The 55,802-nt window shown below is 68.2% G+C and carries 56 protein-coding genes (1 of these 56 only partly in view); 27 read left to right on the top strand and 29 right to left on the bottom strand.

The window, feature by feature from the left end; translation table 11 throughout:
* Positions 1 to 91 precede the first annotated feature (91 nt).
* Together H7K45_RS30480 and H7K45_RS30475 are read left to right on the top strand one after the other, a co-directional pair.
* A complete protein-coding gene (locus H7K45_RS30480; RefSeq protein ID WP_263999937.1) occupies positions 92 to 1,276 on the top strand; it encodes an NAD(P)/FAD-dependent oxidoreductase in 1,185 nt (394 codons plus the stop codon).
* Between the two features lie 270 nt (positions 1,277 to 1,546).
* Entirely contained in the window at positions 1,547 to 2,086 is a 540-nt protein-coding gene (locus H7K45_RS30475; RefSeq protein ID WP_263999936.1) for a hypothetical protein, read from the top strand.
* A 7-nt stretch (positions 2,087 to 2,093) separates the two neighbouring features.
* On the opposite strand, the gene H7K45_RS30470 is transcribed toward H7K45_RS30475, so the two are convergent.
* Positions 2,094 to 2,927, bottom strand: coding sequence for a GNAT family N-acetyltransferase (locus tag H7K45_RS30470; RefSeq protein ID WP_263999935.1), 834 nt, complete (start codon positions 2,925 to 2,927; stop codon positions 2,094 to 2,096).
* A 58-nt stretch (positions 2,928 to 2,985) separates the two neighbouring features.
* Positions 2,986 to 3,717 (bottom strand): LysR substrate-binding domain-containing protein, encoded by a 732-nt coding sequence (locus H7K45_RS30465; protein WP_263999934.1) that lies wholly within the window; start codon positions 3,715 to 3,717, stop codon positions 2,986 to 2,988.
* Positions 3,718 to 3,746: 29 nt separating this feature from the next.
* Between H7K45_RS30465 and H7K45_RS30460 the strand changes: the two genes are divergently transcribed.
* On the top strand, positions 3,747 to 4,133 hold the full coding sequence (locus H7K45_RS30460) for a DUF5997 family protein (RefSeq protein WP_263999933.1): 387 nt from the start codon (positions 3,747 to 3,749) through the stop codon (positions 4,131 to 4,133).
* 77 nt (positions 4,134 to 4,210) lie between these two features.
* On the opposite strand, the gene H7K45_RS30455 is transcribed toward H7K45_RS30460, so the two are convergent.
* The 5 genes from H7K45_RS30455 to H7K45_RS30435 form a co-directional block, all read right to left on the bottom strand.
* The gene (locus H7K45_RS30455) at positions 4,211 to 4,606 is read right to left on the bottom strand and encodes a VOC family protein (RefSeq protein ID WP_263999932.1); all 396 of its coding nucleotides are present in this window, start codon (positions 4,604 to 4,606) and stop codon (positions 4,211 to 4,213) included.
* Positions 4,607 to 4,773: 167 nt separating this feature from the next.
* The gene (nrdE, locus tag H7K45_RS30450) at positions 4,774 to 6,942 is read right to left on the bottom strand and encodes a class 1b ribonucleoside-diphosphate reductase subunit alpha (RefSeq protein WP_263999931.1); all 2,169 of its coding nucleotides are present in this window, start codon (positions 6,940 to 6,942) and stop codon (positions 4,774 to 4,776) included.
* On the bottom strand, positions 6,912 to 7,385 hold the full coding sequence (nrdI, locus tag H7K45_RS30445) for a class Ib ribonucleoside-diphosphate reductase assembly flavoprotein NrdI (RefSeq protein ID WP_372512707.1): 474 nt from the start codon (positions 7,383 to 7,385) through the stop codon (positions 6,912 to 6,914). Before nrdI ends, nrdE begins: the two co-directional genes overlap by 31 nt.
* A 5-nt stretch (positions 7,386 to 7,390) precedes the next feature.
* On the bottom strand, positions 7,391 to 7,636 hold the full coding sequence (locus H7K45_RS30440; protein WP_263999929.1) for a redoxin NrdH: 246 nt from the start codon (positions 7,634 to 7,636) through the stop codon (positions 7,391 to 7,393).
* Between the two features lie 455 nt (positions 7,637 to 8,091).
* On the bottom strand, positions 8,092 to 8,634 hold the full coding sequence (locus H7K45_RS30435) for an NAD(P)H-dependent oxidoreductase (RefSeq protein WP_263999928.1): 543 nt from the start codon (positions 8,632 to 8,634) through the stop codon (positions 8,092 to 8,094).
* A gap of 92 nt (positions 8,635 to 8,726) precedes the next feature.
* On the opposite strand from H7K45_RS30435, the gene H7K45_RS30430 reads away from it, so the two are divergent.
* Genes H7K45_RS30430 through H7K45_RS30420 form a run of 3 tightly spaced genes read left to right on the top strand, consistent with a single transcriptional unit; the run spans position 8,727 to position 11,574 of the window.
* Complete coding sequence (locus H7K45_RS30430; protein ID WP_263999927.1) at positions 8,727 to 9,335, top strand: TetR/AcrR family transcriptional regulator; 609 nt, start codon at positions 8,727 to 8,729, stop codon at positions 9,333 to 9,335.
* A gap of 6 nt (positions 9,336 to 9,341) precedes the next feature.
* Entirely contained in the window at positions 9,342 to 10,415 is a 1,074-nt protein-coding gene (locus tag H7K45_RS30425) for a DNA polymerase IV (RefSeq protein WP_263999926.1), read from the top strand.
* Positions 10,416 to 10,425: 10 nt separating this feature from the next.
* Complete coding sequence (locus H7K45_RS30420) at positions 10,426 to 11,574, top strand: AAA family ATPase (protein WP_263999925.1); 1,149 nt, start codon at positions 10,426 to 10,428, stop codon at positions 11,572 to 11,574.
* A 3-nt stretch (positions 11,575 to 11,577) separates the two neighbouring features.
* Here the strand turns inward: H7K45_RS30420 and H7K45_RS30415 are convergent, their stop codons facing one another.
* Positions 11,578 to 12,444 (bottom strand): SDR family oxidoreductase, encoded by an 867-nt coding sequence (locus tag H7K45_RS30415; RefSeq protein WP_263999924.1) that lies wholly within the window; start codon positions 12,442 to 12,444, stop codon positions 11,578 to 11,580.
* A 24-nt stretch (positions 12,445 to 12,468) separates the two neighbouring features.
* Complete coding sequence (locus tag H7K45_RS30410; RefSeq protein ID WP_263999923.1) at positions 12,469 to 13,113, bottom strand: TetR/AcrR family transcriptional regulator; 645 nt, start codon at positions 13,111 to 13,113, stop codon at positions 12,469 to 12,471.
* A gap of 123 nt (positions 13,114 to 13,236) precedes the next feature.
* Here H7K45_RS30410 and H7K45_RS30405 point away from each other — a divergent pair, with 123 nt between their 5' ends.
* A complete protein-coding gene (locus tag H7K45_RS30405) occupies positions 13,237 to 14,718 on the top strand; it encodes a cytochrome P450 (protein ID WP_263999922.1) in 1,482 nt (493 codons plus the stop codon).
* Here H7K45_RS30405 and H7K45_RS30400 read toward each other — a convergent pair.
* The 3 genes from H7K45_RS30400 to H7K45_RS30390 all read right to left on the bottom strand — a co-directional run bounded on the left by H7K45_RS30400 (position 14,715) and on the right by H7K45_RS30390 (position 16,475).
* Positions 14,715 to 15,284 carry a DUF308 domain-containing protein gene (locus tag H7K45_RS30400; RefSeq protein WP_263999921.1) on the bottom strand — a complete coding sequence of 190 codons (570 nt, stop codon included), beginning with the start codon at positions 15,282 to 15,284 and terminating at the stop codon, positions 14,715 to 14,717. The two genes, H7K45_RS30405 and H7K45_RS30400, sit on opposite strands and share 4 nt — an antisense overlap.
* 70 nt (positions 15,285 to 15,354) lie before the next feature.
* Positions 15,355 to 15,933: a TetR/AcrR family transcriptional regulator gene (locus tag H7K45_RS30395; protein ID WP_263999920.1), complete on the bottom strand. Its 579-nt coding sequence runs from the start codon at positions 15,931 to 15,933 to the stop codon at positions 15,355 to 15,357.
* Positions 15,934 to 15,950: 17 nt separating this feature from the next.
* Positions 15,951 to 16,475, bottom strand: coding sequence for a 2-isopropylmalate synthase (locus H7K45_RS30390; protein WP_263999919.1), 525 nt, complete (start codon positions 16,473 to 16,475; stop codon positions 15,951 to 15,953).
* Positions 16,476 to 16,669: 194 nt separating this feature from the next.
* Between H7K45_RS30390 and H7K45_RS30385 the strand changes: the two genes are divergently transcribed.
* Complete coding sequence (locus tag H7K45_RS30385; RefSeq protein ID WP_263999918.1) at positions 16,670 to 17,422, top strand: sulfite exporter TauE/SafE family protein; 753 nt, start codon at positions 16,670 to 16,672, stop codon at positions 17,420 to 17,422.
* Here H7K45_RS30385 and H7K45_RS30380 read toward each other — a convergent pair.
* The 3 genes from H7K45_RS30380 to poxB all read right to left on the bottom strand — a co-directional run bounded on the left by H7K45_RS30380 (position 17,419) and on the right by poxB (position 21,096).
* A complete protein-coding gene (locus tag H7K45_RS30380; RefSeq protein WP_263999917.1) occupies positions 17,419 to 18,483 on the bottom strand; it encodes a phosphotransferase family protein in 1,065 nt (354 codons plus the stop codon). The genes H7K45_RS30385 and H7K45_RS30380 overlap by 4 nt on opposite strands.
* A gap of 68 nt (positions 18,484 to 18,551) precedes the next feature.
* A complete protein-coding gene (locus H7K45_RS30375) occupies positions 18,552 to 19,229 on the bottom strand; it encodes a cutinase family protein (protein ID WP_263999916.1) in 678 nt (225 codons plus the stop codon).
* A 130-nt stretch (positions 19,230 to 19,359) separates the two neighbouring features.
* Positions 19,360 to 21,096: a ubiquinone-dependent pyruvate dehydrogenase gene (gene poxB / locus H7K45_RS30370; RefSeq protein ID WP_263999915.1), complete on the bottom strand. Its 1,737-nt coding sequence runs from the start codon at positions 21,094 to 21,096 to the stop codon at positions 19,360 to 19,362.
* Between the two features lie 134 nt (positions 21,097 to 21,230).
* On the opposite strand from poxB, the gene H7K45_RS30365 reads away from it, so the two are divergent.
* A complete protein-coding gene (locus H7K45_RS30365; protein WP_263999914.1) occupies positions 21,231 to 22,778 on the top strand; it encodes a molybdopterin-dependent oxidoreductase in 1,548 nt (515 codons plus the stop codon).
* A 10-nt stretch (positions 22,779 to 22,788) separates the two neighbouring features.
* Here H7K45_RS30365 and H7K45_RS30360 read toward each other — a convergent pair whose 3' ends face one another.
* Positions 22,789 to 23,799 carry a VWA domain-containing protein gene (locus H7K45_RS30360; RefSeq protein WP_263999912.1) on the bottom strand — a complete coding sequence of 337 codons (1,011 nt, stop codon included), beginning with the start codon at positions 23,797 to 23,799 and terminating at the stop codon, positions 22,789 to 22,791.
* Positions 23,796 to 24,809, bottom strand: coding sequence for a VWA domain-containing protein (locus H7K45_RS30355; protein ID WP_264000077.1), 1,014 nt, complete (start codon positions 24,807 to 24,809; stop codon positions 23,796 to 23,798). The genes H7K45_RS30360 and H7K45_RS30355 overlap by 4 nt, the downstream gene beginning before the upstream one ends.
* A gap of 118 nt (positions 24,810 to 24,927) precedes the next feature.
* On the opposite strand from H7K45_RS30355, the gene H7K45_RS30350 reads away from it, so the two are divergent.
* From H7K45_RS30350 to H7K45_RS30325, 6 genes are all read left to right on the top strand, one after another.
* Positions 24,928 to 26,475, top strand: a complete 1,548-nt coding sequence (locus tag H7K45_RS30350; RefSeq protein ID WP_263999910.1) for an ATP-dependent DNA ligase — start codon at positions 24,928 to 24,930, stop codon at positions 26,473 to 26,475.
* Between the two features lie 53 nt (positions 26,476 to 26,528).
* A complete protein-coding gene (locus tag H7K45_RS30345; protein ID WP_263999909.1) occupies positions 26,529 to 28,838 on the top strand; it encodes a carbon starvation CstA family protein in 2,310 nt (769 codons plus the stop codon).
* On the top strand, positions 28,838 to 28,969 hold the full coding sequence (locus H7K45_RS30340) for a CstA-like transporter-associated (seleno)protein (protein WP_372512698.1): 132 nt from the start codon (positions 28,838 to 28,840) through the stop codon (positions 28,967 to 28,969). Before H7K45_RS30345 ends, H7K45_RS30340 begins: the two co-directional genes overlap by 1 nt.
* Positions 28,970 to 29,205: 236 nt before the next feature.
* Positions 29,206 to 30,297 carry a type III polyketide synthase gene (locus H7K45_RS30335; RefSeq protein WP_276070755.1) on the top strand — a complete coding sequence of 364 codons (1,092 nt, stop codon included), beginning with the start codon at positions 29,206 to 29,208 and terminating at the stop codon, positions 30,295 to 30,297.
* Positions 30,298 to 30,308: 11 nt separating this feature from the next.
* Entirely contained in the window at positions 30,309 to 30,812 is a 504-nt protein-coding gene (locus H7K45_RS30330; RefSeq protein WP_263999907.1) for an isoprenylcysteine carboxyl methyltransferase family protein, read from the top strand.
* An 83-nt stretch (positions 30,813 to 30,895) separates the two neighbouring features.
* A complete protein-coding gene (locus H7K45_RS30325) occupies positions 30,896 to 31,132 on the top strand; it encodes a sigma-70 RNA polymerase sigma factor region 4 domain-containing protein (RefSeq protein ID WP_263999906.1) in 237 nt (78 codons plus the stop codon).
* On the opposite strand, the gene H7K45_RS30320 is transcribed toward H7K45_RS30325, so the two are convergent.
* The 6 genes from H7K45_RS30320 to fabG are packed head-to-tail and all read right to left on the bottom strand — an operon-like array spanning position 31,107 to position 36,789.
* On the bottom strand, positions 31,107 to 32,150 hold the full coding sequence (locus H7K45_RS30320) for a TIGR03857 family LLM class F420-dependent oxidoreductase (protein WP_263999905.1): 1,044 nt from the start codon (positions 32,148 to 32,150) through the stop codon (positions 31,107 to 31,109). The two genes, H7K45_RS30325 and H7K45_RS30320, sit on opposite strands and share 26 nt — an antisense overlap.
* A 13-nt stretch (positions 32,151 to 32,163) precedes the next feature.
* Positions 32,164 to 32,925: a crotonase/enoyl-CoA hydratase family protein gene (locus H7K45_RS30315; RefSeq protein ID WP_263999904.1), complete on the bottom strand. Its 762-nt coding sequence runs from the start codon at positions 32,923 to 32,925 to the stop codon at positions 32,164 to 32,166.
* A 40-nt stretch (positions 32,926 to 32,965) separates the two neighbouring features.
* Entirely contained in the window at positions 32,966 to 33,670 is a 705-nt protein-coding gene (locus H7K45_RS30310; RefSeq protein ID WP_263999902.1) for a GntR family transcriptional regulator, read from the bottom strand.
* Positions 33,654 to 34,850, bottom strand: coding sequence for an acyl-CoA dehydrogenase family protein (locus H7K45_RS30305; RefSeq protein ID WP_263999901.1), 1,197 nt, complete (start codon positions 34,848 to 34,850; stop codon positions 33,654 to 33,656). The genes H7K45_RS30310 and H7K45_RS30305 overlap by 17 nt, the downstream gene beginning before the upstream one ends.
* Positions 34,847 to 36,049, bottom strand: a complete 1,203-nt coding sequence (locus H7K45_RS30300) for an acetyl-CoA C-acetyltransferase (protein WP_263999900.1) — start codon at positions 36,047 to 36,049, stop codon at positions 34,847 to 34,849. The genes H7K45_RS30305 and H7K45_RS30300 overlap by 4 nt, the downstream gene beginning before the upstream one ends.
* The gene (gene fabG, locus H7K45_RS30295; RefSeq protein ID WP_263999899.1) at positions 36,049 to 36,789 is read right to left on the bottom strand and encodes a 3-oxoacyl-ACP reductase FabG; all 741 of its coding nucleotides are present in this window, start codon (positions 36,787 to 36,789) and stop codon (positions 36,049 to 36,051) included. Before fabG ends, H7K45_RS30300 begins: the two co-directional genes overlap by 1 nt.
* A gap of 98 nt (positions 36,790 to 36,887) precedes the next feature.
* Between fabG and H7K45_RS30290 the strand changes: the two genes are divergently transcribed.
* Complete coding sequence (locus H7K45_RS30290; protein ID WP_263999898.1) at positions 36,888 to 38,069, top strand: acyl-CoA dehydrogenase family protein; 1,182 nt, start codon at positions 36,888 to 36,890, stop codon at positions 38,067 to 38,069.
* 9 nt (positions 38,070 to 38,078) lie between these two features.
* Here the strand turns inward: H7K45_RS30290 and H7K45_RS30285 are convergent, their stop codons facing one another.
* Positions 38,079 to 38,531 carry a MaoC family dehydratase gene (locus H7K45_RS30285; RefSeq protein WP_263999896.1) on the bottom strand — a complete coding sequence of 151 codons (453 nt, stop codon included), beginning with the start codon at positions 38,529 to 38,531 and terminating at the stop codon, positions 38,079 to 38,081.
* Between the two features lie 403 nt (positions 38,532 to 38,934).
* Here H7K45_RS30285 and H7K45_RS30280 point away from each other — a divergent pair, with 403 nt between their 5' ends.
* The 3 genes from H7K45_RS30280 (at position 38,935) to H7K45_RS30270 (ending at position 43,668) form a co-directional block, all read left to right on the top strand.
* Entirely contained in the window at positions 38,935 to 39,648 is a 714-nt protein-coding gene (locus H7K45_RS30280; protein ID WP_263999895.1) for a hypothetical protein, read from the top strand.
* A complete protein-coding gene (locus H7K45_RS30275) occupies positions 39,645 to 41,807 on the top strand; it encodes an Rv1355c family protein (RefSeq protein WP_263999894.1) in 2,163 nt (720 codons plus the stop codon). The genes H7K45_RS30280 and H7K45_RS30275 overlap by 4 nt, the downstream gene beginning before the upstream one ends.
* A gap of 67 nt (positions 41,808 to 41,874) precedes the next feature.
* The gene (locus tag H7K45_RS30270) at positions 41,875 to 43,668 is read left to right on the top strand and encodes a bifunctional diguanylate cyclase/phosphodiesterase (protein WP_264000075.1); all 1,794 of its coding nucleotides are present in this window, start codon (positions 41,875 to 41,877) and stop codon (positions 43,666 to 43,668) included.
* Here H7K45_RS30270 and H7K45_RS30265 read toward each other — a convergent pair.
* Entirely contained in the window at positions 43,615 to 44,598 is a 984-nt protein-coding gene (locus H7K45_RS30265) for an FAD-binding protein (RefSeq protein WP_263999892.1), read from the bottom strand. The two genes, H7K45_RS30270 and H7K45_RS30265, sit on opposite strands and share 54 nt — an antisense overlap.
* Positions 44,599 to 45,063: 465 nt before the next feature.
* Here H7K45_RS30265 and H7K45_RS30260 point away from each other — a divergent pair, with 465 nt between their 5' ends.
* Genes H7K45_RS30260 through H7K45_RS30245 form a run of 4 tightly spaced genes read left to right on the top strand, consistent with a single transcriptional unit; the run spans position 45,064 to position 49,000 of the window.
* Entirely contained in the window at positions 45,064 to 45,717 is a 654-nt protein-coding gene (locus H7K45_RS30260) for a ScbR family autoregulator-binding transcription factor (RefSeq protein ID WP_263999891.1), read from the top strand.
* Positions 45,718 to 45,771: 54 nt separating this feature from the next.
* Positions 45,772 to 47,004: an acyl-CoA dehydrogenase family protein gene (locus H7K45_RS30255; RefSeq protein ID WP_263999890.1), complete on the top strand. Its 1,233-nt coding sequence runs from the start codon at positions 45,772 to 45,774 to the stop codon at positions 47,002 to 47,004.
* Positions 47,004 to 48,128: an acyl-CoA dehydrogenase family protein gene (locus H7K45_RS30250; protein ID WP_263999889.1), complete on the top strand. Its 1,125-nt coding sequence runs from the start codon at positions 47,004 to 47,006 to the stop codon at positions 48,126 to 48,128. Before H7K45_RS30255 ends, H7K45_RS30250 begins: the two co-directional genes overlap by 1 nt.
* Complete coding sequence (locus H7K45_RS30245) at positions 48,125 to 49,000, top strand: DMT family transporter (RefSeq protein WP_263999888.1); 876 nt, start codon at positions 48,125 to 48,127, stop codon at positions 48,998 to 49,000. The genes H7K45_RS30250 and H7K45_RS30245 overlap by 4 nt, the downstream gene beginning before the upstream one ends.
* Before the next feature lie 4 nt (positions 49,001 to 49,004).
* Here H7K45_RS30245 and H7K45_RS30240 read toward each other — a convergent pair whose 3' ends face one another.
* A complete protein-coding gene (locus tag H7K45_RS30240; RefSeq protein ID WP_263999887.1) occupies positions 49,005 to 49,637 on the bottom strand; it encodes a TetR/AcrR family transcriptional regulator in 633 nt (210 codons plus the stop codon).
* 97 nt (positions 49,638 to 49,734) lie between these two features.
* On the opposite strand from H7K45_RS30240, the gene H7K45_RS30235 reads away from it, so the two are divergent.
* Together H7K45_RS30235 and H7K45_RS30230 are read left to right on the top strand one after the other, a co-directional pair.
* Positions 49,735 to 50,061, top strand: a complete 327-nt coding sequence (locus H7K45_RS30235) for a WhiB family transcriptional regulator (protein ID WP_263999886.1) — start codon at positions 49,735 to 49,737, stop codon at positions 50,059 to 50,061.
* 32 nt (positions 50,062 to 50,093) lie between these two features.
* Positions 50,094 to 51,599 (top strand): AMP-binding protein, encoded by a 1,506-nt coding sequence (locus H7K45_RS30230; protein WP_263999885.1) that lies wholly within the window; start codon positions 50,094 to 50,096, stop codon positions 51,597 to 51,599.
* Positions 51,600 to 51,605: 6 nt separating this feature from the next.
* Here the strand turns inward: H7K45_RS30230 and H7K45_RS30225 are convergent, their stop codons facing one another.
* Positions 51,606 to 52,415, bottom strand: a complete 810-nt coding sequence (locus H7K45_RS30225; protein WP_263999884.1) for an adenylate/guanylate cyclase domain-containing protein — start codon at positions 52,413 to 52,415, stop codon at positions 51,606 to 51,608.
* 94 nt (positions 52,416 to 52,509) lie between these two features.
* Between H7K45_RS30225 and H7K45_RS30220 the strand changes: the two genes are divergently transcribed.
* Positions 52,510 to 53,415, top strand: coding sequence for a hypothetical protein (locus H7K45_RS30220; protein WP_263999883.1), 906 nt, complete (start codon positions 52,510 to 52,512; stop codon positions 53,413 to 53,415).
* A gap of 10 nt (positions 53,416 to 53,425) precedes the next feature.
* On the opposite strand, the gene H7K45_RS30215 is transcribed toward H7K45_RS30220, so the two are convergent.
* Positions 53,426 to 53,623: a three-helix bundle dimerization domain-containing protein gene (locus H7K45_RS30215; protein WP_263999882.1), complete on the bottom strand. Its 198-nt coding sequence runs from the start codon at positions 53,621 to 53,623 to the stop codon at positions 53,426 to 53,428.
* A 94-nt stretch (positions 53,624 to 53,717) separates the two neighbouring features.
* Between H7K45_RS30215 and H7K45_RS30210 the strand changes: the two genes are divergently transcribed.
* On the top strand, positions 53,718 to 55,337 hold the full coding sequence (locus H7K45_RS30210) for an alkaline phosphatase D family protein (RefSeq protein ID WP_263999881.1): 1,620 nt from the start codon (positions 53,718 to 53,720) through the stop codon (positions 55,335 to 55,337).
* A gap of 12 nt (positions 55,338 to 55,349) precedes the next feature.
* Here the strand turns inward: H7K45_RS30210 and H7K45_RS30205 are convergent, their stop codons facing one another.
* Positions 55,350 to 55,802, bottom strand: partial view of an MgtC/SapB family protein gene (locus H7K45_RS30205; RefSeq protein WP_263999880.1) — the 3' portion only. 264 nt of this gene lie beyond the right edge of the window; the window shows 453 of its 717 coding nt (coding positions 265-717); its start codon lies off the right edge, out of view; it ends in the stop codon at positions 55,350 to 55,352.

The raw sequence follows: 55,802 nt of genomic DNA, 5'->3' as shown, positions 1-55,802 counted from the left end.
CCGCGTCGCGGGCGCGCGCGGGGCACGTGTCGACCGGTCAGCGCGGGTAGCATCTGGAGCCGATATCCCCCAGCAGAGCGAGACGAGACTGATGACGCAGCGGTACGACCTGGTGATTGCCGGCGGCGGGCCCTCCGGCGCCGCCGCAGCCTGGCAGGCAGCCCAGACCGGCGCCAAGGTGGTCGTCTTGGACAAGGCCGAATTCCCGCGCGACAAGCCGTGCGGCGACGGTTTGACCGCGCGGGCGGTCAGCTACCTGCAGAAGATGGGCCTGGCTCGGGAAGTCGACGAGTTCCACCGGGTCAACCGGGTGACGGTGTTCAGCCCGTCGCAGTGGGAGCTGTCGTTCCCCACCCGCCCCGGCATGCCGAACCACGGTTACGTCGCCCCCCGCCCGCAGCTGGACACCCTGCTGCTCAAGCACGCTGAGGCCGCGGGCGCCGAGGTCCGCCAGTCTTGTGAGGTGACGGGCCCCGAGCTCGACGACACCGGTCGCGTCGTCGGCGTCGTCCTCAAGAGTGGCGAGAAGGTCCTCGGTGACGCCGTCATCGCGGCCGACGGCGCCTACTCCCCCATCAAGCGGGCACTGAAGATCGACTCGGAGTACAACGGCTACTCGGCAATCGCGATTCGCGCCGAGATGCCGGCCAACAAGCCGGACTCCGACTCGCTCGACATCTACCTCAACCTCAAGTTCAACGGCGATCAGCTGCCCGGCTACGCGTGGGTGTTCCCGTTCGGCGGCGGCCGCATCAACATCGGCCTGGGTTACGTCAACAGCTACAAGGACTGGCAGAAGATCAACGCCACCCAGTTCATGGGCGAGTTCATGAAGATGCTGCCCCGCGACTGGGACCTGCCGCCGATCGAGGAGCTCAAGAAGGACAAGCTGGTCCGGGCGTGGCGGCTGCCGATGGGCTTCACCGCGTGGCCGCCGTGGCGCCCGGGCGTGTTGTTCACCGGTGACTCACTCGGCGCGGGCAAGCCGGCTTCGGGTGCGGGCATCTCCAAGGCACTCGAATCCGGTCTGGCGGCTGGCGAGTGCGCGATCGCGGCGCTCACCAACGGCGGCCCCGACGACTTCACCAACTACGCGCAGCGGATGGAGGCGGCGTGGGGCCGGGAGTACCGACGTGGTCGGTACTTCCACAAGCTCGCCGGCATCCCCGCCGTGGCGAACAACGGCATCAAGCTGATCGACAACGCGTTCTTCCGGGACCGGATGCTCAAGGCGTTGTACAAGAAGGAACAGGGACCGCAGCATCGGGTGAAGTAGCCGCTCACCGCACATCTATTGTGCAACAACGTTTTTCACCTCGCGACGCGACGTTCCGCGCGTCGCCGCGTCGTCATGGGTCGCGCGGGGCATCGGTGCCGCCAGTGGGCCGGGCAGTCTCGCATCCGTGTCATTGAGACAACGGTAAGAAAACGCCGACGTTGCGAACCTTGACCGGTTCGTGTTGTTCCTGTGACCTGAGTAGCCCATCGTTACCGAAGTGAAATGAGTGCATTGAGGCATTCGTAACCGGCGACCCGGGAGTACTCCATGACGTCATTGACCCTCCACCGATCGTGGACCTCCCCCACCCTGCGCAACGCCATGGTGGTGCGCGAGGGGTTCGCCTGGGCGCACGTCGTCGACGCGGCAGCCTTGATCGTCCGTCCGGTCGTGGTCACGCTGGGCATCGCCGCCGCAGCCGTCATGTGGCCGGCCCACGCCCACGCCGACGTCACCGCCGACTCGACGACGAACGTGCTCAACGGCGTCGGCATCGGCAACAACGGCCCGGTCAGCACGACGATTGCCGGAGCGGGACAGTCGATTTGCCCGATGCTGGTGCAGCCGGGCAGTCAGCTGGCGACCATCGCGGCGCAAGCGTCCGGCCAGAGCGGCTTGGCACCGACCATTGCGGGCTGGGTGGCCACCATGGTCATCCAATCGCAGTGCCCCGGCTGGATGACCTCCCTGTCCAACGGTCAGGTGCCGGCCGGGTTGGGCGCACTGACCAACGTGGCCGCCCCGGCACTGGGGGTTCCCGGCGCCGCGGCCGCCACGCCCGGCGGGCTGCAGATTCCCGGCCTCTGACCGCGGATCAGGCGGTGAACGCGTACTGCACGTTCTCCCCGACGGGTAGGAAGCCGAGCCGCCGGTAGATCGCGTTGGACACCGGATTGGCGTCGTCGGCGAAGAGCACCACGTCACGGGCGCCCCGTCGCCAGGCCTGCCGCACGGCCTCCGCGGTGACCGCCGCGCCGTATCCCCGGCTTCGGTGCTGCGGTGGGGTGTACACCGGACCGATCCGCGACATGCCCAGCAGCACGCCGTGAACCCTAGCCATCGCCACCGGCTCCGCGTTCACGGTCCACAGGACGACGCGACCGCCCGCGTCGGCGACGGCGGCAAGCGCGCGGCGATGCGCCGCCGGATCCGACTCGGCGCCGAACGCCTCGGTGAAGAACGCGTCGAACCAGCTCGTGATCAGGTCGGCATCCGCCTCGTCGGCGAGCCGAGGTGTGCCGGTGACGCCGACCGGAGCGCACAGGTCGCCCAATCGGTACAACGTCTCGGAGAACGACAGCTCCGCAGTGGCACCCGTGGCCTCGACCCAGCACCGACTGAATGCCGTTGCAGTGTCGAACGTTCCACGCACGCCAGGTAGATCCGGCCGCGCGGATGCCAGGACCGACGTCGACTCCTTGGTCAACGTCGGCGGCAGCCCGCTGACCAACAACGTCGAGTCGCGCATCTGCAGCGCAGCGCCAACGGTGCCCCCGCAGTCCGAGGCGCCCAACAGCAGATGATCGGCCGGCCACGGGGAGGTGCGCAGGGTGGTCAGCTCGGTGGTGAAGCGCACCGGGTCACGGCGATACACCCAGCGCGCCACCGGGCCGAAGCCCGCCGGCGACGCGTACAGGTGAACGTTCATGCCTACGAGGGTGACCCACGGGCCGCGCGGATTCCACTGATTTATCGGCCGCGAGACGTCAGCGGAGGCCGCGCTTGGTCGGTCCCGGTGTACGGGCGACCTTTCCCGCGGCGGCGCGAGCGGCCTGCTTGGCCAATGTCTTCTCCCGTGCGGTGCGCTTTGGTGCGGCCCCCGCCTGCCCGCGCGACGAGCCAGGAGTGCGGCCGCGGACGACGCCGATGAACTCGGCGACCAGCGCCGGCTGCTCCCCCGCCGGCACGGCGAGGGCGACCGGGCAGGTGGGGGCGTCGACGACCGGTCGGTAGGTGAGGTCCTTGCGATGGTGCAGCCTGGCCAGTGACTGCGGGACGACGAGCACGCCGACCCCGGCCGCGACCAGTTCGGTTGCGTCCCCCACTGTTTCGGGACGATGCTCGGCATTCGTCCCGGGGTGCGCGTCCCACGCGACGACGTCGTCGAGCGGTACGAGCACCAATTCGCCGTCGACATCCGCGGCGGTGACGGCGTCGGCGGCGGACAGCAGATGATCGGTGGGCACCACGACCACCGTCGTCTCTTCGTAGAGCGGGATGAGCGCCAGTGCGGACGGGTCGGCAGGCGGGCGGAGCAGCGCGACGTGCACCAGGCCGGTGCGTACCGCCTCGGCGGCGTCGGCCGCGGTGACGGGGCGCAGCTCAAGGGGGACGTCGGGGTGGCGTCGAGTCCACGTCCGGGCCCACTTTCCCGGCGTCACACCCGGGACGTACCCCACCACGAGCGCAGCCGCGGAGGTCGGCGAGGATGAGGCCACCGACCCAGGCTACCGATAGCATTCCCGTCATGAGCAGGCCGAACGCGCAGTCCATGAAACCCGCCACCGCGGCGAAGAAGCTCGACGTCTACCTGCCCGCGACGCCCGTGGAGTTTCAGGAGAACGCCATCACCCGGGCCGAGCTCGCCGCCCTGCAGGACGATCCGCCACAGTGGCTCAAGGACCTCCGCAAGGACGGCCCCCATCCGAAGAACCTCGTCGCGGCGAAGCTGGGCGTGTCGATTGCCGGTCTCGGGCGTGGCGGGGTCACCGAGGCGCTGACGACCGAGCAGATCGCCGCGCTGCTGGAGGAGAAGCCCGACTGGCTGGTCGCCGAGCGCGAGAGCTACCAGGCCGTGCTGCGCGAGGAACGCCGCGTCAAGGCAATGCGGGAGGATCAGGCTCGCGAAGGCTGATCCGCGCCGAATGGCCAGTTAGGGCGCGCTCATCGGCAATTGCCGTGCGACAGCTGGCCACTCGGCGTCGCATGACCCTAGGGCGCGGCCGCGGAGTCGATCCAGAAGATCTGCCAGGAGTGGCCGTCCAGGTCGTTGTAGCTGCGTCCATACATGGTGCCGTGATCTTCGGCGTCGCCCTCGGTGCCGCCCGCGGCGATGGCGCGATCGACCAGAGCGTCCACCGCGGCGCGGGAGTCGACGCCAAGACAGACGACGCACTCCTTGGTCGACGCGTCGGCGGTCCGCACCGGGTGCAACGAGTCGAAGGCCTCCCGCGCCAGGAGCATGACGAAGTGGTTGTCGCCCAGCACTACGGTGACCGCGTTGTCACTGCTGAATCGCTCGTTGAACGAATACCCGAGGCTGCCGAAGAACTCTCGCGAGCGGTCGACGTCGGCGACGGGAAGGTTGACGAACATCGTCGTGTGCACGGGCGGCCTCCAAGGCGTCGTCGGCGTCCCGCTGGACACCGTCGAAGGGACAGACCACGCCGCGCCTGAAAACTCATTGCCCGGGGCGGGGCCTGACCCTGAACATGCACCGAGGGTTGCGATTCTCGTCGAGTCGCAACCCTCAGGGCAGTCTCACGCGTCGGGCGTCACAACATGCAGCTGACGCAGCCCTCCACCTCGGTGCCCTCCAACGCCATCTGGCGCAGGCGGATGTAGTACAGCGTCTTGATGCCCTTGCGCCAGGCGTAGATCTGCGCCTTGTTGACGTCGCGCGTGGTGGCGGTGTCCTTGAAGAACAACGTCAGCGACAGACCCTGGTCGACGTGCTGGGTGGCCGCGGCGTAGGTGTCGATGATCTTCTCGTAGCCGATTTCGTAGGCATCCTGGTAGTACTCCAGGTTGTCGTTGGTCAGGTACGGCGCCGGGTAGTAGACGCGACCGATCTTGCCTTCCTTGCGGATTTCGATCTTGCTCGCCACCGGGTGGATCGAGCTGGTGGAGTGGTTGATGTAGCTGATCGACCCCGTCGGCGGCACGGCCTGCAGGTTCTGGTTGTAGATGCCGTGCTGCTGCACCGACTCCTTCAACCGCTTCCAGTCCTCCTGCGTCGGAATGCGAATGCCCGCGTCCGCGAACAGTTCCCGCACCCGCTGGGTGGCCGGCTCCCACACCTGCTCGGTGTACTTGTCGAAGAACTCCCCCGACTTGTACTTGGAGCGTTCGAAGCCGCCGAACGCCGTACCGCGCTCGATCGCGATGCGGTTGCTCGCCCGCAGTGCGTGATACAGCACGGTGTAGAAGTACATGTTGGTGAAGTCGACGCCCTCTTCGGAGCCGTAGAGGATGCGCTCGCGGGCCAAGTACCCGTGCAGGTTCATCTGACCGAGGCCGATCGCATGGGAATCGTTGTTGCCCTGCTCGATCGACGGCACCGACCAGATGTGCGTCTGGTCGCTGACCGCCGTCAACCCGCGGATCGACGTCTCGATGGTCTGCGCGAAGTCCGGCGAGTCCATCGCCTTGGCGATGTTCAGCGAACCGAGGTTGCAGGAGATGTCCTTGCCCACCTTGGCGTAGCTGAGGTCGTCGTTGAACAGCGACGGCGTGGAGACCTGAAGGATCTCCGAGCACAGGTTGCTGTGCGTGATTTTGCCCTCGATCGGGTTGGCCCGGTTCACGGTGTCCTCGTACATGATGTACGGGTAGCCGGACTCGAACTGCAGCTCGGCCAGGGTCTGGAAGAACTCGCGCGCCTTGATCTTCGTCTTGCGGATCCGGGCGTCGTCGACCATCTCGTAGTACTTCTCGGTCACCGAGATGTCGGCGAACGGCATCCCGTACACACGCTCGACGTCGTACGGCGAGAACAGGTACATGTCCTCGTTCTTCTTGGCCAGCTCGAAGGTGATGTCCGGGATCACCACGCCGAGGGACAGCGTCTTGATGCGAATCTTCTCGTCGGCGTTCTCGCGCTTGGTGTCGAGGAAGCGGTAGATGTCGGGGTGGTGCGCGTGCAGGTACACCGCACCGGCGCCCTGGCGGGCACCGAGCTGGTTGGCGTAGGAGAACGAGTCCTCGAGCAGCTTCATGATCGGGATGACACCCGAGCTCTGGTTCTCGATGTTCTTGATCGGCGCACCGTGCTCACGAATGTTGCTCAGCAGCAACGCCACTCCGCCACCGCGCTTGGACAGCTGCAGCGCGGAGTTGATGGAGCGCCCGATGGACTCCATGTTGTCCTCAATGCGGAGCAAGAAGCACGACACCGGCTCGCCGCGCTGCTTCTTGCCCGAGTTCAGGAACGTCGGGGTGGCCGGCTGGAAGCGGCCGTCGATGATCTCCTCGACCAGCTTCTCGGCGAGCATGGTGTCACCGGCGGCCAGGGTCAGTGCCACCATGACGACGCGGTCCTCGAAGCGCTCCAGGTAGCGCTTTCCGTCGAAGGTCTTCAGGGTGTATGACGTGTAGTACTTGAACGCGCCCAGGAACGTCGGGAAGCGGAACTTCTTGGCGTAGGCGCGGTCCAGCAGCGACTTGACGAAGTTGCGGGAGTACTGGTCGAGCACCTCGCGCTCGTAGTAGTCCTTCTCGATCAGGTAGTCGAGCTTCTCGTCCTGGCTGTGAAAGAAGACGGTGTTCTGGTTGACGTGCTGCAGGAAGTACTGATTGGCGGCTTCGCGATCCTTGTCGAACTGGATCTTGCCGTCCTTGTCGTACAGGTTGAGCATCGCGTTGAGCGCGTGGTAGTCGGTTTCCCCCGGGAGCGCGTGAACGCCGGTGGTGGTCAAAGGTTCTGCAGTGACGGTTGGTGACACGTCTGGTCCTTCCAGAAGTCGGCAAGCCCCGCGCGGACGGCGAAGACGTCGTCGGTGGTGCCCATGAGTTCGAAGCGATAGAGGTAGGGGACGCCGCACTTGCGTGAGACGACGTCTCCGGCATAGCCGAATTCGGCACCGAAGTTGGTGTTGCCCGCGGCGATGACGCCGCGGATCAACGACCGGTTGTGTTCGTCGTTGAGGAAGCCGATGACTTGTTTGGGAACGTAGCCCCCGGCATTGGGGTCGGGTCCGTTGGCGTGACCGCCACCGTAGGTCGGCAGTACCAGCACGTAGGGCTCGCTCACCCGGATGCGGTCGCGCAGGGGAATGCGGATGGCGGGCAGCTCCAGCTTCTCGACGAAGCGGTGCGTGTTCTCCGAGACGCTGGAGAAGTAGACCAGGTTGCCCACCGCTCCTCCTCTCCTACCCGCCGGGTCGATCTCGATCAGGCGGTGGCGGTGGCGGTGGCGCCGGACAGCAGCTTGATGCGGTCCGGACGGAAGCCCGACCAGTGGTCGGCGCCGGCGACGACCACGGGGGCCTGCAGGTAGCCGAGCGCCATGACGTAGTCACGCGCTTCCGGGACCTCGGTGATGTCGACGACCTCGTACGCGATGCCCTGCTTGTCGAGCGCCTTGTAGGTGGCGTTGCACTGGACGCAGGCGGGCTTGGTATAGACGGTGACGGTCATCTTCGGCGCGACTCCTCTTTCGAAGGCTATCTAACTGGCTACTGCTATCCCCATTTAGTTCAGCAGCCCGGCGACCCGTCGAATTCCTGCCGTCGAAGCCCGGGGACCGCCGGCTGAATCCTCCCGATTCGCCTGGTTCCCGAACTCCGACTGACCTGACGCGGTACACGTACCGTGGGGGCCTGTCGGTCTGCAGAACACTACACCTAGTGGCCGACATTCCGAAGAGATACAAGATGTTCTGAACGACATTGATGGAATTCCCTGGTCGTAAGCCCACATCTCGTCGAACCTCCCGGCGTGTCGGGCGTGCGAATCCCTCCGTGTCGTGCCATGACGACAGGTCTACCACCACCCCCCGACAGGTTCTCCACAGGCTCCATCCACAGCAAAGCCGCCGACGACCCCTTATTCGGGGGTCGCCGGCGGCCGTGGTGAGAGACGTCAGCCGTCTGTCAGCTGACTTCGGCGGCCAGCTTCTCCACCACCTCGCGGACCTGCTGGACCACGTCGGCGGTCTCCCGCGGATGCTTGTCCTCGAAGATCGCCGCCGGAAGCGACAGCTTGACGTCCTCGACGACGCGAGGGCCGGCAATGCCAAAGGACTTGCGGGTCTCGTCGTGGGCCCACACCCCGCCGTACTGCCCCAGCGCGGTGCCGATGACGGCCAGCGGCTTGCCGTTGAGCGCGCCGTTGCCGTAGGGCCGCGAGAGCCAGTCGATCGCGTTCTTCAGCACGCCGGGGATGCTGCCGTTGTACTCGGGGGTGACCACCAGCGCGGCGTCGGCCTCAGCGGCCGCCAGGCGCAGCGCCTCGACCGCTTCGGCCACCCCGTCACCGTCGACGTCTTCGTTGTAGAAGGGCAGTTCGCCCAGCCGGTCGAACGGCTGCAGCGACACTCCCGCCGGCGCCGACTCGCTCGCCACCTGCGCCAGCTGGCGATTCAGCGATCCCGCGCGGAGGCTGCCGACGAGTACGAGGATCTTCACGTCTGCCATGTTCTTGAACCCTTTCGGTCGATTCGTCCCGATCTTCCCACAGCATAACCGGACCGCGGTCCGATTGATTCCGGCTGAGCTAAAGTGCAGGCATGAGCGAAGCTGGCGGGCTGGTCGGGCTTCCGGTCACCGAGTCCGCGCCGGTCGAACGCGGCGACGCGGCCCGCAACCGGGCCCTCCTGCTGGCCGCCGCCCGGCGGCTCATCGACGAGCACGGGGCCGACACCGTCACGATGGACGACGTCGCCGCCGCCGCGGGGGTCGGCAAGGGCACCCTGTTCCGCCGCTTCGGCAGCCGCGCCGGCCTGATGATCGTTCTCCTCGACGAGGACGAGAAGGTCGAGCAACGCGCGTTCATGTTCGGTCCCCCACCGCTTGGCCCCGGCGCTCCGCCGCTGACCAGGCTCATCGCCTACGGACGGGAACGTCTGCAGTTCGTCTGGGATCACCGCGCGCTGCTCGCCGACGCCAACACCGATCCCCACATGCGCTTCAACGCACCGGCCTCGCTGCACCGCACCCACGTGCGGATGCTGCTCGAGTCCGCGGGCACCTCCGGAGACCTGGAGGCACAAACCCAGGCGCTGCTGTCGCTGCTGGACGCCGACTACGTCACCCACTCGGTCGAAGATCTCGGGCACGATCTCGACCGCCAAGGTGACGGATGGGAAAGCTTGGCGCGCAAGCTCTGCGGGAACTAGTGGCCCATGGCCTGGGTGCTGCACGTCGACCTCGACCAGTTCCTCGCGTCGGTCGAACTGCGGCGCAGGCCCGACCTCGTCGGCCTGCCGGTGATCGTCGGCGGCAACGGCGACCCCACCGAACCGCGCAAGGTGGTGACCTGCGCGTCCTACGAGGCACGCAAGCGCGGCGTGCACGCGGGCATGCCGCTGCGGGTGGCGGCGCGCAAGTGCCCTGAGGCGACGTTCCTTCCGTCGGACCCCGACGCCTACGACGCGGCGTCGGCGGAGGTGATGGCGTTGCTCCGCGACCTCGGCCATCCCCTCGAGGTGTGGGGCTGGGACGAGGCATACCTCGGGGCCGACGTCGACGACCCCCACGCACTGGCCCAACACGTCCGCGACGTCGTCGAGGCCGGGACCGGGCTGTCGTGCTCGGTCGGCATCAGCGACAACAAGCAACGCGCCAAGGTGGCCACCGGCTTCGGCAAGCCGGCCGGAATCTACCGCCTCGACGACCAGAACTGGATGGCGGTGATGGGCGACCGGGGCGTCGGCGACCTCTGGGGAGTCGGACCCAAGACCACCAAACGACTTGCCGCCCTTGGCATCACCACCGTCGGCGATCTCGCCGCGACCGACGCCGAGGTGCTCGTCGCGGCATTCGGCCCCAGCACGGGGCTCGGCATCCTGCTGCTGGCCAAGGGCGGCGGTGACACCGAGGTCAGCACGACGCCGTGGGTGCCTCGATCCCGCAGTCACGTGATCACCTTCGCCGAGGACCTCACCGACCGGGCCGCGATGAACGCGGCAATCGTCGAGCTGAGCAGGCAGACCCTCGCCGAAGTCGTCGAGCAGGGACGCACCGTGACCCGCGTGGCCGTCACCGTCCGCACCTCGACGTTCTTCACGAGGACCAAGATTCGCAAGCTGGCGGCCCCGAGCGTCACCGAGTCCGTCATCCGCGACACCGCCCTCGCCGTGCTCGACCAGTTCGAGCTGGACCGACCCGTCCGCCTGCTCGGCGTCCGCCTGGAGTTGGTCATGCCACCGGATGTCCCCACCGGGGTCTCGAACTCGGCACCCGCGCCGGCCACCTAACCTCGTCGGCATGCTGCACACCGTGGCCATCCGTGGGTACCGATCGTTGCGCGAGGTCGTGGTCCCGCTGTCGGCGCTGACGATCGTCACCGGCGCGAACGGCACGGGCAAGTCCTCGGTGTATCGCGCCCTGAAGCTGCTGGCCGACTGCGGGCGCGGTGAGGTGATCGGCTCGCTGGCACGCGAGGGTGGGCTGCAGTCAGTGCTGTGGGCCGGTCCGGAGAACACCGGGGCCACGCGGCGCACCGGCGAGGCGCAGGGCACGGTGCGGATCAGACCCGTGGCACTGGAACTTGGCTTCGCCTCCGACGATCTGGGCTATCTGATCGACTTGGGCCTGCCGCAGTACGCCGGCCCCAGGTCGTTGTTCACGCGGGACCCGGAGATCAAGCGGGAGATGGTGTTCGCCGGTCCGCGTTTGCGACCGAGTGCAACCCTGGTCCGGCGCGGCGCCGACCACGCCGAGGTCGCCGACGACGCGGGCCGCGGTTTCACCGAACTCACCCGCGCGCTGCCCACCCATCGCAGCGTGCTGGCCGAGTTCGCCCTGCCCGAGCTGGCCTCGGTGCGCGACCGGTTGCGCGACTGGCGGTTCTACGACGGCTTCCGGGTCGACGCCGACGCGCCGGCCCGCCGGCCCCAGGTCGGCACCAGGACCCCGGTGCTGTCCGACGACGGTGGCGACCTGGCGGCCGCCGTGCAGACCATTCTCGAGGTGGGGTTGGGCGATCTGGCGCAGGCGGTCGGCGACGCCTTCGACGGCGCCGAGTTGTCGGTGGCCGTCCACGACGGGCAATTCGAGTTGCAGTTGCGTCAGCCCGGCATGCTACGGCCGCTGCGTGCGGCCGAATTGTCCGACGGCACACTGCGATTCCTGCTGTGGGGCGCGGCACTGTTGAGTCCCCGCCCGCCGTCGCTGATGGTGCTCAACGAGCCCGAGACCTCGTTGCACCCCGACCTGGTGGCGCCGCTTGCCGCGATGATCCGGGCGGCCGCGACGGCGACCCAGGTCGTGGTCGTGACCCATTCCGCGGCACTGCGAGAGCATCTCGACGTCGACGGCGCGAGCGAGATCGAACTCTACAAACAGTGGGGCGAGACGCTGATCGCCGACCAGACCCTGCTCACCACGCCACCGTGGGACTGGGGGCGGCGCTGAGCCTCAGGGGCGCGGCGACGGCCGCAGCGCGCGGGTGAAGATCGCGTTCACCTGTCGCATGGCGACGCTGTAGGGCCACCACGCCACCCTCTTGAACGCGTACAGCGCACGGATGTCGGCCGAGGTGTAGATGAGGTATCTGTTGCGGGCGACCCCGCGAAGGATCTTGTCGGCCGCCAACTCCGGCGACACGGCGTGGCCGCTGAAGCGCCCCACCCACTTCTGCACCCGCGGGTGGTCGCGGTCGACGCCCACGATGTCGACGCTCTGCACGAGCGGCGTCTGGACCGCTCCCGGGACCACGACCGACACGCCGATGCGGTGTCGGGCCAGGTCGAATCTCAGCACCTCCGACAGGCCCCGAAGACCGTACTTGCTGGCGCTGTAGGCCGCGTGCCAGGGCAGGGCCACCAGACCGGCCGCCGAGGACACGTTGACGAGATGCCCGCCGCGACGCGCGAGAACCATTGCGGGAACGAAGTTCTCGATGACGTGGATGGGACCCATCAGGTTCACCGAGATCATCGACTCCCAGTGCCGATGGGTCAGGTGACTGACCGTGCCCCAGGCGGAGATCCCGGCGATGTTCATCACCACGTCCACCGCGGGCGTCGGCCCACCGATGGCGTCGTGGACCTCGGCGGCGAAGGCGGCCACCTCGTCGTAGTCGGACACGTCGAGTGCACGATGAGCGGTCACCGTGGCGCCGAGAGCACGCGCTTCGGCGACCGTCTCGGCGAGACCCTCGGCGTTGCGGTCGGTCAGGAAGAGTTCGGCGCCGTCGGCGGCCAGCTTCAGCGCCGTCGCGCGGCCGATCCCACTTGCCGCACCGGTGAGCACACAGCGCTTGCCCGCATAGCTCGAGACCATGGGCGCGACCTTACCGACCGGTCGTCACTCGCCGGTTAGGGTTCCGCCACCCCACAGGGAATAGAGCCACAGGCGCTCCAGCACCGCGACCGCCCGCGACATGTCGCGGTGCCCGCCGACGAAGGACGAGTCGCCCGACAGCGTGGCCCCGGTCGTGGCCGCCAGCGTGCGAACCAGCGTCGGCACGTCGTCGGAGATGGGATGGGCGGTTCCCGCCGTCGCCTCGTCTTCGACGATCTTGACGATCTGGTCGACCACCGATGCCATCTGCTGATCGAGGATGTCCCTGATCTCGGCGTCGGTGCTACGCGCGGCGTTGCACGCCGACATGATCGGGTCGTTGTGGGAGTACACCAGTGCCGCGCTGCCGACCATGCGCTTGGCGAACGCGGCGGTGGACTCCTCGGCCCCGCGCGGGGCGAAGTAGTGGGTCAGCTCCTCGAGTTCCTGCATGGCCTCGGCGAGCATCTGCGCGAGCACCGAGTACTTCGAGTCGAAGTAGAAGTAGAAGCCCGAACGGGCGACGCCGGCGCGGTCGCTGATGAGGCTGACCGACAACTCCGAGAACGGCTTCTCCCGAAGCAGTTCGTGGACGGCGTTCAGAATCGCCTCGCGTTGCCGGTCACCACGGCTCTGGCGGGCCTCACTGGGGGCGGATTCGGCGGTCATCGGGTACAACCTTCGCACCGACGCCACGCCAGATCAAAACTTGACATGCGTCAAGTGTCGGCGACAGGATGGGGTCAGTCAGTGACGTCGACCACAGACGTCCCTCAGCCCAGGAGCGTGCCCATGGCGACCATCAGCACCAAGGACTACTTGCTCGACCAGGCGAAGCGCCGATTCACGCCGTCGTTCAACAACTTTCCCGGGATGGGTGCCCTCGAACGCAAGCTGCTGCGCACCGACTTCCCGCAGAAGGTGCTGGCAGAGCCGCCGGCCGGCAGCGGTCTCAAGCCGGTCATGGGCGACTCGGGGCTCCCCGTGCTCGGCCACTTGGTGGAGATGTTCCGCGGCGGGCCCGAGTACCTGATGCACATCTACAAGACCAAGGGCCCGATCTACTACGCCGACTCACCGGCCCTGCCCGCGGTGGCCGCGCTGGGACCCGACGCCGCCCAGGCCATCTACGGCAATCGCAACAAGGACTTCTCCCAGGAGGGCTGGATCCCGGTGATCGGGCCGTTCTTCCACCGCGGCCTCATGCTGCTCGACTTCGAAGAGCACATGTTCCACCGGCGGATCATGCAGGAGGCCTTCGTCCGAACCCGCCTCGTCGGCTACACCGAGCAGGTCGACACGGTGGCGTCGAAGGTGGTCGCCAACGACTGGGTCGCCAACGATCCACGGTTCCTGCTCTACCCCGCCATGAAGCAGATGACGCTCGACATCGCCTCGATGGTGTTCATGGGTCACGAGCCCGGCACCGACCACGAGCTGGTCACCAAGGTGAACAACGCCTTCACCACCGTCGTCCGCGCCGGCAACGCCATCATCCGCACCGGCGTGCCGCCCTTCACCTGGTGGCGTGGTCTGCAGGCACGCAAGGTGCTCGAGGACTACTTCGCCGAACGCGTCGAGGAGCGCCGCGGCGCGGAGGGTTCGGACCTGCTGACCGTGCTGTGTCAGACCGAGGACGAGGACGGCAACAAGTTCAGCAACGAGGACATCGTCAACCACATGATCTTCACGATGATGGCCGCGCACGACACCTCGACGTCGACGGCGACCACCATGTCGTACTTCTTGGCGGCCAACCCCGAATGGCAGGAACGGTGCCGCGACGAGTCCGACCGCCTTGGCGACGGACCCGTCGACGTCGAGTCCCTTGAGAAGCTCGAGTCACTCGACCTCGTCATGAACGAGTCGATGCGGTTGGTCACCCCCGTGCAGTGGGCCATGCGCCGGGCGGTCCGCGACACCGAACTGCTCGGATACCACATCCCCAAGGGCACCAACGTGATTGCCTACCCCGGCCTCAACCACCGGCTGCCCGAGTTCTGGACCGACCCCATGACGTTCGACCCGGAGCGGTTCGCCGAGCCCCGCAACGAGCACAAGCAACATCGCTTCGCCTTCACACCGTTCGGCGGCGGGTCCCACAAGTGCATCGGCATGATGTTCGGTCAGCTCGAGGTCAAGGTCATCATGCACCGGCTGCTGCGCAAGTACCGGCTGGAGCTGGCCCATCCCGGTCGCGAGCAGACGTGGGACTACGGCGGCATGCCGGTCCCGATGGACGGCATGCCCATCGTGCTGCGCCCGCTGCGCTAGCCGCGCCGGCGATCGGATACCACCAGCCAGACCGCCGACACGAGGAAGTAGAACGCGCCGAAGCCTGCGTAGGGCGCGATGTCGGCGACACCGGGGACGACGGAGCCGCTGGCTTTGATCAGGAAGGTGATGCCGACGATCGCCGACTGAGCCCCGCTGAGCGCCATCGCCCATTGGGCGCCAACGGATTTCCATCGCCGCAGCGCCGTGCCGAGCTGGAACAGGCCCGAAAGCGTTGCCCAGACACCAAATACGCCGAGCACCGCGAACATGCTCGAGCCCAGCGCGACGGCCACCGCGGCGGTGGTCACGGTGCTGACGATCGCGTTGAGGGTCTGGGTCGGGTTAGCCCTGAGCCCCCCGTTGCGGCGAGCGTCGACGACGTTCGCCGCTGCGTCCCAGGCGGGGTAGACGATCAGGAGCGCACCGGCCAGTGCAGGCAGGTCGGCACCCAGAGTGAAGGCGGCGACCACCCAGACGATCGAAAACGCGGCTCGCGCAAAGTAGTACGTGGTGAGCCAGCGGCGTCCGTCTGTTCTGCGGTCCTCGAGTACTCGTTCGGTCATCGCCAGTGTCCTTCCATGCGGGGTCCACCCCCGTCGGCGACGGGGGCAAGAATGTGGTGTTGCGGTTGACTTAGGTGCGGGAGGCCAATTGGGCCAGCAGCGGGGCGGTGACGAGGTCGAAGACCCGGGCATCGCCGTAGGCGCGAGCCGACAGCATGGCGCCGTGCACGGCGGCCATGAACTTCTCGGCTTCAGTGGCGGCGTCGTCGCCCAGGATGAAATCGCCTCGGGCGCAACCTTCGTCGAAGACCGCGGCGAGCCACGTCGCCAGCACCTCGAAGTAGGACCGCACCTCGGCAACGACGATTTCCGGCAGGACGGGAATCTGGGTGGCGAGCAGCGCGCAGAGGCAGAAGGTGTTGGTGCCGTCGGCGATACAGGCCGACCAGAACGCGATGTAGGCCTTCAACCGGTCGAGCGGCTGGGGATTCTGCCTGCTCACTTCGGCGAAACCGGCGGCGGCCTCGGCCCGGTAGCGCGCGACCAGGCTGGCGACCAAGTCGGCCTTCGTCGGGAAGTAGTAGTGAATGCTCGCCTTGCGAATGCCGACCGATGCGGCGACGTCGGCGTAACTGAAGCCGTTGTACCCGCCGCCGACCAGAAGGCTTCTGGCACTCCTGAGGATGTCGTCTTCGGTGGTCGGCGCCATGCCGATGAATCTACCTACTAGTAGATAGAATCGTCAAACGTTCGCGGGGACTCCGACGCCAACCGGTTCGCGCAGGCGACCACGGCCCGCAGCGCGGACTCCTCGGGGTCTGCCGCCCAGCCCACCGCCCATGCCTCGCCAACTCCGTCGGTTCCGCGCAGGAAGGTGGCGGTGCCACCCGGTGCGGGCAACTGGTGGAACGCCACGATCTCGACCGGGACGCCCCGTTCGTGCAGCATTGCCGTCAGCGCGGCGACGGGACCGCAGGCCGCCGCGGTCGACGTGCCGATGCGGTCACCCACGGCGATCGTGGCCTGATAGTTGCGCGCTTGCGGCCCAAGCCGACTCGCGGGTCGGTCCGGGTCGACGCACTGCCACTGACCGAGCCGCAGCGGGCCCGAGGACGGCGCGTAGCGGGCCAGGAACGCCTCATCGGGTGTCGACTCGGCTTCCTCGCGCAGCGCCAACGGAACGGGCCCGCGGAAACGGGCGGCGAACGTCGGGACGGCGAGGGTGGATCTGGTGAGCGAAGTGACGGACACGTGCCGGTCTCTCTAGGAAGAAGAGGAAATCGACCGACGGTGTAGCGACGACCCACAGCGAGGGGTCGGTCTGGATCAGACCCCGCTGCGGATGGCTACTACGAGTCGCTTCGGCACGTCAGCGATGCTAGGCCTCCCCCACCGCAGGACGCAAGCCCTTTCGCGGTCCACTAGGGTTCATCGCCGATGACCAAATGAGTTGGTGGCACGTTCTGCTGCTGTTCGCCGCCGGGGTCGGTGGCGGGCTGTGCGGCAGCATCGCGGGCTTGGCGTCACTCACGACCTATCCCGCCCTTCTGCTGGTCGGGTTGCCGCCGGTGACCGCCAACGTGACCAACACCGTGGCGCTGGTCCTCAACGGCGTGGGATCGGTGTCGGCGTCGCTGCCCGAGCTGCGCGGCCAGCGCGCTGCGGTGATCCGGTTGGTCCCGGCGGCGCTACTCGGTGGCGCGGCCGGGGCGGCACTGTTGTTGACGATCCCGGCCGAGGGCTTCGAGAAGGCCGTGCCGCTGCTGCTGGCCGCGTCGGCCGTACTCATCGCCCTGCCCCAGGGCGAGCACGTCGCCGACGGCCCGCCCTCCGTCACCCGACGGGTGGTCGAAAGTCTTTGCGTGCTGGCGATTTGCGTGTACGGCGGCTTCTTCGGCGCCGCAGCGGGGGTGCTGATGCTCGCGTTGTTCCTCCGCATGGGCAGTGAGGCGCTGGCGCATGCCAACGCCACCAAGAACGTCGTCCTCGGTGTCGCCAACGGCGTAGCCGCCGTGGTGTTCGCCGTCTTCGCCGACGTCGAGTGGCTCGCGGTAGTGCCGCTCGGCCTGGGGTGCCTGGTCGGCTCCCGGCTGGGTCCGGCCATCGTGCGGCGGGCCCCTGCGCGGCCGGTGCGTCTGGCGATTGCGCTGGCGGGTCTGGTACTGGCCGTCAAGCTCGGCGTCGACGCCTACGGCTAGACGAAGGGGTCGTCGCCCGTGGCGATCCGCAGGCCGAAGTCGAGCAGGGACACTGCCGAGGCGTGCAGTCTGCGACCCGCCTCCAGGGTTGCCTGCCCGGCCAGGTAGCGCGACCACGTGCCCTCGATGACGATGCCGAGCTTGAAGCATGCGAGCGCCTTGAACCAGTCCAGCCGGTCCGTATGCCGGCCACCGGCGTCGAGGTAGGCCGCCACCAACTCGGCCCGACTGGCCAGCCCGCCAAGGGCCGCCAGCTGAGACCCCGCGTCGATCGTGTTGGGGTTGGCCGGCCAGCACACCAGCAGCCACCCGAGGTCGAGCAGCGGCTCACCGATCGTGCACATCTCCCAGTCGATGAACGCGGCCACCTCCGCCCGGTCGCGGCGCAGCAGCACGTTGTTCAGATGGGCGTCACCGTGCATGACGCCGGGCGGCCCGTCCTCGGGCCGGTTGTCCTCGAGCCAGGCAGCCAGCTCGGGCACCCCGGCCAACGAGCCCGGGTCGTAGGCGTCATGCCGATAGCTCTGCAGCAGGCCGAGGAACTGCGGAACTTGGCGTCCCAGAAAGGAACCCGGTCGACGCAGCGCGGCAAGCGGACTGCCCTCCCACGGCACCCCGCCGAGCCGCGCGAGGCTGGCGGCGTAGGCCGGCCCGACGTCGTGGCGTAGCGACGCGTCGTCGACGTAGGCCTGCGCCATCTCGTTGCCGGGATTGAAGCCGTCGACGCCCTCCATGAGGTAGAAGACGACTCCGAGCACGTCGAGGTCCTCGCAACCGGCGATGAACGCCGGGTGTGGAACCCCGGTACCTGCAAGGGTCTGCAGGACGGCGATCTCGCGCAGCATCGTCTTGTCGCTCGTCGGACGCGGATGCTGGGGTGGGCGGCGCAGCACCATGGGTCGGCCGTCGACGCGCAGTCTCACCACGATGTTCTGACTGCCACCGGTCAGCGGCTCGACGTCGGTCACCTGCGCGCCGAGACCCGTCGTCCGCACCCACTCCCGGAGGGCCCGTTGGTCACCGTCGGTCAGGGTGGGAACGTCGTCGGCCATGTCCGTCATCGTCGTCGCCGAGTGGCACCTCGGCAGGGGTTCGACCGAAGTCGTTGGCCCACGGCGGTTCCGGCGACCTAGACGCCGGGCGCAGGAAGGGACCTGACCCGGTCGGCGGCGAATGCCGCTGCCTGACCGGTCAATCCGGCCTCGACGTACTGACTGTGCGCGGGGCGGTCGTCACCCGGCGAGCACACCGGGTCCGCACCGTTGCACAGATCGATCGTCTTCGCACCGTACAGGGGGCTGAGCGCGGTCAGCGGGCCACCGAAGCGGTTGAGCGGGTTGCCGAACACGGCGACGGCGGCCACGTGGTCGGCCACCTCGGGAGGCATCGGCTGTCCCAGTCCGAAGAGCCTGGCGGGATCGCCGGTGATGCCGTCGATCACGGCGGCACCCTGCGAGTAGCCTCCGAGCACGATCTTCGTGTTCGGACAGGTCGACGTCGTCAACTGGACGTGCGCGGCGGCGTCGGTGGCGCCCTCGGTGGCCTGCATGAACTCGTGCGAGGCCGGATAGTTCACGGCGTACACGCCGACCGACTTGCCCTTGAGGTCACCCTTGAGCGAGTCGACGAACGCTTGTCCCACCCGACCGACCCCGACGGGTTCGTCAGTGCCGCGGGCGAATACGACCTCGACGTCCGAGCACCGCGGAGCGGCCGACGCCAGCGGCGCGCTCATCACACCGGCGCCGATCAACCCGCCGGCGGCCAGGCCCGTCAGCACTGCGCGAGTGGTGGTGTAAACGGACATCGGCGTCCCCTCAAAGTTCCGTGGATCCTGCATTTGTTTAGTAGCACTTCATAATTGCCCACTGCGCCGGAAACCGATGATTTCCAGGAGCAAGTGTGAGCGAGAACTCACGGCGTGGGCCCGAGACGAATCAGTCCAGGAGTCGCCGGGACACGTTGGTCGTGACGAGGTCGAGCAATTCGTCGGCACGGCCCGCCATGATGGTCCGGATCGCGTACAGCGAGAAGCCCTTGGCCTGTTCGGCACTGATGGCGGGGGGAATCGAGAGCTCCTGGCGAGCGGTGACCACGTCGACGATCGCTGGGCCGTCGTGGGCGAACGCCTCGCGCAGCGCGTCCTCCAACTCCCCGGGATGCTCGACCCGGCGCCCGAAGGCCCCCATCGCCCGGCCCACCGCGGCGAAGTCCGGGTTGACCAGCTCGGTGCCGAAGTTGACGATGCCCGCTGCCTTCATCTCCAATTCGACGAAGTTCAGCGACGAATTGTTGAAGATCACGACCTTGACCGGCAGACGGTTCTGCACCAGCGTGATCAGCTCGCCGAACAGCATCGTCAGTCCGCCGTCGCCGGCGAGCGCCACCACCTGCCGACCGGGGAACGCCGTTTGCGCGCCGATCGCGTGCGGCAGAGCGCACGCCATGGTGCCGTGGTTGAACGAACCGACGAGCCTGCGCCGGCCGTTCATTTCGAGATAGCGAGCTGCCCAGACCACCGGCGACCCGACGTCGACGGTGAACACCGCGTCGTCGGTGGCCAGCCGATTGGCAAGGGCGGCAACGTATTCCGGTCGAATGGGCGCCTTGTCGCGGTCGTTCACCGCCAGACCGTCCATCGACTTGCGGGTCTTGGCGTAGTGGCGCAGCGACCGGTCGAGGTGCTCACGGGAGGACTTTGGTACGAGCAACGGCCGCAGCGCTGCCACCGTGTCGGCGACGGTGCCGACCAAGCCGAGGTCGACGGGCACGCGACGGCCCAGGTGTCGGCCGCGGACGTCGACCTGCACGATGCGGGCGTCCTCGGGAAAGAACTGCTGATACGGGAAGTCGGTGCCCAGCATCAGCAGGGTGTCGGCTTCCTTTATGGCCTTGTACCCCGAAGCGAATCCCAGCAGGCCGGTCATGCCGACGTCGTACGGGTTGTCGTACTCGACGAACTCCTTGCCGCGCAACGCATGCACGACGGGCGCGTTCAGCAAGCCCGCCAACTCCACCACCTCGTCGTGCGCGCCCTGAACCCCGGCGCCGGCCAGGATGGTGACGCGCTCCCCGGCGTTGAGCAGGTCGGCGGCGCGCCGAAGCCCGTCGTCGTCGGGCCGCACGACGGAGGTGGTCGGCAGGATGGGCTTGGTCAGCCAGCGGGATTCGACCGCCTTGGCCAAGAAGATCTCACCGGGGACGACGACGACGGCTACCCCGTTCTCCTCGATCGCGGCGCGCATGGCCATCTCGATGATCCGCGGCGCCATCTCGGGAGTGCTGACCAGTTCACAGTAGACGCTGCACTCACCAAAGAGATCCTGGGGGTGGGTTTCCTGGAAGTAGTCCGAGCCGATCTCGCTGCGCGGAATGTGCGCGGCGATCGCCAGTACCGGGACCCGCGAACGCTCCGCGTCGAACAGCCCGTTGATCAGATGGAGGTTGCCCGGTCCACAGCTGCCGGCACACACCGCCAGCTGACCCGTGAGCGCCGCGTCCGCCGCCGCGGCGAAGGCCGCGGTCTCTTCGTGCCGGACGTGTTCCCAGGTGAGCTCGCCCGAGCGGCGGATGGCGTCGGTGAACCCGTTGAGACTGTCCCCCGGCAGACCGTAGACGTGTCGAACTCCGCTGCGCGCCAGCGCGGTGATGATCTGAGTCGCGATCGTGGCCATACGGGTCACTCCCCTGCGATCTAGGCGCGGAAACCTTCGCGCAGCGACGGTTTTCGCGCTTAGATCACACTACTGGAGGCGAACCGTCACGTCGCCGTAAGACGTGCCGGTCGTGCAGTCGGTAACTTGGCGGGATGGTCGAAACGGCAACCCGTCCCAGCCCCTGGATCGGCGTCGCCGCGGCGGCCGTGGCGCTGGGCGTGACCCAGCTGGCCGCGGTGGCCTTCGGTCCACACGCCGACTCCCGGACCGCCGTCGGCTCGGCGGTCATCGACGTCACCCCCGGCCCGGTCAAGGAGTGGGCGATTCAATCCTTCGGGACGTCGGACAAGTTGGCCCTGTCGATCGTCGTCCTGGTGGTGATCGCGGTGATCGCCGCCATCACCGCGCAGCACGAGACGCGCAGGCGGCCGGTCGGCAGCGTGGCGATCGTGATCGCCGGTGCGCTCGGCTGCGCGGCGGTGCTGAGCCGGGCCGGGGCGAGCGTCGTCGACGTGGTCCCCACGGTGATCGGCACGCTCTGCGGGGTGGTCGTGATGCGCTGGTTGGCCGTCGGCCGCCTGGCCGCACCGGCGGCTCCCGCGGACGCGCCCTCCACGACGGAACCGGACCCCGGTCGCCGACTGTCTCTCGTGACGTTCGGACTGATCGGCGTCGGCGCGGTAGCCGGTGTCGCAGGCACGCTGCTGAATCGACTGAACTCCTCGGTGGCCGGCGACCGCACCGCCTTCACCCTTCCGGCTCCGCGCGGGGCGGCGCCACCCGTCGTCCCGCCGGGCGTGCAACCCGCCGGCTTCACCCAGACGCCGTTCATCACGCCCAACGCCGACTTCTATCGCATCGACACCGCCCTGAGCGTGCCCCAGGTCAGCCGGGCCGACTGGCGGCTGCGGATCCACGGCATGGTCGACCGCGAGGTGACGCTGACCTTCGATGATTTGCAACGCTTCGAACCCGTCGAGCAGATCGTCACGTTGACGTGCGTGTCCAACCCGGTCGGCGGTGACCTCATCTCCAATGCGAAGTGGACGGGTTACCGAGTCCGAGACCTGCTGGCAGAGGTCGGCATTCACCCCGACGCCGACATGGTCCTTTCGACCTCCGTCGACGGGTTCACCGCCGGTACGCCGGTCGAGGCGCTGACCGATCAGCGCGATTCGCTGCTGGCCATCGGCATGAACGACGCACCGCTGCCCACCGAGCATGGTTATCCCGCCCGCCTGGTGGTCCCCGGTCTGTACGGCTACGTGTCGGCGACGAAGTGGCTGGCCCAACTGGAACTGACGCGCTTCGACCGTGCGGAGGCGTACTGGACCGGACTCGGGTGGTCGGCTCGGGGCCCCATCAAGACTGAGTCACGGATCGACGTGCCCCGCCCGGGCGCCGTGGTGCCACGGGGTGCCACCACGTTCGGCGGCGTGGCCTGGGCCCAGCACCGCGGCATCAAGACCGTCGAGGTGCGAATCGACGAAGGACCGTGGCAGCAGGCGACGCTCGGGGCGAGCTACTCCAACGACACCTGGCGGCTGTGGAGCTTTCCGTGGCAGGCCGACGCGCCTGGTTCACACACCATCACCGTGCGCGCCACCGACGCCACCGGCGCGGTGCAAACCCAGGACGAGGCCGACGTCGTCCCCGACGGCGCCACGGGCTGGCACTCGGTGTCCTTCGACGTCAGTTGAGACCGCCGGGTCAGACGGGCACCCGCTGGTTGGTCACCACCGACGTCAGGACGGCCAGCGCCATGAGGACCGCACCGACGCGAATCCAGGCCTGGCTGGCGTCACCGCGAATCGTCTCGTAGCCGATTTGCTGCTGCAGCTCCGAATACGTCTTCTTCAGCTCCTCCAGACTGCTCGCGTGATACGTCTGGCCACCAGAGATGTCGGTGATCTGCTGCAGCGTCGCGTCGTCGACCGGCACCGGAATCTGCTGCCCGTCGATGGTCACGACGCCGTCCGGCGTGCCGAAGGAGATCGTCGAGATGGCCACGCCCTGATCCTTGGCCGCCCTGGCGGCGGTGTAGGCACCGCGGGGTTCGTCCGGGTTGCGCGGAATCGTCTCGGCGCCATCGGATTCGAGCACGATGTGGGCGGGCGCCGGCGTGTCGCCGCCGCCCATCACCGCGTCGACGCTGGCGATCGCCTGCAGAGCGGTGAAGATGCCCTCTCCAGTGGCCGTGCGTTCCTCGGCCTTCAGACCGTCGATGGCGTTCTTCATCGCCGCACGGTTGGTCGTCGGTGAGACGAGCAACGTCGCGCTTCCGCCAAAGGCCACCAGCCCCAGGTTGATTCCCGGGGTCAGCTCGTCGGCGAACTGTTTGCCTGCCTCCTTGGCCGCCTCCAACCGGTTGGGCGCCACGTCGGTGGCGACCATCGACTCCGACACGTCGATCACCAACATGACGACGGCGCGGTTGCGCGGAATGCGAACGTCGTGGGTCGGGGCCGCGAGCGCCACCGCCAAGGTGGCCAGCGACATCACCAGCAGCACCGCCGGGACGTGGCGCCATCGTCGGCGGTTCTGCGTCGGGGCGACGCGCTGCAGCACCTCCATGTTGGCGAACCGCAGCACCCGCCGGTGTCGGCCGTACTGGACGACGACGTAGGCCGCGACGAGTCCGAGGACGACCAACAGGTACAGGAAGTACCAGGCGTGGGCGAAGCCCGACAGGGCCAGCGGCCCGAGGAACGGCACCGTCATGTCGGGAGCCGCCGGTTGACCACCAGTGCGAGCACGGCGGCCGCGGTGGCGAACAGCACCGCCAGACGCACCCATCCTTCGCTGGCCGGGCCGGGCAGCACCTGGTAGCCGATCTGCCGCTGGACGGATTCGTAGCTCTGGTTGAGCTGCTCGACGTTGGTGGCCGAGTAGGTTTGGCCACCCGAGAGCTCCGCGATCTTGGTCATCGTCTCCTTGCCCACCGGAACTGGGAGTCGTTCGTCGTTCAGGTCCACGAAACCGTCGGCGGTGCCGAACGCAATCGTCGAGATCGGCACGCCCTGGTCCTTGGCGTACCGGGCCGCCGTGTAGGCGCCGCGGGGGTTGCTCGGATCGCCGGGTACGTTCTCGTCGCCGTCGGACAGCAGCACGATGCGGGCCGGCGGGGGCGAGGTGTCCCCGTCGGTGCTGAGCACCGCACCGACCGTGGCGATCGACTGCAGCGCGGTGAAGATGGCCTCGCCGGTGGCGGTCTTGTCGGCCGTCTGCAGTTTGTCCAGGGCGGTGATCGTCGCCTGATGGTCCGGGCTCGGCGCGACCAGCAGGTTCGCACTACCCGCAAAGGCGATGAGCCCCAAGTTGATTCCCGGAGTCAGCCCGGCGGCGAACTTCTTGGCCGCCTGCTCGGCGGCGACGAGCCGGGTGGGGTCGACGTCGGTGGAGCGCATCGACTGCGACACGTCGACGACGAGCATGATGACGGCGCGGTTGCGCGGGATCCGGACGTCCTCGGTGGGCTCGGCCAGCGCGACGGTCAAGACCGCCAGCCCGACGAGTGTCAGCGCGAGCGGTACGTGCCGCCAGCGCAGCTTCGTGGCGACCGGGGCCGGTCCCCCGGGCGGCGTGCCGACGAACCGTGCCACCCGCCGACGCCGTCGCCGTTGGATCACGACGTACACCACCAGGAGCACCAGCGGGACCGCGCCGAACAGAAGCAGCCAGGGGTGCTCGAATCCCGTCCACGTGATCGCGCCAATCACGGGCAAGGTCAGCACGGTCGTCCTTTGGTCGAGGGGTGGTCGAGTAGCAGCGAGTGTGGCGCGGCTCCCTGACCGTTGGCTGCGAGGTTCCTTGAGCGAAGGTGTCGGACGCCCGTGCCAAGGTGGAGACGTGAAGTTGTCGGAGGTCGCCGTCACCTCAGCCAAGGTGGGTGCCGTCTCGGCGCGCACGGCCAAGATCGGGCTCATCGCCGACGTCGTGGCCACGGCCGCCGCAGAGGGCGATCCCGAACTCGTCGCGGTCGTGGTCTCGTGGCTCGCAGGCGATCTGCCCCAGCGCCAGATCGGGGTGGGCTGGGCCGCGCTTCGGGCGTTGCCCCCACCGGCGGCTGACCCGTCGCTGACGGTGTCGGAGGTGCACGCCACGTTCACCGAGATCGGTGGTGTCGCGGGCAAGGGCTCACAGGGCAGGCGGGCCGCCTTGGTGACGGGGCTCTTCGCGGCCGCCACCGACGTCGAACAGGCGTTCCTAAAGCGCCTCCTCAGCGGCGAGCTGCGCCAGGGCGCGCTGATCGGCGTCATGACCGACGCCGTCGCCAAGGCCGCCGGCGTGCCCGCCGCCGAGGTGCGCCGGGCCTCGATGCTCGGCGGTGAGCTGCCGAGCGTCGCGGCCGCCGTGCTGACCGAGGGCCGGGCCGGGCTCGCCGACTTCGTCCTCCGGGTGGGCCGCCCGGTCGGTCCGATGCTCGCTCAGCCCGCGACCGGCGTCGACGACGCGCTGGACCGACTCGGCGGAACAGCGGTCTTCGAGGCCAAGCTCGACGGCGCCCGCGTTCAGATCCACCGCGCCGGGGACGACGTGTCGGTGTACACCCGCAGCCTCGACGACGTCACGGCCCGGCTTCCGGAGGTGGTGGCGGCCGCCATGGCCCTGCCGGTGTCCTCCTTCATCGCCGACGCCGAGGCGATCGCCCTGCGACCCGACGGCCGGCCGCACCGATTCCAGGTGACGGGGTCGAGGTTCGGCAGTGACGCCGCACGCGCAACCGAGACGCTGTCGGTGTTCTTCTTCGACCTGCTGCACCTCGACGGTGTCGACCTGCTGGACCTGCCGACCACCGAACGGCTCGCCACTCTGGACGCGCTGGTGCCCGCGACGCATCGGGTCGACCGGTTGACCACCGGCGACGCGGCGCAGGCGGCAGCCTTCCTCGAGGCCACGCTCGACGCGGGACACGAGGGGGTGATGGCGAAGTCGCCGACGGCCCCCTACGAGGCGGGCCGGCGCGGTGCGGGTTGGCTCAAGGTCAAACCGGTGCACACCCTCGACCTCGTCGTACTCGCCGTGGAGTGGGGATCGGGTCGGCGCACCGGCAAGTTGTCCAACATCCACCTCGGCGCGCGCGATCCGGCCACCGGTGGATTCGTGATGCTCGGAAAGACCTTCAAGGGCATGACCGACGAGATGCTGGAGTGGCAGACGGCGAGGTTCCTCGACCTGGCCGACGGAGCCGGGTCGAGCCCAACTCCGAGCGACGGGTACACGGTGCGGGTACGCCCCGAGCAGGTCGTGGAGATCGCCCTCGACGGCGTGCAAACCTCGACTCGCTATCCCGCGGGCATGGCGCTTCGCTTCGCCCGCGTGCTGCGCTACCGCGACGACAAGACCGCCGCAGAGGCCGACACCGTGGACACGGTTCGAACCCTGTACGACCGCTGACCGAATGCCGGTGTTTCGCCAAACCGGCGGACCCACGGTGAAAGGATCGGCGCATGGCCTCACCCCCCGTACCCGCCGCCGGGGCTCGTCTGGAAGACACCGACGGCGACATCACCTACGTCCGCACCGACGCCGACCTGCCCCCCGTCGCGATCGTGGACCGATCACCGATCACGACCGGGCACAAGATCACGTTCGCGATCGTGGCGCTGCTCGGCGCCATCGCATGGGCGGTGATCGCGTTCTTCCGCGGCGAGACCGTGAACGCGGTCTGGTTCGTCGTCGCCGCGGTGTGCACCTACGTGATCGGGTACCGGTTCTACGCCCGGCTGATCGAAACGAAGATCGTCAGGCCCCGTGACGACGCCGCCACCCCCGCCGAGGTGTTCGAGAACGGCACCGACTACATGCCGACCGACCGGCGGGTGCTGTTCGGTCATCACTTCGCTGCCATCGCGGGCGCAGGCCCGCTGGTCGGTCCGGTGCTGGCCATGCAGATGGGTTATCTGCCCGGCACCATCTGGATCATCGTCGGCGCGGTCTTCGCCGGCTGCGTTCAGGACTACCTGGTGCTGTCGATCTCGGTGCGGCGACGCGGCCGCTCGCTGGGTCAGATGGCGCGCGACGAGCTCGGCACCGCGGGCGGTGTCGCGGCGATCGTCGGCGTGCTGGTCATCATGGTGATCCTGCTGGCGGTGCTCGCCCTCGTGGTGGTCGGCGCGCTCGCGGAGAGCCCGTGGGGCGTGTTCTCGATCGCGATGACCATCCCCATCGCCCTCTTCATGGGCCTGTATCTGAGGTTCCTGCGACCGGGCCGAGTCTCGGAGGTCTCGGTCATCGGCGTCGTGCTGTTGCTGCTGGCCGTCGTCGCCGGCGGCTGGGTTGCCGAAACCGCTTGGGGCGACGACTGGTTCACCCTGTCGAAGGTCACGCTGTCGTGGGCCGTCATCGTGTACGGTCTGGCCGCGTCGGTGTTGCCGGTGTGGTTGCTGCTTGCTCCACGGGACTACCTGTCGACGTTCATGAAGGTCGGCACGATCATCCTGCTGGCGATCGGAATCCTCGTTGCGCGCCCCGTCATGGAGGCCCCGGCGATCTCGACGTTCGCCTCCAGCGGTACGGGCCCGGTGTTCGCCGGCTCCCTGTTCCCCTTCCTCTTCATCACCATCGCCTGTGGCGCCCTGTCGGGTTTCCACTCCCTCATCTCCTCCGGCACCACGCCGAAGCTGCTGGAGAAGGAAAGCCAGATGCGGCTGATCGGCTACGGCGGCATGTTGACCGAGTCGTTCGTCGCGATCATGGCCCTGATCACCGCGGCCATTCTCAACCAGCACCTCTACTTCGCGATCAACGCGCCAACGGCACAGACTGGCACCACTGCACAGACCGCCGCCGACTACGTCAACGGCCTCGGCCTGTCGGGTACGCCGATCACCGCCGCCGAGATCACTGACGCGGCGACGGGTGTCGGCGAACAGTCGGTCGTGTCGCGAACCGGCGGCGCGCCGACGTTGGCGTTGGGCATGTCGGAGGTTCTGCACCAGGTCTTCGGCGGCGAGGGCCTCAAGGCGTTCTGGTACCACTTCGCGATCATGTTCGAGGCGCTGTTCATCCTCACCACCGTCGACGCCGGTACCCGGGTGGCACGGTTCATGCTGTCCGACGGGCTGGCCAATCTCGGTGGGCCGCTGAAGAAGTTGCGCGACCCGAGCTGGCGCGTCGGTGCGTGGGCTTGCAGCGTGATCGTGGTGGCCGCGTGGGGCAGCATCCTGCTGATGGGCGTGACCGACCCGCTCGGCGGCATCAACACGCTCTTCCCGCTGTTCGGCATCGCCAACCAGCTGCTCGCCGCCATCGCCCTGACGTTGGTCACGGTCGTGGTGATCAAACGCGGGTTGCTGAAATGGGCGTGGATCCCCGGCGTACCGCTGGCGTGGGACCTCATCGTGACGATGACCGCGTCGTGGCAGAAGATCTTCTCCGGCGATCCGAAGCTGGGTTACTGGACTCAGCACTTCCAGTACCGCGACGCCAAGGCAGCGGGCAAGACGGCGCTCGGCGCGGCCAAGAATCCCGACCAGCTCGACGCCGTCATCCGCAACACCTTCATCCAGGGCACCCTGTCGATCATCTTCGCGGCGCTGGTGATCATCGTGGTCGTCGCCGGTCTCGTCATGGCGTTGAAGGCGATTCGCGGCGGAGGTTTGCCGTTGAGTGCCGACGATCCGGTTCCCTCGCGCATCTTCGCACCGTCGGGCTTGAAGCCGACCGCAGCCGAGAAGGAGGTGCAGAAGCAATGGGACGCCTTGCCTCCAGGGTCGCACGGGCCGGCCGCCAGATCGGTTGGTACTGGGGCTCACTGATGGGTGACAACCACTACCGGCGGTACGTGGCACACCGGGCGCGCACGCATCCCGGTGAGCCCGTGATGTCCGAGCGGGACTACTGGCGCATGCGGTACCGCGCCAGCGAGGTCCAGCCGCGCTGCTGCTGACCCGCGCACACAGCCACGTCGCAGCGTGGCCGCACCAAACCGGCAGCCCTGGAACAGGGCGGCCGCGGGCGGCACGGTTATCCTGCGCACTCGAATCTGGCTCCACGGCAACTCTTTTGAGGTCGCCCACACCGTAGATATTCCCGATCGTGGGCAATGGTGTTTACCTTCACAGTGGACCCCGGTCGTCGAACCGCGGCGCCCGGCACCACGTGATGACCGGTATGACCCACGAAATGCAAGTCGAATCAGATCGTCTCAACTTCACCAGGATTGGTGCGCCGACGATCGCGGGAACCGGAGCTGCCTTCGGACCCCACCGCTACCACCAGGACGACGTCGCCCGCGAACTCACCAAGGTCAACGGACCGGAGTTCATGCGCTTCGCCCGCACCAGCGGGGTCGATCACCGCAACCTCGCGCTCCCCCTGTCCCGCTACCCGGCGATGGCCGACTTCACCGAGGCGAACGACGCGTACATCGAGGTCGCCACGCAATGGGGTGTCGAGGCGCTGACCTCGGCACTGGACGCCGCAGGACTCGCTCCCACCGACGTCGACGCGATCTTCCTGGTCTCCAGCACCGGAGTGGCGGTCCCGACGATCGACGCGCGGGTGGCCACCCGGGTCGGCCTACGACCCGACGTCAAGCGCATCCCGCTGTTCGGCCTTGGGTGCGTCGCCGGCGCGGCGGGAATGGCCCGCGTCCACGACTACCTTCGTGGCTTCCCAGGCCACGTGGCGGCGCTGCTGTCGGTCGAATTGTGTTCGCTGACACTGCAGCACGACGACACGACGATTCCCGCCCTGATCGGTGTGTGCCTCTTCGGCGACGGCGCCACGTCGGTGATCGCCCGCGGGGCCAACCGCACGCCCGAGCACCGTGGCATCGCGTCGGGCCCGGCGGTGCTGGCCACCCGCAGCCGGCTCATTCCCGACACGGTGGACGTCATGGGGTGGAACGTCGGCACGAAGGGATTCGGGCTGGTGCTGTCCAAGGACGTGCCCAAGATGGCCGATGAGCATCTGCGCGACGAGGTCGACGAATTCCTCGCCGAACACGGCCTGTCCATCGACGACGTCTCCACCTGGGTCTGCCATCCGGGCGGGCCCCGGGTCATCGAGGCGATTCAGGGCGCGGTCGGCATGCCGCCCGATGCGCTCGTCCACAGCTGGGACTCGATGCGCGAACACGGCAACATCTCCTCGGCGTCGGTGTTGGACGTCCTGGGCCGCACCCTGGCCGCACCGCCCGCGCGAGGCTCGCTTGGCGTCATGCTCGCGATGGGTCCGGGTTTCAGCTTCGAACTCGTGCTGCTGAGCTGGTAGGCGGTTCGACGATGTACTACTCCCTGTTCATTCTGGCGATCGGGCTCGAGCGGCTGGTGGAACTGGCCGTGTCCCGACGCAACGCCGAATGGTCGTTGGCCCGTGGCGGCCGCGAGTTCGGCCGGGGCCACTACCCGGTGATGACGACGATGCACGGTCTGCTCCTGGTCTCCTGCGTGGTGGAGGTGTGGGCGCTGCACCGCCCCTTCATCCCGTGGCTCGGCTGGCCGATGCTCGCGGTCGTGGCGGCGAGCACCGTCGTGCGCTGGTGGTGTGCCGCCGTATTGGGCAAGCACTGGAATCCTCGCGTCATCGTCATCCCTGGCGCCCCCCTGGTGCGCCGCGGACCGTACCGGTGGATGCACCACCCCAACTACACGGCCGTCGTGGCCGAGGTGGCCGCCCTGCCGCTGATGCACTCCGCGTGGGTGACCGCGGTCGTCTTCAGCGCAGCCAACGCCCTGGTACTCGACACGAGGATTCGGATCGAGAACACGGCGCTGGGATATGCCTGACGGCGGCTGGAGATGAGTGTGGGAGATGGGGGTTAGCCCCCATGACGTGGCCGAGGTGGGCAGGCACGCTGAGGGGTATGCACGTGCCACGACCCCCAGCCGACGGTGCCCGGCTCGGTGCGTGCCCCTTGGCCGAGGCGATGGCACTGCTGCCGTCCGACGAGCGGCGAATCCTGTTCTGCGCCGCGTCTCTGCACTGGTCGGTCGACCGGATCGCCGGCGCCGTCGGCCTGCCGTCGGAGATCGTCAAACTACGGCTGCACGACGCGCTTCGGCGGCTGCTCGGGAGCGTCCCTAGGCGCCCGCCCGGTAGGCCGTGACGATCGGCTCCAGCTCGTCGGGCGTCGCGCCGTGCATGATGAGCGCGTCGGCACCGTAGTCGAACTCCTTGCGAATCCGGTCGACGCACTGCCGGGCCGTGCCGGTCGCGGACGGCTCGAGCCATTCGTCGGGGATCAGGGTCGCGATGTGTTCGATCTGGTCGGTTGTCGCCTTGTGGTCGATGCCACCGGGCACCGACGCGACTACGGAGTCGGCCCGAAAGCGTCGGAGCACCTCCGGATCCCATCCGTTGGTGGCGACCAGAAGATCGCCGTACCCCTGCAGATAGGTGGCCAGCCGGGCCACGGTCTTCTTGAGCCGAAGCTCCTCCGGGAGATGGTCGCCGACGGTGGCGAAGCACGACCACACCGTCACCTCGTCGGGGTCGCGGCCCGCCTGCTCGGCGGCATCCTTGACGATCTTCACGCTGCGCTGCAACGTCTCCGGCGTGAAGTACGTATGCAGGATGACGTCGTCGAACTGGCGTCCGCCCAGCGCCAGCGTCTGGGGACCGAACGCCACCAGCCCCAGCCTGATGTCCTCGTCGAAGTCCGAGTCCAGGTACAGCACGGGGTACTTCCCGATCGGCCCGTCGTGCTCCAACACCACCTCGCCGCGCCAGAGCCTGCGCATCACCTGCGCGAAGTCCTCCATCTGCGCGGTGGTCACCGCGGGCACCCCGAAGGCGTCGTACACCGCTGCGATGCCCCGGCCGATGCCGAGGGTGAAGCGGCCGCCGGACAATCGGTGCATGGTGGTCGCCCACGACCCGGTGATCAGCGGGTGGCGAGTGTTGTGATTGGTTGCGGCGGTGGCGATTCGCATGCGGCTGGTCACCGCGCATGCCGCGCCGACGAGCGAGGACGCCTCCTTGACGTTCCACCGCTCGGAGATGAAGGCCGTTCCAAAGCCCAGCTCTTCACCGCGGCGGGCCTCGTCTATCAGGGCGGCGGGGCCCGAACCGCCGGCACCGGCCAGCAGGTAGTAACCCAACTCGTCGAGCACCCGTGAGCTCACGAGGCAGCCCCGGCTACGCGCCGGTCCACTTCGGCGCTCGCTTCTCGGCGAACGCCGTGGCACCTTCCATGGCGTCCTTGGACGAGAACACTGGTGTGGTGAGTTCTTCTTGCTTCCTCCACATCTCGTCCTCGCTCCAGCCGGCGGACTTGACGATGATCTCCTTGGTCACCGCCACCGCCAGGGGGCCGTTGGCCGAGATGCGCTCGGCGAGGGCCAGAGCGCCGTCGAGCGCCCCGCCCGTCTCGGTCACCACGTTGACGAAACCCCACTGCGCCGCCTGCTCGGCGGTGAAGCTGTCCCCGGTGAGGGCGAGCTCGAGTGCCTTTTGATACGGAATGCGGTGGTGCAGCCGCAGCAGTCCGCCACCGGCGGCGACCAGACCGCGCTTGACCTCGGGGATGCCGAACTTCGCGTCCCTGGCCGCCACCACGAGGTCGGTTGCCAGCACGATCTCGGTACCGCCGGCCAACGCGTAGCCCTCCACGGCGGCGATCACCGGCTTGCGCGGGGGACGCTCGGTGAAACCGATGCCCCGGCCGCGGATCGACGGCACCTCACCGGCCATGAACGCCTTGAGATCCATTCCCGCACAGAAGTTTCCACCGGCACCCGTTACGATGGCCACGGACAACTCGGCGGTGTCGTCGAGTTCGTCCATCGCGTCGGCCAGACCCTGGGCGACCGCCAGGTTGAAGGCGTTGCGCGCTTCGGGTCGGTTGATGGTGATGACGAGTGTGCGCCCCCGGCGCTCGGTCAGAACTTCGTCGGCCACGTTGCCCCTCGGGTTCGTCGGATGGCGGTTGCCACGGTCACTATAGGCACGGCGGTGCGGAGTCGACCGCGGCGATGACCCCGCGGTCGACCAGATGCTCCGTCAGCGGCTCGACGCCGCGGGTGAAGTGCTCGGCCATCGCCGAACGCGCCGCCCCGGCGTCTCGGCGCGCGAGCGCGTCGATGACCCGTCGGTGATCACTCGTCGACTGTGCCGGCCAGCCCGAGATCGTGGGGAACACCGACTCCGGCGCGTATCGGGTGATGGCCGACATAAACTGGGTGAGCTTGGGCGAGTCCCCGACGACGTTGACCAGCCGGTGGAATTCGTGGTTGAGCCGCACCGTCCGGTCGAGATCGTCGTGGCGGTAGGCCCGTTCGAGCTCGTCCTGGATCGCGCGCAACTCGGCGAGTCGACCGTCGGTGACGTTCTCGGCCGCGCGGGCCGCGAGCTCACCGCCGACGAAGGCTTGTACATGGGCGACGTCGGCCACGTCGCGGGCGGTCAACTCCAACACCATGAACCCACGCCGTGGCCGCTGAATCAGCAGTCCCTCGGCGCAGAGGTTGAGCAGCGCCTCGCGCACCGGGGTCACGCTGACGCCCAGGTCGGCGGCCAGCTGCTCGAGTCTCAAGTACCGTCCCGCGCGCAACGTGCCGTCGAAGATGCGTCGTCGTACGTGGCGCGCCACGTCGTCGGACAGTTGTGGGCGCAACACGAAGTGCGACTCAGAGTTCGTACTCACGCATTAAGCTCTTGCTGATGATGGTCTTCTGAATTTCGCTGGTGCCCTCGCCGATGAGGAGGAACGGCGCGTCGCGCATCAGGCGCTCTATCTCGTACTCCTTGGAGTAACCGTAACCACCGTGGATGCGGAAGCTCTGCTCGGTGACCTCCGAGCAGTATTCGCTGGCAAGGTATTTGGCCATCCCGGCGGCGACGTCGTTGCGCTCGCCGGAGTCCTTGAGCCGTGCCGCGTTGACCATCATCAGGTGGGCGGCCTCGATCTTGGTCGCCATCTCGGCCAGGTGGAACGCGACGGCCTGGTGTTCGGCGATGGGCTTGCCGAAGGTACTGCGCTGCTGGGCATACCGGATGGCCAGCTCGAAGGCACGCAGCCCCACCCCGCAGGCGCGGGCCGCCACGTTGACGCGACCGACCTCCACGCCGTCCATCATGTGGGTGAAGCCATGCCCGGGCACTTCACCAAGCACGTTGGCGGAGTCGACGTGGAAGCCGTCGAAGATCAGTTCGGTGGTGTCGATGCCCTTGTACCCGAGCTTGTCGATCTTGCCGGGAATGGTCAACCCCGGCATGACCTCTCCGAAGCCGGCCGGCTTCTCGATCAGGAACGCCGTCAGGTTGCGATGGGGCTTGTCGGCGCCCTCGTCGGTCTTCACCAGCGCTGCAACGAGAGTGGAGCTGCCACCATTGGTCAGCCACATCTTCTGACCGGTGATGACGTAGCCGCCGTCGGCGTCGCGGATGCCTCGGGTGCGGATCGCCGCGACGTCGGAGCCCAGCTCCGGTTCGGACATCGAGAATGCCCCGCGTACCTCCCCGGTCGCCATCCGTGGCAGGAACCGACGCTTCTGGTCGTCGGTGCCGTGCTGGCGGATCATGTAGGCGACGATGAAGTGGGTGTTGACGACGCCGGACACGCTCATCCAACCGCGCGCCAACTCCTCGACGCAAAGGGCATAGGTGAGCAGCGACTCGCCGAGACCGCCGTACTCGGGTGGAATCATCAACCCGAACAGGCCCATCGCGGCCATGTCGTCGACGATCTCCTGAGGGTAGGCGTCGGCGTGCTCGAGGTCGGCGGCGGTGGGAATCACCTTGCGGTCGACGAAGTCTCGCACCGCGGCGACGATGTCGGCTTGCACGTCGGTGAGGCCTGCGGTCTGCGCGAGTCGTGTCGTCACCAGCGCACCCTCTCGAATACGGCGGCCAAACCCTGTCCGCCACCGATGCACATCGTCTCCAGCCCGTATCGGACCTCGCGTCGGTGCATCTCGCGGGCGAGGGTGGCCAGCATGCGCCCACCGGTCGCCCCCACCGGGTGGCCAAGCGAGATGCCGGAGCCGGCGACATTGGTGCGGTCTCGGTCCGCGGCGGTGAAGTGCCACTCGCGCATCACCGCGAGCGCCTGCGCGGCGAACGCTTCGTTCAACTCGACGAGGTCCATGTCGGCCAGGGTGAGACCTGCCTTGGACAGGGCGACTTCGGTCGCGGGCACCGGGCCGATGCCCATGAGGCTCGGAGGTACGCCCGCCACGCCCCAGGACACCAGCCGTACCAGCGGAGTCAGTCCCAAGTCGGCGGCCTTCGCCTCCGTCGTGACGACGCACATCGAGGCCGCGTCGTTCTGTCCGCTGGCATTGCCGGCCGTCACCGTCGAGTCCGGATCTTGGCGTGCCATGATCGGTCTCAGCGTGCCCAGTGAGTCCATCGAGGTGTCGGCGCGGGGATGTTCGTCGGTGTCGACCACGTGATCGGCGACGGTGACGGCGACGATCTGCTCGGCGGTGCGACCGTCGTGCTGAGCTGCCACGGCCCGGCGGTGGGAGGTCACCGCCAGCTCGTCCTGTTCCTCGCGACCGATGCCGTACTGCCTGCGGAGGTTCTCGGCGGTCTCGATCATGCCGCCGGGCACCGGGTGATGGCGACCGCCTGCGGTGGTCCGCCCGCGGGTGAGTGCGTCGTGCACGGCCACCCCGGTGCGCGCTGCGCCCCAGCGCATGTCGGTCGAGTGGAACACGACGTTGCTCATGGACTCGGCACCGCCGGCCACGACGAGGTCGTTCTGTCCGGTGTGCACCTGAAGGCAGGCTTGGATGACGGCCTGCAGGCCCGAGCCGCAGCGTCGGTCGACCTGCATGCCGGGGACCGTGACCGGCAGACCCGCGTCGAGGGCGACGACGCGACCGATGGCCGGCGCCTCCATGCTCGGGTAGCAGTGCCCAAGGACGACGTCCTCGACCGCCTCGGGTTCCAGCGCGGTGCGTTCCAGCAGCCCCCGCAGCGCCGCCACGCCGAGGTCGACCGCGGTCGACGACCGCAAGGCTCCGCCGTAGCGTCCGATGGGGGTGCGCACCGGCTCGCAGATGACCGCGCCCGTCATCAAATGTGCCTGCCCCCGGTGACTTCCAGCACCGTGCCGGTCATGTACGACGACAGGTCCGAGGCAAGGAACAGCGCCACGTTGGCGACCTCGGCGGGCTCGCCGGCCCGAGCCATCGGGATCTCGGCGAGTTTGGAGTCCCAAATACGTTGCGGCATGGCCTCGGTCATGGCCGAGCGGATCAGACCGGGCTGGATGGCGTTGACGCGCACACCGAGGTGGGCGACCTCCTTGGCGGCCGCCTTGGTCAGCCCGACGATGCCCGCCTTGGCCGCGGAGTAGTTGGTCTGTCCGACCAAGCCGACCTTGCCGGAGATGGAGGACAGGTTGACGATGGCGCCGCTCTTCTGCTCGCGCATCACCCCTGCCGCGATTCGCGTGCCGTTCCACGTGCCCTTGAGGTGCACGGAGATGACCTGGTCGAACTGTTCTTCGGTCATCTTGCGCATCGTGGCGTCGCGGGTGATGCCCGCGTTGTTCACCATGACGTCCAGACTGCCGAACCGGTCGACGGCGGCGGCGACCAACGCCTCCACCTCGTCGGCCTTGGTGACGTCGCAGCGCACGGCGGCCGCGACCTCGCGACCGCCAAGCCGTTCCACCGCGGCCTCGGTGGCAGCGAGGTCGAGGTCGCCGAGCACCACGTGGGCGCCTTCGGCGACGTAGCGCTCGGCGATGGCGAAGCCAATCCCCTGCGCACCCCCGGTGACCACCGCGGTTCGTCCGTCGAGCAATGACATTCGATGCTCCGTCCTGTCGTGACCCGGCGTGGGATCACACATAAAATATGATATTCGTTGACGCCAACGCACCCCGCCCCCGCCAGGAGGACAGACGCATGGCAGATCCGACGCTGCAATCCGAGGTCGGAGACGGCGACTTCCACGACATCCTTGGCGCCACTCGCGAATTCGTCCGCACGGTCGTGATGCCCCGTGAAGTCGAGATCATGAACGGCAACCGCATCCCCGACGACATCCGTGATCAAGCCATGGCCATGGGTCTGTTCGGATATGCGATCCCGCAGGAGTGGGGCGGCCTCGGGCTCGACATCGTCCAGGACGTCGAGATGGCCATGGAGTTGGGCTACACCACCCTGGCCTTGCGGTCGATGTTCGGCACCAACAACGGCATCGCCGGCCAGGTTCTCGTCGGCTTCGGCACCGACGACCAACGCGCGCGCTGGCTCGGCGACATCGCATCGGGTGCGGTCGTCGCGTCCTTCGCGTTGACCGAACCCGGCGCCGGATCGAATCCGGCGGGCTTGCGCACCAAGGCCGTTCGCGACGGTGACGGCTGGGTGATCAGCGGGCGCAAGCAGTACATCACCAACGCGCCAACGGCGAACCTCTTCATCGTGTTCGCCCGTACTCGGCCCGCCGACTCCGACGGGCCGGGTATCGCGGTGTTCCTGGTGCCTGCCGACGCGCCCGGCGTCGAGGTCGGCGCCAAGGACGCCAAGATGGGCCAGGAGGGTGCCTGGACCTCCGACGTCACCTTCGACGAGGTGCGGGTTGGCGACGACGCCCTGGTGGGCGGTGCGGTCGACGTGGGCTATCGCGCCGCGATGACCTCCCTGGCGCGGGGCCGCATCCACATCGCCGCGCTGTCGGTCGGCGCCGCCCTGCGCGCCCTCGACGAGTCAGTGACCTACGCCGCCACGGCAACTCAGGGCGGGACGCCGATCGGTACGTTCCAACTCGTCCAGGCCATGCTGGCCGACATGCAGGCGGGAACGATGGCCGGACGTGCCCTCGTCCGCGACGCCGCAAGATCGTGGCTCGCCAACGAGGACCGCCGCATCGCGCCGTCGACGGCCAAGCTGTTCTGCACCGAGATGGTCGGCAAGGTGGCCGATCTAGCCGTGCAGGTGCACGGCGGCGCCGGCTACATGCGTGACGTCCCGGTCGAGCGCATCTATCGCGACGTTCGCCTCCTGCGGCTCTACGAGGGCACCAGCGAGATCCAGCGCCTCATCATCGGCGGCGGGCTGGTCAAAGCCGCCCGGACACAGGGGTAGCGCCCGAGGTCAGCCGATGTAGCGGACGATGGACTCCGCCACGGCAGCCGGCTTCGCCGAATCTTCGATCTCCACGGTGATCGTCGTCGTCGCCTGCACGGCACCCTCGAGTTGGTCCACGGCGGTGATTTCGCCTCTCGCTCGGATCTTGGCACCCACCTTGACCGGAGTGATGAATCTCACTTTGTTGTAGCCGTAGTTGACCGCCAGCTTCACGCCCTCGACGCGGTAGAGCTGCGCGGAGAACTGCGGCAGCAGCGACAGCGTGAGCAGCCCGTGGGCGATCGTCGCGCCGAACGGCCCGCTCTTAGCTCGTTCGGGGTCGACGTGAATCCACTGACGGTCGTCGGTGGCCTCGGCGAAGAGGTTGACCCGCTCCTGGTCGATCCGGAGCCACTCGGTGGGTCCGAAGTGGGACCCGCGGGCCGCGGCGAACTCGGCCAAATCCTGGAATACCTTCACGAAACTCTCCTCTCATTGGGGCGATTGCCGGGAAATCCGGACCCCTTTGCCGATGACACTCCACCTGATCTCAGCACATTGGCATACGCGCGCAAATAGTTGCCGAGAATTGAGCAGCAATTGTGCAAATACGGCAATGCCTGGCAATGGCCTGCGCAGACGTCAATATTAGATTTTGCCGTAATACGCAGCTGATTAGCCGACGGTTTTGCCAGCTAGTGATTGCTGCAGTTGCTGGCAGAAAACTTTCGAAACCTAGCTGGGATGGAGTCGTCATGGGACTGATACTTATTTGGAGTTTCCCGTAAAACCCCCTGTCAGCACCCCCGCCCGCGCCGAATTCCTCGACGCCAGACGCTCTACGAATGAGGTCGAAATGCACCCCCAACCGCTTGAATTCGGAATGACGGCCGAGTGCGGACTCACCGACAACATCAGTTGGTGGGACTCCGACGCGGAGGCGACGATCGTGCTGTCGCAGCCGGATACCGATCGAGAGTTGTGGAACGAGTTCCTTCGCGGCGCCGTCGAGAGCTACCGCCGCCACGGCGTCGAGCGCGCCATCGACGTCGCGGCCGTGCGCGACGGCGCCGACACGGCCATGTTCTGGGCGACGCTGGACTCGACGGGCCGCGTCATCGGCGGTCTGCGCGCCAAGGGACCCCTGCTGTCGGCGGACGACTCCCACGCGACGGTCGAATGGGCCGGGCAACCGGGGCTCGCGGCCGTCCGCAAGATGATCGACGACCGCGTTCCCTTCGGCGTGCTGGAGATGAAGACCGCCTGGACCACCGACGACAGAGACAAGGCGCGTGTCATCTCCACGGCGTTGGCTCGCACGCCGTTTCACGCCATGACGCTGATGGACATCCAATTCTGCATGGCGACCTCCGCCCCCCACATCCTGGAGCGGTGGCGCACGTCGGGTGCCGTGGTCGCGCCCATTGCCGCGACGCCGTACCCGGACGAGAGGTACCGTACGAAGATGATGTGGTACGACCGGAGAACCTTCGCCAATCACGCTGCCTCCGATCAGATTCCGAAGATCCTACGCGAGATGAAAACCGTCTCGGCACAGGCCGGGGCCCACGTGGCGGCCCGCGCGGCCAGCCAGTGACGAACGGCTCCGGCGTACCCACGGGCACCGCCCACGTGCTGGATCCCAGTCGGGAGGAGGACGCTCGCCGGCTCGAGGAGTTGCGGGCCGACCCAACGATCGAATTCGTCGACTCGTGGTCCAGCCAGAGCGCCTCGCTCGAGGGGCTGCGTCCGCCGCTGGACACCGAGGTCCTCGCCGAGTCACCCCGCTTCGTCCACTATCCGTGGCGTCGGGCGGTGGTCAAGATCCTGGGTCCGCGGTCGTTCCGCCGGCTCCGGCTCGACCGCAACCGCAACCTGATCACCTCCGAGGAACAAGATCGTCTGGGCAGCTTGGTCGTCGGTGTGATTGGGCTCAGCGCCGGTCACGTCATCGCCCACACGATTGCCATGCAGGGCCTGTGCGGCGAGATGCGGCTCGCGGACTTCGACGACCTCGATCTGTCGAACCTCAACCGCGTACCGGCAACCCTCTTCGACCTCGACGTCAACAAGACCGTCGTCGCGGCGCGCAGGATCGCCGAACTGGACCCCTATCTCGAGGTGCGCACCGCACCCTCGGGGGTCGACGCCGACAACCTCGACGCCTTCCTCGACGGATTGGACGTGGTCGTCGAGGAATGCGACTCGTTGGACCTCAAGGTGAGCATTCGACTCGCGGCGCGCGCCAGGAAGCTTCCCGTTCTGATGGCTACCAGCGACCGCGGGCTCGTCGACGTCGAGCGCTTCGACCTCGAGCCTGACCGGCCCATCTTCCACGGCCTGCTCGGCGACGTCGACCCAGAGACGCTGACGGGGTTGAGCTCTGGCGACAAGGTGCCATATGTCCTGCGCCTCATCGAGGTCAGTGGCCTGTCCGCCCGCGCGGCGGCCTCGCTGCTCGAGGTCGGTCACGCCGTGGCCACCTGGCCGCAGGTCGCCGGGGACGTCACCCTCGGTGCCGGTCCGATCGCCGAAGCCGTTCGCAGAATTGGACTCGGAGAACCACTTTCATCCGGGCGCGTCCGCCTGGATTCGTCGGCCGCCCTCGACCGGCTGGCCACCTCGGCGACGGCCGCGACCGCACCGTTGGACGAAACGGAGCCATCCGCAACCGATTCGGGGCCGACCGAGGACGTGGTGACGGCGGTGCTGACCGCCGCTTCGCGCGCACCGTCGGGTGGCAACGTCCAACCGTGGACGATGCGGCCGACCGAGGACGGCGTCGCCATCGCGCTGGATCCCCGGCGGACCTCGACCATCGACGTCGCGATGCGCGGCAGCGCGGTGGCCGTGGGCGCCGCGGTCTACAACGCCAGGGTGGCCGCGGCCGCGCATGGCGTCGCCAGCGACGTCGACTTCACGACCGCCGACTCCAGAACCCCACTGCTGGCCCGGATTCGGTTCCTCGAAGGCCGCTCCCCCGAGCCGTCGGTGACCTACGACGCGATGTGGCGCCGAGAGACCAACCGCGTCCGTGGCACGGGCGCGCCGTTGCCGGCCCACGTCGTCGAGCAGTTGGTCGTCGGTGCGCACGCGGAGGGCGCCCGCCTGCGGGTCGTCGAGTCGCGCGCCGAGATAGACGAGATCGCCGAGATCTTCGCCGCCGCCGACCGCATTCGGTACCTCACCTCGCGGCTCCACGAAGAGATGGTGTCGGAGTTGAGGTGGCCCGGTGACGCGGACCCAGACACCGGGATCGACGTGTCGAGCCTCGAATTGGGGCCGCGGGGTGACGTGGCACTGGAAATCGTGCGGCGGCCCGACGTGATGGCCGAACTCCTGGACTGGGATGCCGGCGCCGTCCTTGGCGACGACACCGCTGCGGGCTTGCGTGCCAGTTCGGCCGTGGCCGTGGTGCACGTCACCGGAGGCGATCTCGTCGACTACGCCCGGGGCGGTGCGGCGGTGGAGGCCACGTGGATCACGGCTCAGGACCTGGGCCTCGCCGTGCAGCCCATCTCCCCACCGTTCCTCTATGCGACCAACGACGAAGAACTGCAGGAGGTCTCACCGAGGCACACCGACGAACTGGCGGTGTTGCAACGCCGGTTCCGGGACGTGGTGCGGGCCGGCCAGGAGGGCACGGACGAGGCCGATGACTCCCTGGTCCTGGTGCTGCGGCTCTCGATCGCGGGACCCGCGACGGTCCGTAGCCGCCGGCGCTCCATCGATATCGGCGAGGCACCGCTACCCTAATCCAGTGTCTCCCGAAAGTACGCCCCTGAGCCTGGAACGGCTGGTGACGACTGTCGCCGTCCGGCTCATGGCGGCCAACGCGGCGACCTCGCCGCAGGTGTCGGGAGAGGTGCTCGCCGTCCTCGTCGCCTACTTCGACGTCGACTTCAGCTTCCTGCGCTACAACGACCACTCGATTCGTGCGTCGATCCTCATCGCCGAATGGCCGCTGCGTCCGGACGTGCCCGATCCCGACCCGCTCCGGGTCGTCTACTACAAGGACGCCGATCCGGTGTTCGCCCTGGCGGAGAACGTCAAGTCGCCGATGGTCTTCCGCCCCGAGAACCAGGACTATCAAAAGCGCATCGAAGAGGGTCGCAACATCCCGCAGACGTCGATGGCGGCCGCCCCACTGACGTCGGGCGACGTCACGACCGGGGTGTTGGGCTTCGTCAAGATCGGTGACCGCGAATGGACGCCCGCCGAGCTCAACGCGCTGGAGGCCATTGCGTCGCTGTTCGCCCAGGTGCAAGCACGGGTGCAGGCAGAGGAGCGTCTACGCCACCAGGCCGATCACGACGACCTCACCGGGCTGCACAATAGGCGCGCCCTGATCGATCACCTGGAGAGCCGGCTCGCGACCGACGAGCCCGGACCGGTGGCGGCCCTGTACCTGGATCTCGACCGGCTCAAGACGATCAACGACTACCTCGGCCACAACGTCGGCGACTGGTTTCTGCGCGTGATCGCCGAGCGGCTACGACGCGGGGCCGAGGACGCACGGGTGATTGCGCGCCTCGGCGGCGACGAGTTCGTCGTCATCCCGTCCTCACCGATGACGATTCCTGAGGCCGAGCGGCTCGCCACCCGGTTGCTGACCATCGTCGGGGAACGGGTGCCGGTTGACGGCGAGATGTTGACCAGGAGCGTGAGCATCGGTGTCGCGCTTGCTACGCCAGGCCGGGACTCCGCGTCGGATCTGCTGCGGCGGGCCGATCAGGCGGTCCTGGAGGCCAAGGCGGCCGGCGGCAATCAGGTCGCGGTGTTCTCCGACGAGATGTCCCTGCGCACCGACTACCGCAACGACATCGAACTCCACTTGCGGGACGTCATCGAAAACGGTGCGCTGTTCCTGCAGTACCTGCCCGAGGTCGACATGCGCACCGGTGACGTCCTCGCCACCGAGGCGTTGGTGCGGTGGAACCACCCGACGCGCGGCCTGCTGTCCCCCGCGGTGTTCATCTCCGTCGCGGAGTCGATCAACCTGGCCGGCGACCTCGGCCGCTGGGTCTTGCGGACGGCATGTGAGGAATTCGCCCGCTGGCGCGCGCTCGGGGTCGCCGACGGAATCGTGCTGAGGGTCAACGTCTCACCGGTCCAGCTGGTGACCGACGGCTTCGTCGAGACCGTGGCCGCCGTCATGGCCGAGTTCGGCCTCGACCCTGGCTCGGTATGCCTGGAGATCACCGAGAGCGTGGTCGTGCAGGACATGGAGGCGACGAGCGTCACCCTGGCCGGCCTGCGCGACGTCGGCGTCAAGCTCGCCATCGACGACTTCGGCACCGGCTTCAGCGTGCTGTCTCACCTCAAGTCGCTGCCGGTGGACGTGTTGAAGATCGACCGCAGCTTCGTCGCCGAGCTTGGGGAGAATCCCGACGACCTCGCGATCGTGCGTGCCGTGATCGCGCTCGCCGAAGCGTTCGAACTCGAATTGGTCGCCGAGGGCGTGGAGACGGTCGTCGCCGCGAAGACACTGCTACATCACGGGTGTCACCGTGCGCAGGGATTCCTGTTGTCGCGGCCGCTGGCCGGAAGCGACATGGCCGCCCTACTGGCCAAGGGCCGGGTACCGGTTCACTTTTCCGCAACGCCATCCGTCTAGGTGCTGCTGACGAGCATCGTGCAGACCCTCGCGCACCTGGCGGCGCGATCCGGTGCACACCGGGCGTGAGGGCGCTTCGGGTTCGGTGGCCATCAACTCGACACGCCCGAAGCGACTTGCGGTCCTGCCGACGAGGCACACCTGAAAGAGGTCGCCGGGCGCGACGGGGTGCTCTGCGACGACCGGATCCCTGTCGGCGGGGGCGAAGGTGAGCCCCGCCCGGGTGCGCACGGCCAGAGGACCGTCCGGCGTCCTGAGGATCACCCCGGTGATGTCACCCTCCTCGAACACGATCCGGTCGAGCGTGCTGCCGTATTCGACCTCTACGTCGCGGTCGCGCGCCTGAGCCGCCATCCACCCGTGAAGTGCACGTCGATCGCATCCGTCGGCCCACTCGATGGTTCCGATCGACAGCGCCTCGACGGACTCGCCGCTCTCAGAGACCATCGTCGTGGTGCGCCAGTCCCGCATGTTGGTGTACATCAGGCCGAAGGGCGACGCGATGCACTGCGCAGCCCAGCCAGCCAGCTTCGAACCGAAGAACGTCTCCACGGGGCTGTTAAAGGCTTCCTCGCGCGACAGATTGCGGGCGTTGCGCCGCGGGACGCGGCCGTCACCCGCGTCGACCGGCGCGTCCAGCACGCAGTCGGCGACATCGGCGAGGTATTCGGCGGTCTCCGCGTCCGATCCGTCGTGGACCAGCCAGCCGCGCTTGGCGCCGACGAGTTCGCGCAGAGCACCCGAGGGCGAGTCGCCGAGCCGTCGCAGGTCGGGGGGTGCCACCGGGGCCCCAGTCTGTGACACGGCTTCATCGTCTGACAAAGAGGCGGCCACCAAGACCTCCCCGCCCGCATCCACGACGGCGATCGCGTTGGCGAGACCACCCAGGCCCGCGCCGATGACCGCAACGTCGACTTCGATGTCCCACATAGGCGTTACGTACTCCGTGGTAGCTGGTCTACTTGCTGTTGACATGTCGTGTCAGACACGACGCGTGCGTCGTCCGTTCGCGGAGACCCGGTGCAACATTTCAAACCGAAAGTCGCCACGAAGCGTACTTTACATACTTTTAGTTTGAATTGCAGCACCAAGGTGCACTGGAACCGCCACCGCGCGGAGGCGCAAAACCCCACACGCGACCACCCGTGTTGTCAACCGAGGGACACCCGGCGAGTAACCTGTACGACGCCGAGCAGTTCGTCGGGCCTCAAGGGGCGGTTCTCCAGCTGGCCCACAAGGGCCTCGTGGTCCCGAACCGACTCGTCAACCCCGTCGAACTCACCAAGGGACCAGTCGGCACTTGCGATCGGGAATGCAGCCCGGTCGGAAGCGAACGAACTATGATCCCAGTCCAGCGCCACGGCCTGGAAGGATCGACGGAGGAGCTCGAGAAGTATGGTGCGCCAGGCTCGATCCGAGGCGACGCGGAGGAAGATCATCGAGTCGGCGGTCGACCTCATCAACGAGATCGGTTATCCCGCCGCCGGCTTGGGCGACATCATCGAGCGTGCCGAGTTGACCAAGGGCGCGCTGTACTACCACTTCGAGTCGAAGGAAGCCCTCGCGACCGCCATCATCGAGGAGGGTTCGGAGAGCCTCGTCGGCGCGTTCCGCGGGGCGGTTCGATCAGGCTCCCCCGGCATGGAGGACGTCATCCACGGCTCCTTCGTCATGACCGACGTGTTGGGGACCGACACGGTCGCGCGCGCCGGAGCTCGGCTACTGCGCACCTTCGGCAGCTTCAACCCGGCCGCCAAGCGCACGCTGCAACTGTTCGTCGACGAGCTCACCGGCCGACTCAAGGCGGCCACCGTCGACGGCGATCTGCGCGACGGGCTGGATCCGGAGTCGACCGCCGGCCACGTCGTGGCCGCCATGTTGGGGGCGGAGTTGTTGTCCAGCGCCCTGGCCGACGGGGCCGATCTGCGCGCCCGCTTCGCGCGGAACTGGGAGTTGCTGCTTCCCGCCATCATCACCGACGAGTCGTTGGGCTACTACCGCGAGTTCCTGGCCCGTCAAGCGGCGCGACAGCAGCCGCCGTCAGCGTGACGCCCACCCGCCCACGACCGTAGGCGACCGCAATCACGGAGGTTGACAGCAACAGTGGATCTGCTCTGGTCGCCGAACGACATCGCCTTCCGTGACGAGGTGCGTGAATTCCTCGACGAGAAGCTGACCCCGGAGCTGCGCCTTGCCGGGCGCCTGATGACCAGCGTCTACAGCGACCACGAGGCCAGCCTGCAGTGGCAGGCCATCCTGCACGAGCGCGGGTGGGCAGCCCCGGCCTGGCCCGTCGAGTACGGCGGATGCGACTGGAGTCTGACCCAGCACTACGTGTTCAGTCGCGAAGCGACCTTGGCGGGCGCTCCGTCGTTGTCGCCCATGGGACTTCGAATGGTGGCCCACGCCATCGTCGCCTACGGCACCCAAGAGCAAAAGGACTACTTCCTGCCTCGCATCCTGACCGGCGAGGTGTTCTTCTGCCAGGGCTACTCCGAGCCGGAGGCCGGATCCGACCTCGCTGCGCTGTCCATGGCGGCCGTCGACGACGGTGATCACTTCGTGTGCACGGGAAGCAAGATCTGGACGACCCATGCCCGGGAGGCGAATTGGATGTTCGCCCTGGTGCGCACGTCGCGCGGTGCCAAGAAGCAACACGGCATCACGTTCGTCCTCCTGGACATGACCTCACCCGGCGTCGAGATCCGACCGCTGGTGATGACCTCCGGTGAGGAGATCCAGAACCAGGTCTTCTTCGACGCAGTCCGGGTGCCCAAGGCCAACGTCGTCGGCGCGGTCGACGACGGCTGGACCGTTGCCAAGTACCTCCTCGAATTCGAGCGTGGCGGTGGAGCCAGCGCACCCGCCCTGCAGGTGATGGCCGAGGACGTGACGGCCGCGGCGAGCACACAACCGGGTCCCGACGGCGGCCGCCTGGTCGACGATCCGGCGTTCGCCCGGAAGCTGGCCGACGCGCGCATCCGGACCGACGTCCTGGAGATCCTCGAATACCGCGTGCTCTCGGCGCTGGCCGACGGCGGACATCCCGGCCCCGCGTCCTCGATGCTCAAGATCCTCACCACGGAACTCAGCCAGACGTTCACCGAGTTGGCGATGGAGGCCGCCGGCCCGCGCGGCCGCGCCTATCAGCCGCACGCCACCCGGCCCGGCGGGCCCGTCTCGCAGTACGAGCCACCGCCGGACGGTTACGTCAGCGGGGAGCCCTGGCAGGCCGTGGCCCCGCTGCGCTACCTCAACGACCGGGCGGGTTCGATCTACGCAGGCAGCAACGAGATTCAGCGCAACATCCTCGCCAAGGCAGCGCTGGGATTGTGATGGATCTCCGACACTCCGACGAGCGGGAGATGCTGCGCTCCGGACTCGACAAGTTCCTGGCGTCCCGATACGAACTCGAGCGCAGCCGCGCCGCCACCAAGACGGGCACCGGATGGCAGCCCGACGTCTGGCGCGCGTTCGCCGAGGACCTCGGAATCCTTGGAGCCGCGCTTCCGGAACGGGTCGGGGGCAGCGGCGGCGGACCGCTCGAGATCATGGTCATCGCCGAGTCGCTCGGTCGGGCGCTGGTCGTCGAGCCCTACGTCGACACCGCCGTCGTCGCGGCCGGCTTGCTGCTTCGCGCCGGCGGCGCCGCGGCCACCGAGGTCGTCGAGCAGATCATCGCGGGCACGGCCGTCGTCGCGCTGGCGGCCGCGGAGGAGCAGGCCGGTGACCGATGGCAGGACGTCACCACCACCGCACGCCGGGACGAAGGTGGCTGGGTGCTCCGTGGCCAGAAGACCATGGCGATCGGGGCGCCCATCGCCACGCATCTCCTCGTCACGGCCCACACCGGCGACGGGGTCTCGCTGTTCCTCGTCGACCTCGGGGACGTCGAACGGGGCCTCGAGATGCATGCCATGCGCACCGTCGACGACCGCCGCGCGGCCGACCTGGAGCTGACCGATCTGCGCCTGCCGCATAACGCGCTGCTGGGCGAACAGGGCCAGGCGTGGCCGTCGCTGGCGCAGGCCCGCGACGAGGGCGCGGCGGCCGTCTGCGCCGAGGCGGTCGGCGCGATGCGGCGCGTGGTGGCCGACACCGTCGCCTACGCCAAGCAACGCCACCAGTTCGGGCAGCCGATCGCCGGGTTCCAGGCGTTGCAGCATCGCATGGTCGACATGTACATGGAACTCGAACAGTCCGCTGCGGCTGTGCATCTCGCGATGCTCAACCTCGACGCCGATCCCCCGGCGCGGGCGCGCGCGGTGTCGGCCGCCAAGGCGACGATCGGCAGGGCGGCCAGGTTCGTCGGGCAGAACGCCGTCCAACTGCACGGCGGGATGGGCATGACCGAGGAGCTCGCAATCGGGCACTACTTCAAACGGCTCACCGCGGTGCAGTACGAGTACGGGACGACCGACCACCACGTGACCCGTTACGCACGACTCACCACGACGTGACGGCGCGGGGGTGGTTCCTCTTCGCGGCGATGAGCGTGATCTGGGGTGTCCCGTACCTGCTGATCAAGATCACGGTCGAGGGCGTCTCGGCGCCCGTCCTGGTCTTCGCGCGCACCGTCATCGGCGCAGCGGTGTTGGTGCCGCTGGCGTTGTCGCGGGCCGCCTGGGCGCCGGTTCTCCGGTGCTGGAAACCGGTGCTGGTCTTCGCCTTCTTCGAGATCGTCGCCGCCTGGCTGATGCTGTCCGACGCCGAACGTCACATCACCAGCTCGCTGACGGGCCTGTTGATCGCGGCCTCCCCCATCATCGCCGCACTGCTCGACCGGCTGACCGGCGGCGAACGCAGGCTGGGCGTCACGCGCATCACCGGGCTGGGGGTGGGACTGGCCGGCGTGGCGGTGCTGGCCGGACCGGAGATCACCGGGGGCAGCGCGTGGCCCGTCGCAGAAGTCCTGCTGGTGGCCACGTGTTACGCGATCGCCCCGCTCGTCGCGGGCCGCCACCTCGCCGACGTTCCCGCTCTCCCGATGACCGCGGCCTGCCTCGGTGTCGCCGCCGTCGTCTACGCGGGACCCGCGGTCGCGACGTGGCCCACGGCGATGCCGTCGGCGCGCGTGCTGGTGGCGGTGGCGACCCTGGCGGTCGTCTGCACCGCGGTGGCGTTCATCGTCTTCTTCGCCCTCATCCGAGAGGTGGGCCCCACCCGGGCGCTGGTGTTCACCTACGTCAATCCCGCCGTGGCGCTGGCGGCGGGGGTGGTCGTGCTGAGCGAACCGCTCACCCCGTGGAACGTGGCGGGCTTGGCGTTGATCCTCGGCGGTTCGGTGTTGGCCACCAGGCGATCCGGTCCGGCGCCTGCCGCGCCAGGGTGAGCAGTCAGCCGTCGGCGGGCTTGCCGAGCAATCCCTCGCGCAGCAGAGTGTCGGTCGCGTTCTGCCACCGCTGAAGCTGCTCGGGTGAGGTGAAGGGCTCGGGGAGGTGGCGGTCCACGTGGGCGCGCAGGCTGATCGCGCCGACGGCGAGCACCAGGGCATTGATGGTCGCCCAGGTCAGGTCGACGTCGGGCCGGGTCTCACCGCGCTCGGCCCGCAGCTCCCACCGGGCCATGCCGACCTCCATGAGGGCGTCGAACAGCGTTGCCCCCAGCGGGCTTCCGTCGACCATCGCCCGGCTTACGTAGGCGGCGACGTCGGGATGCTCGGCGATGATTCCACTGACCCTGGAGCCGATGTCGGTGATCGAGTCGGCCGGGGGGTCGGGAATGGGTGCCGACAACTGCCCGATCAACAGTGCCAGCACGTAGTCGTCGACCGCCTTGATGAGGCTCGACTTGGTCGCGTAGTGGTGCTGCACCATCCCCAGCGAGACGCCGGCCGAGGCCGCCACGGCCCGCAGAGACGTCGCCGCGGTTCCGTACTTGGCGAAGTTCGCCAACGCAGCATGACGGATGCGATCCGCGCTGGTCACGGTGGCCTCGTCGACCGGGGAGGGCTCCGAGGCGGTGGTCACTGGGCAACGCTATCAATGCGCCTGTATCGTCAGAAACCAATACATACGTATTGTCACGAGTGGGTAACCGCTTCCCAGGAGAGACGGAGGGCACCCCATGCAGGCACCTGGCCGACCCGTCGCTGCAGTAGCGCTGCGCGAACGAGGCGCCACGACGACCACGTCCGATGCCGGGCGGCTCGGCTACCCCTGCGCAGAGGACCCCGACCGTTGGACCACCTCCCCCGACGACGGCGCCAAGGCTCTGTGCCGCGCCTGTCCCCGACGCTGGCTGTGCGCGCAAGAGGCGTGCCGCACCCCCGGCGCGGAAGGCTTGTGGGCCGGGGTGCTCATCCCCGGCGAGGGCCGCGGCCGCCGTTTCGCGCTCAAGCAACTCGGATCGCTGGCCGACCGGCACGGCTTCCCCGTCCGCACCGTCCAGTAGGGCGACCGCCGCGCAGCTATCCTCCTCACTCGATGACGGCTCCGCGGATCGACCTCGTCCACGAACTGGTGTCGGCCGCGGCCGTCCAGGTACCCGACCGGCCGGCGATCATCGGTCCCGACGGCACCACGACGACCTTCGCCGAATTCGACGCCCAGATCCAATCGGTGGCCACCTGGGTCGGCGAACGCACCCGGAGGGGTGACCGGGTTGCCGTCGTCGCCGACAACGGCACGTCCTACGCGCTGCTGTACTACGGCGTTCCGCGCGCCGGTCGCGTGCTGGCCATGGTCAACCAACGACTCGGCCCGGGTGAGCGCGCCGCCCAACTGGCAGCCGCCCGACCCACGGTCGTCCTCGGTGACGGCCGCTTCCTCGACGGACTGGCGAAGACGCCGTCGGTGACCGAGGTGGTGGCGTTCGAAGACCCTCGCTGGCGCCGGGCAGTCACGCAGCCGAGCCGACGCGCGGAGCCCGTCGACCCCGACGATCCCGCCTGGTTGCTGTTCACCAGCGGGTCGACCGGACCACCCAAGGGCGTGCTCCACACGCACCGGTCGCTCACCACGGCGGCACGCGGCACCGTCGCGGGTCGGTCGGTGCGCCCGGGCGGTGTGTACCTCCTGCCGTTTCCGATGTGCCATGTGGCCGGATACAACATGCTGGTCCATCACCTCGCCGGAGCCACGGTGATGCCCGTCGCCGCCTTCCGCGCCGAGGAGTTCGCCGCTGCGGTCCGCGCACATCACGTGACGTCGTGCTCGCTGGCTCCCACGATGCTGCACTCACTGCTGGCACACCTGGAGGCCACGGGGACCGAGCTGCCGACCCTGCGCGACGTGTCCTACGGATCGGCCGCGATTCCCGCCGATCTCCTGCGGCGCGCGCTGGCCCGGCTCGACGTGAACTTCCACCAGGGGTACGGGATGAGCGAAACTGGCGGCAACGTCACGTTTCTCGGGCCCGCCGACCACCGGGCCGGAGCCGGCGCCAATCCGTCCCTGCTGGCCACCGCGGGACGACCACACGACGAGGTCGAGGTGCGCATCTCCGGTGACGGTCCCATCGGCGAGATCCTCGTCCGCGGCGCGCAGGTGGCCGCCGGCTACTGGCCGGGGCCCGAACCCGTCACCGTCGACGGCTGGCTGCACACCGGCGACGTTGGACGCCTCGACCCCGAGGGCCGACTGGTGGTCGTGGACCGCATCAAGGACGTCGTGATCACCGGTGGCGAGAACGTGTCCTCCCGGGAGGTCGAAGACGTCCTGTCCGGACATCCCGACGTCGACCAGGTCGCGGTGGTGGGCGTCGCGGACGACTACTGGGGTGAGGCCATCTGCGCGGTCGTGGTGCCACGGGCGGGCAGTGCGCCGACCCCCGACGACCTCGTGGCCCACGTCCGCGGCCATCTCACCGCCTTCAAGCGACCGCGGCACGTCCTGTTCGTCGACTCACTTCCGTCCACTCCCAACGGGAAGGTGGCCAAGAACGCCGTGCGCGCCCAGGCGCGCCGCGTGCTTGGCGGCCAGGCTCCATGACCGCCCTCACCCGGCCGTCACGACCGGAAACACCTCGTAGGTCCCGCTGAAGCCCTTGAATTCGACCACCTCGGCCGCGGTGACGTCGATGCCGTCGACCGCCTCGACGGCGTCCCGCACCACGTCGCTGACCAGGATTTCGCCGCCGTCGGCGTGCCCGGCGATCCTGGCGGCCATCGCGACGTTCAAGCCGAACAGGTCGTCACCCCGTCGCACTGACTCCCCCATGTGAATTCCCATGCGCACCTTGATGTTCTGCCAGCGTTCGGGACGGGCGGCGAGCTCGCGCTGCACGCCGATGCAGCAGCGCACGGCACGGCCGGGGTCGGCGAAGGCCAGCATGAAACCGTCGCCCTGATTCTTGACGACGTGCCCACCATGCTCGTCGACCAGGTCACGGACGAGTCGCTCGTGGCGCTGCAGCAGTGCGACCCAGTCCCGGTCCCCCAGCGCTTCGTTGCGTTCGGTGGACCCCTCGATGTCGGAGAACACCACGACGACGTCTCCATTGGCCGTCAACCGCGCCAGATCGGGCCGCTCCACGCTGGCCCACCCCGCGAGGTCCTCGATCGAGTTGCGCACCACCGCTCCGATTCCCTTGGCGCGCAACATCTCTGCGGTCCGCCATGTCGTGCGGATGGCCAATGGTGCGAGACCTCGGCGTCTGCGGCGAATCCTCGGCGTGGCGCGTTGGGCACGCTTTAGGCGGCGACGGGCGTCGGCGAGCCGACGCGAGGTGACGAGCAACAGGATGGACAGGGTGACGACGGCGGCGACGGCGACCCCGAGCAGCGTCGACAGGACGAGTTGCGTCACCGCGCGATGGTAGCCGCGAAGCCTCCCGGCCGGATCGGCGTGGGGTCTCCTACTGAATACTGGCCACCGTGACGGCACATAGTGGGGACGACCGGTGCTGATCGGTCTGGCAGCGGCGCTCGTCGCATGCTTCGGCTACGGAACCGCGTCGGTGTTGCAGGCCTACGGCGCGCGCAGCGCCGCGGCGAAGGACGCCGCACGTGGCACGGTCGGTTCGACGACGGCCAGTGGCGCGCCGTCTCTTGGCGCGACGATCCGGGCGGCGTTGACCCCGGCGTTCCTGGCCGGGATGGTCCTCGACGGGTGCGGATTCCTCGGCAGCGTCGTATCGGCCCGGCTGATCCCACTGTTCCTGTCGCAGACGATCATGAGTGCCAATCTCGTCGTGACGGCCGTGCTAGGCGTCGTCGTGCTGAAAGTCCCTCTGCGATGGCGTGATTGGGTGGCCATCGCCACGGTGGTGGTGTCGCTGTGCGTGCTGGGCTTCACCTCCGGCCACATCGGCGAGGACGATCCAGGCACCGCCGTGCACTGGGGCGTTCTCGCGTTCTCGGTCGTGATGGTCGTCCTCGGACTCGTTCTCATCCACGTGCTCGGTGCTCGCGGGGCCGTCGCCGCCGGGCTGGTCGCGGGTGTCCTGTTCGGCGCCATGGCCGTCGCGGTGCGGGTGGTCAACGGGGTCGACCCGTTCCATCTCGCGCTGATCCTCCGCGATCCCGCCGCCTGGGCGGTGGCGGTGGCCGGTGTCGGCGGCTTCTACCTGTTCACCGTGGCGTTGCAGATCGGATCGGTCACCGGCGCCTCGGCCGCGCTGGTCGCGGGTGAGACCGTGGTACCCGGCATCGTCGGAGTGTGGCTGCTGGGTGACACCTCGGCACCCGGTCTGGGCTGGCTGGTGGTCGTCGCATTCGTGGGCGCCGTCGGCGGCGCGATCGCGGTGGCGCTGTTCGGCGCGGCCGAGAGCGGTGAGGCGGCCGAGCCGGCCCCCGAGCGTTCCTGAGCGCTCTCGCTCAGGCGCCGGCGGACGCCAGCTCGCGACGCGCCCGGCGCTCGACGAAGAGCGGGATGAAGTCGCGGACGGGGCGGCCGTCGAATTCGGCGTGGTTGTGCGCGACGACCGTGGCGACCGTCTCGGGGGCGACATCCGGGTAGCTCGACACGAGTCGATCCACCAGCTGCTCGATGACGGTCCGTTCGTTCTCACTCACGCCAAGATGTTGGCACCGCGTCCAATACCTGGTCAACCTCTGTTAAAACGTTTCACATCACAGTGACGGGAACCACCGGGCCTAGGCTGGTCGGATGCCGCTGCTGCTGGGTCCCGTCCTGCGCCACGTCGGAGAGACGAGCGCCACCGTCTGGGTGCAGACGGACTCACCGGGCGTGGTCGAGGTGCTGGGATGCTCGGCGCCCACGTTCGAGGTGCAGGGCTGTCACTACGGCGTGGTGCTCGTCGACGGCCTGCAGGCGGGGTCGGTCACCGAGTACCAGGTGCACGTCGACGGTCGGCAGATGTGGCCCGAACCGGATGCCACCTTCCCGCCAAGCGTGATCAGGACGCGGGGACACGACCAGCAGGACCGGCTGCAGATCATCTTCGGATCGTGTCGCTATCCGAAGACGGGTGTCGAGAAACTCGACGACAAGCTGGGCCTCGACGCTCTGGACGTCTACGCGGCGAGGCTTCCGACGACGCCGGTCGACCAGTGGCCCGACGCCCTCGTCCTGTTGGGCGACCAGGTGTACGCCGATGAGCTCACCCCCGAGGCTCGCCGCCACCTGGCCGGCCGGCGAACCAACGGCCGGCGACCGCCCGACGAGGTGGTCAGCTTCACCGAATACGAAGGCCTCTACCGGCACACCTGGGGAGACCCGGAGATCCGCTGGATCCTGTCCACCGTTCCGACGGCGATGATCTTCGACGACCACGACATCAGGGACGACTGGAACACCTCTGGCGCGTGGCGCAGGGAGGTCAACGCCAAGCCGTGGTGGCGGGACCGGATCCGCGCGGGCCTCGCCTCCTACTGGGTCTATCAACATCTCGGCAATCTGAGCCCCACCGAGCTGCGCGACGACGAGGACTACCAGAAGGTGCTCGCCGCCGAAGGCGACGTTTGGCCGCTCCTGGTCGACCTCGCCGACCGGGCCGACGCCGAGGTCGACGACGACAAGGGTCTGCGCTTCAGCTACCGGTGGGACATGGGCCGCAGCCGGCTGGTCATGGTCGACTCGCGCAATGCCCGCATCCTGGACTCCGGTGATCGGAAGATGTTGGGCAACAGGGAGTTCGCCTGGCTCGAGCACCAGGTGACCGATCGGCTCGACGACGTGGACCACCTCATCGTCGGCTCGTCGCTGCCGTGGCTGCTGCCACCGGCGATCGGGGACATGCAAATGGTCAACGAGCGCGCCGCCAACCGGCCCGGCCGGCGCGGCAAGTTCGCCGAAACCGTGCGCCAGGCAGCGGACTTCGAACACTGGGCGGCATTCGTGCAGTCCTTCCTGGATCTGAGCCGGCTCATCGTCGACGTGGCCTCTCGCGACGCCGACGCACCGGCCACGGTGTCGGTGATCTCCGGCGACGTACACCACAGTTACGTCGCGCGCGCCGACATCCCGTCCGCCCGGTCGAACGTGCACCAGCTGGTGTGCTCGCCGGTGCACAACTACGTGCCGTGGTTCGTCAAGCCGGTCTTCAAACTGGGCTGGTCTCGGCGGCTTGGCCGGGTCACCCGGCGCTGGGCGCAGCGCAACGGCTGCCCCGCACTGCCCTTCGCGTGGAGCGACGTCGACGGCCCCCTGTTCGGGAACACCCTGGCGACACTTCGGACTTCAGGCCGGGACGCGGAGGCGGTCTTCGAACAACCTCGCGACGCGACGAGCCTCGACGAGGTCGCGCGGGTACCGCTCACCAGGTGAGCGACGACTCAGTCAGCGTGACCAGTCGGCCGCGCCTTCGTGGGCGATGCTCCACCGCACCGACGTGACTCCCGGGCGCCCGCTCAGCGCACGGACGGCGCCGATGGCGCTGTCGTCGTCGCGGACTGCGGTGGCGAATTCGGCGTGCAAACGAACCGAGTCCGGGCCCTGCGCCCGGTTGAGGCCGATGCCGCGCAGCTGAAACGCCTGGGGCGGTAGAGCTTCGGAGAGCGAGACTCTGAGCTCGTCCTCCACGGCGTGCTGGCACACGACCTCGAGGACGTAGTCGGCAGGTGTCGCGTCACGCCGCGTCGATTGCGCGCGGTCCATCCTGGCGCCCAACGGTTGCAGAAACCAGTTACCGGCCACCACGATGGCGGCGCCGGCAAGGGCCTCCCGCCACATCCACGCTCCTGCCAGCGCCCCGACGGCGGCGGTCGCCCACAGTGTCGCGGCGGTGTTGAG

Source organism: Mycobacterium yunnanensis (assembly GCF_025823185.1).
GTDB lineage: Bacteria > Actinomycetota > Actinomycetes > Mycobacteriales > Mycobacteriaceae > Mycobacterium > Mycobacterium yunnanensis.
Note: the sequence above shows the minus strand (reverse complement) of the source record. Positions and strands in the feature narration are given on the sequence as shown.

Excerpts from the sequence above, each read along its gene's own strand:
- H7K45_RS30480 (WP_263999937.1), top strand. The coding sequence starts at position 92 with ATGACGCAGCGGTACGACCTGGTGATTGCCGGCGGCGGGCCCTCCGGC.
- H7K45_RS30475 (WP_263999936.1), top strand. The coding sequence starts at position 1,547 with ATGACGTCATTGACCCTCCACCGATCGTGGACCTCCCCCACCCTGCGC.
- H7K45_RS30470 (WP_263999935.1), bottom strand. The coding sequence starts at position 2,927 with ATGAACGTTCACCTGTACGCGTCGCCGGCGGGCTTCGGCCCGGTGGCG.
- H7K45_RS30460 (WP_263999933.1), top strand. The coding sequence starts at position 3,747 with ATGAGCAGGCCGAACGCGCAGTCCATGAAACCCGCCACCGCGGCGAAG.
- H7K45_RS30440 (WP_263999929.1), bottom strand. The coding sequence starts at position 7,636 with ATGACCGTCACCGTCTATACCAAGCCCGCCTGCGTCCAGTGCAACGCC.
- H7K45_RS30435 (WP_263999928.1), bottom strand. The coding sequence starts at position 8,634 with ATGGCAGACGTGAAGATCCTCGTACTCGTCGGCAGCCTCCGCGCGGGA.
- H7K45_RS30430 (WP_263999927.1), top strand. The coding sequence starts at position 8,727 with ATGAGCGAAGCTGGCGGGCTGGTCGGGCTTCCGGTCACCGAGTCCGCG.
- H7K45_RS30425 (WP_263999926.1), top strand. The coding sequence starts at position 9,342 with ATGGCCTGGGTGCTGCACGTCGACCTCGACCAGTTCCTCGCGTCGGTC.
- H7K45_RS30420 (WP_263999925.1), top strand. The coding sequence starts at position 10,426 with ATGCTGCACACCGTGGCCATCCGTGGGTACCGATCGTTGCGCGAGGTC.
- H7K45_RS30415 (WP_263999924.1), bottom strand. The coding sequence starts at position 12,444 with ATGGTCTCGAGCTATGCGGGCAAGCGCTGTGTGCTCACCGGTGCGGCA.
- H7K45_RS30410 (WP_263999923.1), bottom strand. The coding sequence starts at position 13,113 with ATGACCGCCGAATCCGCCCCCAGTGAGGCCCGCCAGAGCCGTGGTGAC.
- H7K45_RS30405 (WP_263999922.1), top strand. The coding sequence starts at position 13,237 with ATGGCGACCATCAGCACCAAGGACTACTTGCTCGACCAGGCGAAGCGC.
- H7K45_RS30400 (WP_263999921.1), bottom strand. The coding sequence starts at position 15,284 with ATGACCGAACGAGTACTCGAGGACCGCAGAACAGACGGACGCCGCTGG.
- H7K45_RS30395 (WP_263999920.1), bottom strand. The coding sequence starts at position 15,933 with ATGGCGCCGACCACCGAAGACGACATCCTCAGGAGTGCCAGAAGCCTT.
- H7K45_RS30385 (WP_263999918.1), top strand. The coding sequence starts at position 16,670 with ATGAGTTGGTGGCACGTTCTGCTGCTGTTCGCCGCCGGGGTCGGTGGC.
- H7K45_RS30380 (WP_263999917.1), bottom strand. The coding sequence starts at position 18,483 with ATGACGGACATGGCCGACGACGTTCCCACCCTGACCGACGGTGACCAA.
- H7K45_RS30375 (WP_263999916.1), bottom strand. The coding sequence starts at position 19,229 with ATGTCCGTTTACACCACCACTCGCGCAGTGCTGACGGGCCTGGCCGCC.
- poxB (WP_263999915.1), bottom strand. The coding sequence starts at position 21,096 with ATGGCCACGATCGCGACTCAGATCATCACCGCGCTGGCGCGCAGCGGA.
- H7K45_RS30365 (WP_263999914.1), top strand. The coding sequence starts at position 21,231 with ATGGTCGAAACGGCAACCCGTCCCAGCCCCTGGATCGGCGTCGCCGCG.
- H7K45_RS30360 (WP_263999912.1), bottom strand. The coding sequence starts at position 23,799 with ATGACGGTGCCGTTCCTCGGGCCGCTGGCCCTGTCGGGCTTCGCCCAC.
- H7K45_RS30345 (WP_263999909.1), top strand. The coding sequence starts at position 26,529 with ATGGCCTCACCCCCCGTACCCGCCGCCGGGGCTCGTCTGGAAGACACC.
- H7K45_RS30340 (WP_372512698.1), top strand. The coding sequence starts at position 28,838 with ATGGGTGACAACCACTACCGGCGGTACGTGGCACACCGGGCGCGCACG.
- H7K45_RS30335 (WP_276070755.1), top strand. The coding sequence starts at position 29,206 with ATGCAAGTCGAATCAGATCGTCTCAACTTCACCAGGATTGGTGCGCCG.
- H7K45_RS30330 (WP_263999907.1), top strand. The coding sequence starts at position 30,309 with ATGTACTACTCCCTGTTCATTCTGGCGATCGGGCTCGAGCGGCTGGTG.
- H7K45_RS30300 (WP_263999900.1), bottom strand. The coding sequence starts at position 36,049 with ATGACGGGCGCGGTCATCTGCGAGCCGGTGCGCACCCCCATCGGACGC.
- fabG (WP_263999899.1), bottom strand. The coding sequence starts at position 36,789 with ATGTCATTGCTCGACGGACGAACCGCGGTGGTCACCGGGGGTGCGCAG.
- H7K45_RS30290 (WP_263999898.1), top strand. The coding sequence starts at position 36,888 with ATGGCAGATCCGACGCTGCAATCCGAGGTCGGAGACGGCGACTTCCAC.
- H7K45_RS30280 (WP_263999895.1), top strand. The coding sequence starts at position 38,935 with ATGACGGCCGAGTGCGGACTCACCGACAACATCAGTTGGTGGGACTCC.
- H7K45_RS30270 (WP_264000075.1), top strand. The coding sequence starts at position 41,875 with ATGGCGGCCAACGCGGCGACCTCGCCGCAGGTGTCGGGAGAGGTGCTC.
- H7K45_RS30265 (WP_263999892.1), bottom strand. The coding sequence starts at position 44,598 with ATGTGGGACATCGAAGTCGACGTTGCGGTCATCGGCGCGGGCCTGGGT.
- H7K45_RS30260 (WP_263999891.1), top strand. The coding sequence starts at position 45,064 with ATGGTGCGCCAGGCTCGATCCGAGGCGACGCGGAGGAAGATCATCGAG.
- H7K45_RS30250 (WP_263999889.1), top strand. The coding sequence starts at position 47,004 with ATGGATCTCCGACACTCCGACGAGCGGGAGATGCTGCGCTCCGGACTC.
- H7K45_RS30235 (WP_263999886.1), top strand. The coding sequence starts at position 49,735 with ATGCAGGCACCTGGCCGACCCGTCGCTGCAGTAGCGCTGCGCGAACGA.
- H7K45_RS30230 (WP_263999885.1), top strand. The coding sequence starts at position 50,094 with ATGACGGCTCCGCGGATCGACCTCGTCCACGAACTGGTGTCGGCCGCG.
- H7K45_RS30210 (WP_263999881.1), top strand. The coding sequence starts at position 53,718 with ATGCCGCTGCTGCTGGGTCCCGTCCTGCGCCACGTCGGAGAGACGAGC.